Here is a 55,598-nt window from a genome sequence, read left to right as displayed (position 1 = left end):
ACAACTACCATCGACCACACACCGCCGCCGGAAACCAGCCGCCAGCCTCCCGGCTCCACACCGGCGTCACCAACGTCAACGCCTCATACAGCTAGTTCTTACCGTCGTCGTCGGGACGGCGCTGCTGCTCGCCGAGCTTGCGCAGGAAATCCGGGTCGTCGTCGGGGGCGAGCGGCGCCCGGCGGGAGGACACCCCGACACGCTCCGGGCCGAACGCCCGCCAGAACAGGACGGCGACGGTGAGCGCCCCGATCACTGCGAGCAGGTAGATCATGCCCGCTCCCTTCCGAGTGCTGGGTACTGCTGCACCGAGGGTAACCCGTTCGGCCGTGGGGTGGGTGTGGGGCGCGCGAAGGCCCGCGGCTCCCGGCGTCGTTCCGCCGGGCCGCGGGTCGGTGGTCCGCTCAGCCGCGCGTGGGCTCGCTGGCGTCCGTGGTCAGCTCGGCCAGCAGGGCGTTCACCTCGGACTCGCGGAACCGACGGTGCCCGCCCGGGGTGCGGATGGAGCCGATGCGGCCCGCCGTCGCCCAGCGCGTCACGGTCTTCGGGTCCACCCGGAACAACGCGGCGACCTCGCCGGGGGTGAGCAACCGGCCACCAACGCTCGCGGTCATTTTCCGCCTCCTTAACGGCTGCACTGCTATACCGAAAGCGTCCGACGCTTCGGAACCTCAACACCGGCAATCGTTGCACTTCACCCGGCAGGTACTCGAACGGTTGTCGAAGAGTAAAGAGGTAGTAAGGGACAAAACGCCCAGGTCGGACAGGTCTATGGTGACCGGTGTGGACGCACTGGACCGCAGGATCATCGCCGCGTTACGCCTCAACGGAAGGGCGACGTACGCGGAGCTGGGCAGAACGGTCGGGCTGTCCGCGTCGTCGGTGCACGAGCGGGTCGGCAAGCTCGAAGCGGCGGGCGTGATCACCGGCTACCACGCCGTCGTCGACCCCAGCACGGTCGGCCTGGGGGTCACCGCGCTGGTCGGCATCCACCCCACGGACACCGCGGAGAGCGAGGAGGTCGCCGACGCGCTCGCGGACCTGCCGGAGGTGGAGAGCTGCTACGCGGTCGCCGGCGACGAGGCCTTCGTGGTGAAGGTCCGCGTCGCGACGGTGGACGAGCTGGAGCAGACGCTGGGCCGCCTGCGGCGGATCACCGGTGTCGCCCGCACCCGCACCACCGTCGTCTTGTCGACCCGCTTCGAGGGGCGGCCCAACAACCGCGAACTGGACGGCGCGTAGGGGTCACCGCCACCCCTCCAGGACACGCGTCGCCTGGCTGCTTACGCTGGATCCGTGAGCGAACCTCAGACAGCGGCCGGACGCTCGACGCTGGCCCGGGACCTGACCCTCTACCTGCTGGCGCGTTTCGGCCTGATCGTGGTCGTGGCGGCCGTGCTGGTGCTGGTCAAGGTGCCGCTGCTGGTCGCGCTCGCGGTCGGGATCGTCGTGGGGCTGCCGGTCGGGCTGCTCGCGTTCCGCGGCTTGAACGCACGCGTCACGGCGGGGCTGGCCGCACGCAACGAGCGCCGCGCCAAGGAGCGGGCGAAGCTGCGCGCCGAGCTGCGCGAGTCGGAGTGAACCGCGCCTGGGTGCGCGAAGCGGTCCGCCTGATCGAGGCCGATGCGAACCGCAGTGCCGACACGCACCTGCACGTCTTCCCGCTGCCGCCGTCGTGGGGGATCGACCTTTACCTGAAGGACGAGTCGGTCCACCCCACCGGTTCGCTGAAGCACCGCCTGGCGCGCTCGCTGCTGCTGTACGGCCTGGTGAACGGCCAGATCGGCCCGGACACGCCGTTGATCGAGGCGTCGAGCGGTTCGACGGCGGTGTCGGAGGCGTACTTCGCGCGGATGCTGGGGCTGGAGTTCGTCGCGGTGGTGCCGCGGAAGACGAGCCCGGAGAAGGTGCAGCTGATCGAGTTCTACGGCGGGCGGTGCCATTTCGTGGACCGTCCGCCGGAGGTGTACAGCGAGGCGGAGCGGCTGGCCGCCGAGTGCGGTGGGCACTACCTGGACCAGTTCACGTATGCCGAGCGGGCGACGGACTGGCGGGGGAACAACAACATCGCGGAGTCGGTGTTCGCGCAGATGCGCCTGGAGCGGCACCCGGTGCCGACGTGGATCGTGGTGGGGGCGGGCACGGGCGGCACGAGCGCGACGTTCGGTCGCTATGTGCGGTACCGCAGGCACACGACCAAGATCTGCGTGGTCGATCCGGAGAACTCGTCGTTCTACGGCGCGTGGCAGACGGGCGCCCTGGATTACACGACGGGTATGCCGTCGCGGATCGAAGGGATCGGCCGCCCGCGGGTGGAGCCGTCGTTCGTGCCGCAGGTGATCGACGAGATGATCCAGGTACCCGACGCGGGCTCGGTGGCGGCGATCCGCTTGCTGCGGGAACGCACCGGCCACTGGGCGGGGGGTTCGACGGGCACCAACCTGTACGGCGCGTTCCAGCTGATCGCACGCATGCTCGCCGCCGGCCAGAGCGGTTCGGTGGTAACCCTCCTGTGCGACGGCGGCGAGCGGTACGCGCACACGTACTACAACGACGAGTGGGTGGCCGAGCAGGGCCTGGACGTGGAGTCGGAGCGCGCGGTGATGGAGGAGTTCCTCGTCACCGGGCGGTGGCCCGCGGCCTGATCAGCTCAGGGCGATCAACAGTCCACTGAGGACGGACCACGCCAGCATCACCAGCCCGGTGTCCCGCAGCACGGGGATCAACCCCCGACCCGTGCCGCCGGTCACGATGGCCTTCACCGGGCCGCGCAGCAGGACCGCTGTCACCAGCGCGATCAGCACCAGCGGGTGCCACACCCCGATCAGCACGGTCACCGCGTACGGCACCGTGATCAACACCAGGTACAGCCGCCGCGTGCCGGCGTCACCCAGACGGACGGCGAGGGTGTTCTTCCCGACCTCACGGTCCGTAGGGATGTCGCGCAGGTTGTTCGCCGTCAGCACGGCCGTCGAGAAGCAGCCGACGGCCACGGCGGCCCCCACCGCGATCCAGCTCACGCGGCCCGCTTGCACGTACACCGTGCCCAGCACCGCGGCCAGCCCGAAGAACACGAACACCGCGATCTCGCCGAGACCCGCGTAGCCGTAGGGCTTCTTCCCGCCGGTGTAGAACCACGCGCCGAGGATGCACGCCGCACCCATGATCAGCAGCCACCAGTGTCCCGACAGCACCACCAGCAGCAGGCCGAGTACGCCCGCCAGGCCCAGACAAGCCAGCGCGGCGGCCAGCACCAGGCGGGGCGCCGCGACCCCGGAACCCACGAGCCGCAGCGGGCCGACGCGGTTCTCGTCGGTGCCCCGGATGCCGTCGGAATAGTCGTTGGCGAAGTTGACGCCGATGATCAGCGACAGCGCCACGAGCAACGCCAGCAGCGACTGCCACCACGAGAACGCACCCAGCTGGACCGTGGCCCCCACCCCGGCCACGACGGGTGCCACGGCGTTGGGCAGGGTCCGCGGACGGGCCCCCTCGATCCACTGTGCAACTGTCGCCATGTCACCCATTGTGGGCGACGGCCGTTACTCCCCGTCAGTCGGGACGGACCAGGTGAGCGTGCCGCTGCCCGGCTCCTCCGAGCCCACCGAAGCCGACGTCACCGGCGCGGCGGCGAACGCCAGAGCCGCGAAGGCCAGGACCGCGAAGACGAAGCGTTTCATCCGCTGAGTGAAAGCCGCGCGCCCGCACCCTGTCAACAGCCCTGTGGCGAAGACGCGGCGAACACCTGCCTTCAACAGCTCCGCGATGCGCCTCAACGCACGTCGAACACCTGCGAGACCACGGCAGCCCGGTCCACCTTCCCAGGCCCCCGCAGCGGCAACGCCCCCACGAACTCCACGCGCTTCGGCACCCCGGCCGCCCCCACCGCCGAGCGCACCGCGGCCCGCAGCTCCGCGGCAGCCACCGGCCCCTCCGTCACCACCGCGGCCGCCACGACCTGCCCCCACTCGACGTCCGGCAGGCCCACCACGCACGCCTCTCGAACCCCCGGCAACGCCCCGAGGGCCCGCTCGACCGCCGCCGCCGACACCTTGACCCCGCCCGTGTTGATCACGTCGTCGAGCCGGCCCAGCACCTCGAGCCTGCCGTCCACCAGCCGCCCGCGGTCGCCGGTGCGGAACCAGCCGTCGACCAGCGCTTCCGCCGTCAGATCGGGTCGCAGCCGGTAGCCGTGGGTGAGCACCGGCCCGGAGATCAGCACCCGGTCGTCGGGCCCGATCCGCACCTCCACCCCGTCCAACGGCACCCCGTCGTAGACGCACCCGCTCGCGGTCTCGCTCATCCCGTACGACGGCACGATGCGCACGCCCGCCGACGCAGCCCGCTCGCGTAGCGCAGCCGATGTCGCCGCCGCCCCGATGATGATCGCGTCGAACGCGCGCGCGGCGTCCAGGCCGCTGCCACCGCCGTCGAGGAGCCGCGTGAGCTGCGTCGGCACCAGCGCCGTGTACCGCGGGCCTTCCTCCCGCAACACCGGCGCGGCGGCCTCGGCGAACAGCTCACCGTCGAAGTGCCCAGGCGGCAACGTCGCGCACGTCGTGCCCGCGAGCAGCGAGCGCACGATCACCTGCAGACCGCCGATGTACTGCGCCGGCGTCGCGAGCAGCCAGTGCCCGGGACCGCCGAGACGCCGGTGGGTCGCGTGGGCCGAAGCCCGCAGCGCATCTGCCGAAAGCAGCACGCCCTTCGGCTCACCCGTCGAACCCGAGGTGGCGATGATCACCGCGGTGCCGGGCTCGACCGGCTCGGACGGCGCCATCGCGTCCCGCAACCGCTCCGAGCCCGGGGCCAGCGGCAGCACCGTCGGACCGCCGTCGAGCGCTGCGGCCAAGGCCTCCCGCAGCTCACCGGCGGACCCGTCGACCAGAACCTCGCGCACGCGAATCCTCAGTAGTAGTAAGGGAAGTCGGACCAGTCGGGCGCGCGCTTCTCGAGGAACGAGTCACGCCCCTCGACGGCCTCGTCCTGCATGTACACCAGGCGCGTCGTCTCGCCCGCGAACAGCTGCTGGCCCACGAGCCCGTCGTCGATCAGGTTGAACGCGTACTTGAGCATGCGCTGCGCCGTCGGCGACTTCCCGTTGACCTCCCACGCCCACTGCAGCGCCTCGGCCTCGAGCGAAGCGTGCGGCACGACCGCGTTCACCGCGCCCATCGCGTGCATCTGCTCGGCCGTGTACTCGCGGCCCAGGAAGAAGATCTCCCGCGCGAACTTCTGCCCGACCTGCCGCGCGAGGTACGCCGAGCCGTACCCGCCGTCGAAGGACCCCACGTCGGCGTCGGTCTGCTTGAACCGGGCGTGCTCGGCCGAGGCGATCGTGAGGTCGCACACGACGTGCAGCGAATGCCCGCCACCCGCGGCCCAGCCCGGTACGACGCAGATCACGACCTTCGGCATGAACCTGATCAGGCGCTGGACCTCCAGGATGTGCAGTCGCCCGGCCCGCGCGGGGTCCACCGTGTCCGAGGTCTCCCCGCTCGCGTACTGATAGCCGGACCTTCCGCGAATACGCTGGTCTCCGCCGGAGCAGAACGCCCAGCCGCCGTCCTTGGGCGACGGGCCGTTCCCGGTGAGCAGGACGCAGCCGACGTCCGGGCTCATCCGCGCGTGGTCGAGTGCGCGGTACAGCTCGTCGACTGTGTGGGGACGGAAGGCGTTGCGGACCTCGGGACGGTCGAACGCGATGCGCACGACGCGCTTGCCGGAGCGTGCCTCGGCGGAGCGGTGATAGGTGATGTCGGTGAAGCCGAAACCTTCGACCTCGGTCCACGCGGCGGGGTCGAACAGCTCGGAAACCTGGGCGTCATGCACGTTTGGGAGAATAGGACGTGTGGCCAGCATGATGGACGACACACCGGGGAGGACCTGGTGAATCCGTCGACCGCGCAGGCCAGGGTCCTCGTCGACGAACTGGTGCGCAACACCGTTTCCCACGTGGTGCTGTGCCCCGGCTCCCGCAACGCGCCGCTGTCGCTGGCGCTGCACGACGCCGCCGAGGCCGGCCGGCTGCAGCTGCACGTCCGCGTCGACGAGCGCGGCGCCGCCTTCCTCGCGCTCGGCATGGCCGCCCGCACCGGGCGCCCCGTCGCGGTGGTCTGCACCTCGGGTACGGCGGCCGCGAACTTCCACCCCGCCGTGCTGGAGGCCGACCGCGCCGGCGTGCCGCTGATCGTGCTGACCGCCGACCGCCCGCCGGAACTGCGGGCCGCGGGCGCGAACCAGGTCATCGAGCAGCAGCACCTGTACGGCGGTGCCGTCCGCTACTTCGACGAGCTCGCCGTCGCCGAGCGGCGCGCGGGGCAGAACGCGTACTGGCGCAGCCAGATCTGCCGTGCCTGGAACGCCGCGTACGGGGAATGGCGTTGCGGGCCCGTGCACCTGAACATCCCGTTCCGCGAGCCGCTCGTGCCCGACGGCTCGGACGACTGGTACGAGTCGCTGGACGGCAGGCCCGGTGGCGCCCGCTGGACCGAGCTGCCGGACTTCGGCGCGCTGCCGTCGTCCGTGGTGCCGTCCGCGCGGTGCGGCCTGGTGATCGCGTGTGACAGCGGGGTCGGCGCGGCGAGCGAATGGGCGGAGCGGTACGGCTGGCCCGTGGTGTCCGAGACCGGCGGGCTGGGGCTGGCCGGTGGCACGGGCATCGCGAGCGGGATCTGGCTGCTCGGCGCGTCCGAGTTCATCGCGGCGCACAAGCCGGAGCAGGTCCTGTGCATCGGGCGGCCCACGGTGTTCCGGCAGGTCCAGGCGCTGCTTTCGGACGCGGACGTCGAGGTGCTGCTGGTGCGGCCGGACTCGGACTGGCCCGCGCCCGCGCACAACGTCCGCCAGGTCGGGCAGTGGTTCGACGAGCCGACGAAGCCCGCCGACCCGGAGTGGCTGGCGGCGTGGCAGGGCGCGGACCGCGCCGCCTCCGCCGCGGTGCGCGCCGCGCTGCACCGGGAGGACTGGCCCAGCGGGCTGGGGATCGCGACCGAGCTGATCGACGCGCTGCCGCCGGAGGCGCTGCTGGTGGTCGGCTCGTCCAACCCGGCGCGGGACGTGGCGCTGGCCGGCCGGATGCGGCCCGACGTGCTGGTCCACCGGAATCGCGGCGTGGCCGGGATCGACGGCACGGTCTCGACGGCGATCGGCGCGGCGAGCGTGCACCGCGGGCAGTCGTACGCGCTGCTGGGTGACCTGACGTTCCTGCACGACGTCAACGCGCTGCTCGCCGACGACCGCCCCGACCTCACGATCGTCGTCCTCAACGACGACGGTGGCGGGATCTTCTCGCTGCTGGAGCAGGGGGCGCCCGAGCACCGCGACTCGTTCGAGCGCGTGTTCGGCACGCCGCACGGGGCGAACCTGGGCGCGTTGTGCGCGGGTTTCGGCGTGCCGCACCAGGTGGTGTCGACCGTGGAGGAGTTCCGTTCGGCGCTGGCGCCCGCACCGGGGCTGCGGGTGGTCGAGGTGCCGGTGGACCGGACGCGGCACCGGGATCTGCACGCGCGGATGCGGACGGCGGTCGCGGACGCCCTTCGCTAGCGCACGAGTGAGCAAGTCGTAGCGAGCGAACGGGCATTTTCGTGTGCGAGCGAGTGGTCCGCTCGTGAGGCGGCAGGGTGTTCGCTCGCAGGCCGTTGAGCAGCGGAAACCAGGCGTGGCACCGACTTCCGGATGTCCATACCACCGGCGCGGGCGAGGAGCCACCCCTTTCCGTCCCAGCCGGTAAGACCCTCCTTAAGGCCGTATCCGGTGGCCGGTTTTCTCGCTAGCTTTCCGGCCATGCGTCTGCGAACTCGAGCGGGCCTGGGGGCTGTCGCCACTGGCATCGCGACCACACTGCTCACCGCCACCGCGAGCGCCGCACCGGCAGCGGGAGCGCCGGGCGTCGGTGACCCCTACTACCCGTACGCGGGGAACGGCGGTTACGACGTCTCGCACTACGACATCCGGCTGACCTACCAGCCGGCCACCGACCTGTTGTCCGGCACCACGACGATCCTCGCGAAGACGACGCAGGACCTGTCGAGCTTCGACCTCGACTTCGGCCTGCACGTCAACTCCGTGCGGATCAACAACGTGCCCGCCGCGTTCCACGCCGATCCGAACGAGAACGGCGAGCTGGTCGTGACCCCGGCCAAGCCGCTGGCGAAGAACCAGACGATCACGGTCGTCGTGAACTACGCCGACACCCCGTCGAAGGTCGTCATCGACGGCTACACGGCGTGGAAGAAGACCGCCGACGGCGCGCTCGCCGTGGACGAGCCGCAGAACTCGCAGTGGTGGTTCCCCGCCAACGACCACCCGACGGACAAGGCGACGTACGACATCTCCGTCGAGGTGCCGGACAACGTGGCCGCGCTGTCCAACGGGACGCTCGTGCGCACCACGAAGCAGCGGGCGGGCTGGACGCGCTGGAACTGGCGCAGCACCCAGCCGCAGGCGACGTACCTGGCGACGCTCGAGGTGGGCGCGTTCCAGGTCAACCAGTCCACCACGCCCGACGGCAAGCCGTTCGTCACCGCGTACGACCCGGCGGCGGGCGCCTCCCTCGACGCCGCCAAGGCGAGCGTCGAGCGCACCCCGGAGATCGACGAGTTCCTGTCGACGCAGTTCGGGCCGTATCCGTTCGAGGCGCAGGGCGGCGTGGTGTCCACGGGCCTGAACTTCGCGCTGGAGGCCCAGACGCGGCCGGTGTACGGCGCTTCGTTCTTCCGCTCGGGCAGCAACACGTCGGTCGTCGCGCACGAGAACGCGCACCAGTGGTTCGGGGACGCGGTGTCCCTCGGGCGCTGGAGCGACATCTGGCTGAACGAGGGTTTCGCGTCGTACGCCGAGTTCCTGTGGTCGGAGCACGAGGGCGAGGGCACGCCCGCGGAGCTGGCGCAGTACATCTACGACTCGGCCCCGGCGGATGACCCGCTGTGGCAGGTGCTGCCGGGCGACCCCGGCGCGGAGAACCAGTTCGACAACGCCGTGTACGACCGGGGCGCGCTGACGTTGCAGGCCCTGCGCACCGCGGTCGGTGACGACGCGTTCTTCACGATCCTGAAGACGTGGGTCGCGCAGCACAAGGGCGGCGACGCGCGGATCCCGCAGTTCATCGCGCTGGCGGAGCGGATCTCCGGCAAGCCGCTGCAGGACCTGTTCACCACGTGGCTGTTCACCAAGGGCAAGCCCGCGGTGGGCCCGAACGGCGCGACGGCCGCCCTGCGCACCGCAGCTGCCCCGGTGGCGCCCAAGTCGTACGCGAAGATCCAGCAGACGCACGAACTGCTCGCGGCGGCGCACCAGTACTGAGTCGGGAGGTGGCCCGCCGCACGTGGCAAGGCGGCGGGCCGGTACCGAAGGTGGCCGGTCACACGTCGCGCGGCGGCGCACCTGTACTGAGTGCGGAGGTGGCCCACCGCGCGTCGCAGGGTGGCCGGTCAGTACCGAATCCGGAGGGGCCCGTCACACGTCCCGCGGTGCCGCACCTGTACTGAGTCCGGAGGTGGCCCGGCGCACCTCGCACGGTGGCGGGCCACTTCCTCCGGGTGCCGGCGGTGTCCGTGGCGCGGGCACTGACCGCGACCGACCTCGGCGGGAGGGCCCGGCATCGCTACCCTGGGAGGCGTGACGACGAGCGAGCGACGCCAGCGGATCGCTCGTCGTGTCGTGTTCGGCGTCGCCGGGTTGATCACCGCGTTGTGCGTGGGGCTGTTGTTCGCGGCCATCCGCAACGACGGTGCGATCACGAGCCACCTGGGTGCGGCCAACGCCCAGGTCGACTCGGTGTCGTGGGATCGCACGATCATCCGGTTCGAGACGCCTGATGGGATCGTGCACATCCCGGCCAACGGTGTGCTCTACCCGGGCGGTCTCGTGGCCGGGGACCTGGTCCGCATCGAGTACGACACGTCGGACCCGGAGCTGGCGAGGGTGGCCGGCCGCACGGCGAGCCTCACGCTGCTGCCCCTGGGCACGACGATCCTGATCACGTGGCTCGTCGCGGTGGGCGCACTGTGGTGGATCCGCCACCGCAGCCGGCGCGGCACGCCCACAGTCGCCACGCCGGAGCCTGCCCTCACGGGCAAGTAAGAACTAGCTGGATTCACCCCCACTGGCTTTGCAGGCGAAACCCACCCGGGGCCACGTCGCACTGAGGCACTTGCACGACAAGTCGCGGCGGGATAGGTTTCTGAACGAACTGTTTCATCAGGTGGTCCGTTAACTCAAGTACACTATCTCCTCCGGCTGGAGGCGCCATGTCATCAGAAGGATCACGCTTGAGGCAGTCGCCGACGAAGAGCTTTGTCCCGGGTTGGTACCGATGACGGGTGGAAAGTACCGCACCGCAATCGTTACGGGCGTCTCACGCGGTCTGGGGCTGGCTATTGCCAACGCCCTGTGCAGTAGGGGGATGAACGTCGTCGGTGCGTCTCGGACTCAGCCCGAGGATCAAACGAAGTTCGACTGGGTGCGGACCGACATCTCGAGGCCGGAGGACGTTAACAGCCTCTTCTCCCACGTGCGTACCAAATACGGCGACGTTGACGTGTTGGTCAATAATGCCGCAGGAGGAAGAGTCGAGCCATTCGAGCAGGCTGATCCTGAGGACTTCAAGAAGCTGATCGATGTCAATCTCACTGGCCAAATTCTCTGTGCCCATGCCGCGATAAGGGGCATGGTGGCAGCCAAGCGGGGTCTCATCGTAAACATCGGGTCCGACTGGGGGCGCAGGTACGCTCCACGTGCAAGTGTCTACGCGGCTACGAAATTCGGTTTGCTCGGTTTCAGCGGTTCTCTGCTTCGTGAGGTTAAAGACCACGGGGTGAAAGTCTGCTGCGTCATGCCAGGTGGCATCGACACGTCATGGGGGGGACGTCGTGCCGAATCTTCTGGCGACTCGTGGTCTCTGATGCCTCCGGAAGACCTCGCTCAGGTCGTTACGGGATTGCTCGACATGCCACCGCACATGGTTGTGCACGAAATCCTGGTTCATCCCATGGGGCAGGCGCAGTTCTGACCTGCCACGGCGGCCGTGGAATTGACCCCTTTTGATCCGCCTGTCTTTCGGAGGGTTTGTGGACGAAGAAAAAAATCGCACGGTCATTGTTACCGGCGGAGGAACGGGGATCGGTCGTGGTATCGCGCGTCGACTTCTCCGGGACGGGTTCCTATGTGTGCTTGCCGGACCGGACGAGAGCTTTCTGGTAGAAACTGTCCAAAATTCTGGTGTTGACGCCGAACGTGCCCTCGTCGTGATGACCGACCTTCGTGACCCTGACGAGCGTGAGGAGCTCGTACAGCGTGCGGTAGAATGGCGTGGAAGGCTTTTTGGTTTGGTCAACAATGCCGGAGTAACCCGGTTGACGCCGTTGTTGGATGAGTCCGTCGAGGAATGGCGTAACACTATCACGACCAACCTCGAGGCCTGCTTCTTTCTCGCTCAGCTCACCGTCGGGCATATGCGCAAACATGGCGAGGGCCGGATCGTGAACATTGGTTCCATCCATGGCCTCGTGGGGCGAGATCCGTTGGGGTTGGACGTGCTCGAAACCTCACCAGGAGATCGCGGACCCATCCGGGAGTCCGCGTATGCCGCCAGCAAGGGCGGTCTGCTCCAGATCACACGCGACCTCGCTACGGCGGTGGGCCGTTGGGGGATCACAGTGAACGCCGTGAGTCCGGGTTTCGTGTCGCATCCTGAAGAAGAGAAGCGTCGACGACTGGCTGCGGGCGAACAATCAGGGTTGGTCGGGAAGTCGGACCCAAGGATGATCGAGGCGAGGGAGCAGATTTCGGAGCGAATCCAGGCCCGAGTTCCTCTACGACGTCTTGGACGCGTCGAGGATGTTGCCGGTCCAGTCAGTTTTCTCATGTCGTGCGACGCGTCCTACCTGACTGGGACGAACATCGTCGCAGACGGTGGGTTTTCTGCATGGTAGCTCTCACAAGAGTGCGAGTGTGCCCCCGTCGACGAGAAGCGTGCTGCCGGTCATCAGTAGGGAAAGGTCGCTTGCGCAGAAAAGGGCAACCCGTGCTATGTCATCTGGCACACCTTCGCGTCCAAGAGGTTTGATTGATCGCTGCCTCGACCGTTCCAGATCGACTCCCTGCTCTTCGGCTTCCTGTTCCGACCTGCGTATACCCGGCGTGTTCGTCCCTGTTGGGGCAAGCGCCAGTACTCGAATACCGTAGCTAGCCAGTTGTACGGACAGTGCTTTCGTCAGGCCGCGGACGCCGTGTTTGGCGGCGGCATAATCCGCCCAGCCTGTCATGGTTGCTCGGTAGCCAACCGTAGACGAGAGGTTGATTATCACGCCGGGACGGTTCAGCGCGATCATATTTTTTGCCGCTTCCACCGAACCCAGGAAGGTCCCCTTCAAATTTACGGCCATGACGTGTTCCCACTGATCTTCGGTCAGTTCGAGGACGGGGGTGACGGGATAGACCCCCGCGTTGTTCACCCATACGTCCAGGCTGCCCAGCTCTTTGATCGTGAACTCCGCAGCATCCTGCAGGGACTTCTTGCTTGATACATCAGCGTAGACGCCTATGCACTTGCGTTGATATCGATCGCTAAGCTTTTCAGTCGTACGCTGGGCTTTCGCAAAATCGAGATCGGCTACTACCACCTCCGCGCCTGCTTCCGCGAAGCGAGAGGCTATCGCGTGACCTATTCCATCGGCTCCTCCGGTCACGACCGCAACGCGCTTTGTCAGACTAATCAACTCGGACAAGGGCCGGCCGGTGACATCAGGAACTGCCATTTCTTCACCCGGTCGTTCGTTGAGAGGTCCATGAAGTGGTAGCCAACGTCCCTCGACTCAACTGCTGCACTGTCGACCTGCCTTGGCGGTATGCGATATCACTGTTGCAGTAGTCGAAGTTTCCACCCCGACCGCAATGAAAAACACCGTGTCGAGCGTATTCTTGGTGCACCCGGTCGACCAAAGCGCGTAATCCGTTTGTTTGCATGGGGTAAGCGAAATCGATTTCTCGTACTTCGTGGCCGAGGAGGCGGCCCAATTTTGCAAACTGGGGTATGCGTTTGAGCTGTTCCAGGCTCGCGCTCAGTTGGTCACCTACTGCCGGTGGTGCTTCTTCGGGCTTGAGTGAGATCTCGATCGAGAGTGGGGTCTTCCCGGTACGCGATAACGAAGGGCAGAGGTTTTGCAAAACGCAAATGCGCCTGAATAAGAACTCTTTTTCTGGGAAGTAGATCGCGGTACCGTCCAGCTCCACGTTCCCTTCAAAGATAAGGTTGAAAACCCGGATCGAAAGCCGCCGGAGGGTCGATGAGACCTGCTGTCGAAGGACCTTGTTCACGCCACCGCCGGTCATCCGCACCTCGTCATCCAAGGGGATCGATGAGATGAGGGTATCGTAGCTGTAGGTTTTGTGGCCGGCATGGACCAACTTCCGCTCAAGATCAATGTGCTCGACCCGCGTCTCAAGCACTATCTCTCCGGCCTGCTCAGCCATGGCCTCGCTGAGCGTGGCGATGCTGCCGACTTTTGGATAGAAGTATTGCCTGCTTGGCTGGAGCTTGGTGAACGCTCCTGCTTTGACCTCGTCAAGGTGTACTTTGACCGGTCGGTCGAGCGCCCAGGTGTAGTCCAAGTCGTCCAACGAGATCTGCCATTTTTTCTCTTCGTAGGGGAAGAGAACCTGCTCACACAGGCGTTGGCCGTAGCCGTTGACCAGCCAGTCCCGGTAACTTCGAATTGGTCGCGGATGATGCTGTGCCCACTCGATATCTCGCAGAATCTTCATACGCTCGGCTAGTGGCAGGTCCACGAGATTGCGCTGCAGGGGGAAATCAAGCAGACCGTGCTCCGTCAGGTATACGTTTTCCCGCAGGGGGTAACCCTCCTGGTTCCCGTCGAGGAAGTTTAGGATATCCGCCGAGTTTTCGGATTCATCGAGTATAAGTATCTTTGGGCCGAAATCAAATTCGCAGCCGAGCAGTTTTGAGCTTCTGCAAAGTCCCCCTGGCAGCTCGTCTGCCTCAAGGATCAGACTTTGGATGCCTTGGCGCTGTGCTTCCACGCCAGCTCCGAGCCCGGCCAGGCCCGATCCTAGGATGAGCAGAGGAATTCGGCCAATCGTGCTACCTGTTGGCATAGTGCGTGTCCGCCTCGCAGTAGGTTTTGAGGTCGCTTCCGGTGTCGGACCACCAGCCGTCTATCTGACTGAATCGCAACTCACCCTCAGCTGCGTAGCTGAGATTGAGGTCCCAGATCTCCGTCTCGCCGCGCGCTGACGGAAGCAGCCGGGGGATCCGGTCGAAGACCTCCGGGGTGTACATGTACACACCGAGGTCGATCATGGCTGGAACATGTCGGCTCTGGTCCTTGGGTAGAATGTCGACCACTCGGTCGTCCAAGGTCTTGAGTGGGCTGTACCCCGCACTGTCGGCACTGAAGGCTGTGACCATTCGCGCACCTCGGGGTTGGGCGAGGAAATCCTGAACAGGGCCGGAGATCCCTTTTTCGATGAGTACGTCACCACATGCGACGACGATGCGACGTCCTTTTGTGTGAGGCGCGGCATGTGCAATTGCCGTGGGTAATCCTGCTCCGTTCAACGGCTGCCACGCGTAGCACAGGCTGCGTGCACCCAATGATCGTCCGTCCTGCAAGGCGTCCATGAACTGCGAGGCGTACTTCTGATCGATCAGGACGACGATGTCCTTGATGTTTGCTTCAAGAAGTTGATTGATGCACCTCGTGATCATGGGCGTTCCGGCGATGGGCAGAAGATGCTTGTTCGTGTTGTCCGTCAGCGGGCGGAGCCGAGTTCCACGGCCGCCGCCGAGAACTATTCCAACAACTTCTCTCGATATTGCTCGGTTGCTCCACATCGGGAAAGGCTCCGTGAGTCGTCTGTGGCCATCGAACTAGACGCTACGGACGTTGACGGACAACCATAAGAGGGGCGATTTTTCGCAGACCGACTCAGGGGCATGCTGGGTGAGGCGCTTTGGTGAAAACCGGCCTCTACCGTCCCATCCGGACGTCGCTAGTTTCGTCGGAGTATTGCGAGGTGACGTCGAGGAGGGAAGGAGGGTTGTGAGCAGCTACTTCGAGAAGAGGGTGATAGTCACCGGAGCGGGAGGTATGCTGGGCCGCTCGACGGCTCATCGTTTACTCGAGGATGGGTACCATTGCGTCCTCGTCGGGCGTGATGAGCAGGCGCTCAGACGGACTGTGGAGCTGGCAAAAGGTGGTAGCGATCGCGCCGCCCTGTGCGTGGGTGACATCCGTTCGAGTCACGATCGAAAGCGGATCTGCTCGGTCGCGGCAGCTGATGGCCGGCTGTTCGGTGTGGTCAACAACGCCGCTATCACGAGGCTGAAGCCGCTGCTCGCCGCGTCGGTGCAAGATTGGCGGGACGTCGTCGAGACGAACCTCGAGGCATCCTTCTTTCTTGCGCAGGAGGCACTCGGTTACATGAGGGAAGCTGGTGGTGGTCGGATAGTCAACGTGGGCTCGATCTACGGTGTGACCGCCCTCAACAACAAGTTGTTCGACGGATTGCTGCCGATCGAAACCGAAGGCGACCGGGGCCCTGTTCGCGAAACTGCGTACTCGGTCAGCAAGGCGGGGCTTGTCCAGCTGACAAAAGACCTAGCTGTCGCAGTAGCACCATGGGGTGTGACGGTGAACATCGTCAGCCCCGGTCACGTGCAGGCACCGGTGTATGACGATGGAAGCGGCAGGTACGTGCCGCACCGGACGAACCTGGCCGGTCCAGATCCGGTCACGGCCAAGTACCGCCAGGGAAAGACCGACGCCGAGGTCAGGGCGAAGCTTGCCGAGCAGTATCCGCTGGGCAGGCTCGGCAAGGTCGGCGACGTCACCGCAGCTATTCGCTTCCTGCTGTCGGAGGAAGCCGCCTACATCACCGGCGCGAATTTGCCCGTCGATGGGGGCTTCACGGCCTGGTGAGCGGCCGACGACCGCGATGTAACCGCGGTGACCGCAGGGTGGCGTGCGAGAGCACGCCGGCACCCACCGCAGCCGCCGCGGCACGCCCACAGTCGCCACCCCGGAGCCTGCCCTCACGGGCAAGTGACCCCGTCAGTTGCTCTGGTACTGCTGCGGCACCTGCGGCTGAACCGGCGCCGCCTGTGCGGCGGCCGCGGCCTGGACCTCCTGGGCCTGGTCCTTGGTCAAGGCGTTCGTCGCGCCGCAGAAGGTGCAGACGGTGAAGTACTTCGACGACACGGGGAACAGCGGGATGAAGAACAGCGTGACCTTCGTGACCGCGCGGCGCAGGACGTGCGCGCTCGGGTTGCCGCAGCGGGCGCAGAGGTAGGTCGTGGTCGCCAGGTCGTGCACCTTGCGCCGCCAGCCGTAGATGATCATCGGGTCACTCCAGTCGTCGGGAAACGACCCTCAGACGCACGAACCCGCGCCCGAGATCCCCTCAGCGTGAAATCGCCGCTTTCTGCCACCACGACAGGACCTCCTCGGCAGCACTGGGCGCCGCGACGAGCAGGCCGTCGGCCGGGAGCGCCGTGCCTTCACCCCGCCGGTCCAGCACCGCGGCCCCCGCCTCGATCGCCAGCGCGACCGAGCCCGCCACGTCCCACTCGTGATAGCTGTGCAGCACCGCGGCGGCCGCGTGACCCAGCGCGACCTGCGCGATCGACAGCGCCGCCGACCCCAGTACGCGGACCCCGACGTGCGCGGCCGCGGCGCGCTCGATGAACTCGCCCATTCCCGGCCACGGACCCTTGCGCGCCAGCTCCGTGCACACGATCGCGCCCTCGGTCAGCGGCCGGTCGGTCAACCGCACCGGTTTGCCGTTCGCCCGCGTGCCCCGGCCGCGCGCCGCGGCGTAGATCTGCGCCCGGTACGGGTCCGCGACCACCCCGACGACCGGCCCCGACGCGTCCACCAGCGCGAGGCTGTAGGCGCACCACGGCACCCCGGCGACGTAGTTGGCCGTGCCGTCCACCGGGTCGACCACCCAGCGGTACGGCGCGCGATCGGCTCCGTGGTCGGCGCCGAACTCCTCGCCCACCACCGGGATACCGGGGAACTCGGCCGTCAGCACACGCCTCGTGTGCCGTTCGAGGATCCGGTCGGTGTCGGTGACCCAGTCGAACGGCGACTCTCTCGTGTCCGGGTGCGCACCCCGGCCGGCGGTCGCGGTGATCACGTCGGTGGCGTCGTTGGCCAGCCGTCCGGCGACCTCGAGCGCCCGTGACAGCAGGCCGGGCTCGACCGGCTGGGACGGGCGGGCGGATAGAAGGGTCACGCCGGTCTAGTGTGGCCGCACCGAGTGTCCGGAACGCTACGGGGAGATGAAGTGTCTACTCCGGAAGGCAGCGGTCCGGGAAGTTCGGGCAGCGTTTCCACGCCGGTCACGCCCCCTTCCCCGGACGAACCGGGCACCCGTGAGACCTTCACCAGGTGCGAGTCGCCATCGTCACCGAAAGCTTCCTCCCGCAGGTGAACGGCGTGACCAACTCGGTCCTGCGCGTGGTGGAGCACCTGCGCGGACGCGGCGACGACGTCCTCGTCGTCGCGCCCGGCCTCACCGGGCCGGACGAGTACCTCGGCGCCCCGGTGGTCCGCATCCCGGCGGTCGACCTCCCGGTGGTCAACTCCCTGCCCATCGGGCTGCCGACCCGGACCGTGCTCACCGCGCTCGCCGGGTTCCGCCCCGACGTCGTGCACCTCGCCTCGCCCTTCGTCGTCGGCGCGCGGGGGCTCGCCGCGGCACGCCGGCTGCGCGTGCCGACGGTCGCCGTCTACCAGACCGACATCCCCGGCTTCGCCACCGCGTACGGCCTCCGGCTCGGTGCTCGCGCGGCCTGGCGCTGGGTACGCAGGTTGCATACGAAGGCCGACCGGACCCTCGCCCCCTCCACGCAATCCGTGCACGACCTGCGTGCACACGGCATACCGCGTGTATACAGGTGGGGCCGGGGGGTGGACGTCGAGCGGTTCTCGCCCGAGCACGCCGATGCCGAGCTCCGCGCCCGGCTCGCGCCCGACGGTGCGCTGCTCGTCGGCTTCGTCGGACGCCTCGCGCCCGAGAAGGAGGTCGACCGGCTCGCCGCGCTCGACGGGGTGCCGGGGATTCGCGTCGTGGCGGTCGGCGACGGACCGGAACTCGAGCCGCTGCGGGCGGCCCTGCCGAACGCCGCCTTCCTCGGGGCGCGCTACGGCGACGAACTCGCCGCGGCGTACGCGAGCCTCGACGTCTTCGTCCACACCGGTCCCTACGAAACGTTCTGCCAGGCCGTGCAGGAGGCCATGGCCTCCGGCCTGCCCGTCCTCGCGCCTGACGCCGGTGGCCCCAGGGACCTCGTCCTGCCCGGCCGCACCGGTTACCTGCTGCCCGTCGACCGGCCGGACTTCGCGCGGGAACTCGTCGACCGGGTGCGGGACCTGCGTGATCCGGCCCTGCGCGCCCGGCTCGGGCAGAAGGCACGCAAGGTCGTCCTCGGCCGGACGTGGCCCGCGGTGTGCGCCGAACTCGTCGGGCACTACCAAGCCGTCGCGGGGCCCGTCGCCCGTGCGGCCTGAGCGATGCACATCGTTCAGCTCGCCAACTTCTACGGGCCCCGCTCGGGCGGGCTCCGCACCGCGCTGCACCACCTCGGCGCGGGGTACGTGGCGAGCGGGCACCGGGTGACGCTCGTCGTGCCCGGCAGCCGGTACCGCGAAGAGGTGCTGCCGACCGGCGTCCGCCGGTTTTCCCTGCCCGCGCCGAAGATCCCGGGCACGGGCGGATACCGGGCGGTCGACCCGTACCGCGTGCGGGCGTTGTTGCGCGAGCTGGAACCGGACCGCCTCGAAGTGTCGGACCGGCTGACCCTGCGGGGCATGGGCACCTGGGCGCGGCGGCACGACGTGCCGAGCGTGGTCATCTCACACGAGCGGCTCGACCGGCTGCTGGCCCAGTTCCTGCTGCCCGGCCCGCTCGCGCGGAGGATCGCCGATGTGGCCAACGGGCGGATGGCCCGAAGCTACGACAAGGTGGTCTGCACCACCTTGTTCGCGCGCGAGGAGTTCGACCGCATCGGCGCGCCCAACGTGCAGCGCGTGCCGCTGGGGGTGGACCTCGCCGCCTTCACGCCTGCCCACCGCGATTCCGGTTGGCGTTCCGAGCTCGCCGGGGGAGCGGACGCACTGTTGGTCCACTGTGGTCGGTTGTCCCCGGAGAAACACGTTGAACGCAGTGTGGACACGGTCGCCGAACTGACGGAGTCGGGCGACCGCGTGCGGCTGGTGATCGCCGGCGACGGTCCGCGGCGGCGGGCGCTGGAGCGCCGCGCTCGCGGGCTGCCCGTCACGTTCCTCGGTTTCCTGTCCGACCGCGCTGACGTCGCGCGCCTGCTGGCGAGCGCGGACGTCTCGCTCGCGCCCGGACCACATGAGACGTTCGGGCTCGCCGCGCTCGAAGCGCTGGCGTCCGGCACCCCGGTGGTGGTCTCGGCGTCGTCCGCGCTGCGGGAAATAGTCCGGCCTGGTTGCGGGGCCGCCGTTCCCGATCTTCCCGGCGCGTTCGCGAACGCCGTGACGGGATTGCTGGAAAGCCCGGAAGAAGCACGACGAGCCGCCGCGCGGGCGCGGGCCGAAGAATTCTCCTGGCCCGAGTCCGTGCGGGGAATGTTGTCCGTGCTGCGGCACTGAGACCCCGTTGTCGATCTTTCACCGGTTTCGCTAACATCTCCGATCGGTTCAGAACGAGAGCCTTCGTAAACGCTCCTGTACCAGCGGATCCGTGGCGTGGTGCGACCGGATCGCGGCAGGAGCGCATACTGTCGGTCACAGTGCGCTCAGTATTGATCATGGTGGTGGGAGTTGTCGAGCGGAAATCCGAAGATGCGTTTCCAAAAGAGGTGGCGAAGACCATGATCGCGATTTTAAACCACCCGTTCGTGTGGTCTATTTTCGCGGAGCCCGATAAGTAATACCGCTCCGTAGTCGAGCGCGTGTCCAGCGACCTGGCCGAGCCACGTCGCTTGTTCGTCCTGCGCGGATTTCCTCCCGCGCGGGCGCCCCCCGCTGTACGAGATCCGAGGCAACGAGACATGACTGACTACCTGACGGTCACCGCGCCGGGCGCGACCTACACCCCGCAGCTGATCCCGATCACGGGCGACCGGCTCATCCACCCCGCCGACGTGCCCAACGACCTCGCGCGGATCGTGTTGCGCTGGGGCAGGCACTGGGTGCCGCAGACGGTGGCGGCCCGCGACCACTTCGCCGCGCTCGGCGTCGGCGACGGCGAGCCTCCCCGGTACTGCGACGAACACGTGCGAGGCTGGCTGTTCGTGCCGGCCGAGCCGGATTCCCTTGCGGCACAGGTACGATCGGGAACGCTCGACGTCGCCACCGCGTTGTCCGTGGAAGCGGAGGCCTGGCCCGCCGTGAGTTGATCATCGCAGGCCACCGGTTCGAGTGGATCGGCCGAGCGGGCACGACGCGGTCTTTCAGGGCGGCCGAACGCGCGGGCGTTACACCGTCCCCCCTATCGAGTGTCCCCGCCGAAACGGGTCCTGTTGACTCGATTTCCGTTGGGTATCTTCGGTTCGAGGCCTCAAAGATCAACCGGCAACAGGCGGACTTCGACCATTGACAGTACTGCAGGCCGCCTTTCACTGTTGAAAGGGAGACAGACCGAAGATGTCTCTGCGCAAAAAGGTGGCGGGAGCCGGAGTGCTTGTGGCACCCCTGTTCCTGTTCATGAGCGGCACCGCGAGTGCCGACCCCTGGCACGACTGGAGCGGCAGCTCCTACGGTGCCTCCGGTGCCTACGCCGGATCGTGGGGTGCCGGGGTGTTCGACCAGAGCGCCTCGGCGGACGACGATGGCGCGTCCTACGCCGCCGAAGGTTCGTGGGCCGGCGTCGGTGGCGCCGGGATCTTCGACGTTGCTTCCAGCAGCGGGGACAACGACGAGGACGGTTGGATCGGCCACCACTGGTCGGACAACCACCACGGGTACACGGCTGGCCGTCACAAGATCACCGACGACAACAAGTGCGGCGGTGGTTGTGACGGCGACGAAGAGGTCCACCACGTGGTCGTGCACGAGTCCGACGACAACGGGTGCGGAGGCGGCTGCCATGAAGCCGACGAGCACCCGGTGGTCGTGGTGCACGACGCCGACGACGATGACTACGACTGCGGCTGCCACGACGTCGACGAACACCACACCGTGCACCACGTGGTGGACAGGCCCGTCGTGCACCACCACGAGGACAACGACTGCGGTTGCCAGGACGTGGACGACGACGTCGTCTACGACGAGGTCGACGAGCCGGTGAGCGTTGCGGTGCACCACGAATCCGCCACGTCGGCCGGTCCCGGCGGTGCCAGCTCTCACGGCACCGCCGCCCTGGCCGTCGACGACCACTCGGCCTACGCGCAGTGGAGCCACTCCGCCGGTCCCGCGGGCGCCAGCTCGTGGCACCAGCTGAGCGGCGCGGACGAGGACGGCGCTGTCTACCACACGGGCAGTGCCGCGGCGGGCCCGGCGGGTGCCGCGAGTTACTCGAACACGAGTGGCTCGTTCACCGCGTTCGGGGACGACGACTGATCCTGCCGTCGTCTGACCGGCAAGATCTGTTGTGGAACGGGCTCTGCGCCGGTCTCGGCCGGCGCAGAGCCTTTCCCGCTCCCTTGTCCCCCAACGAGAACAGCTACCACTACGGCCGATCGAACTGTACTGTCGTCAGTGGTGGCAAGGAATTCGACACGCCGCCGCGGGGAAAGCCCGCCGGGTTCCACACCCGCTTCCGCGGCGAGGTCAGCTAGCACAGGAACTCCAGCCCAGCTCGGCAGAGAAAGCGCATACACACCAACGGGCGACTAAAGGTTCGGTCAGAGGCTCGCGCCGTGACACGATGGTGGCGCCCGGTGGAGTGAGTGGCCGATGCTGGGTACTTTTGCTGCACGGGCAGGGAAAATGATCTCTCGTAGAACAAGCCCGGTGTCCCTGAATCCGAAACCTCTGAGGAGTTCCTTGTGTTGAAGAAGATGGGTTTCGTGGCCGCGGGAGCGGCCGCTGGCATGATGTTGCTGGGCGGCGTGGCTTCGGCGAGCGAATCCCACCACAACCGGGACGGCGACGACCAGCAGGTGGGTCTGGTCAACGTCAACAACCTGGACGCCCTGCACAACGTGAACGCGACCCTGGGTGTGTGCAAGAACAACATCAACGTCCTCGGTGTCCAGGTGCCGATCCAGGACGCCCTGAAGGGCATCGGTGTGCCGATCCTCTCCGAGGGTTCGAGCAGCGCCGAGGGCGAGGACCCGATGAACTGCGCCTCCGGTGGCGTCGCAGACGGCGGCACGAGCCAGGACAACTGAGTTCCAGGCCGCTCGACGGGTTTCCGGTCCGCCCGAACCGGAAGCCCAGCGGCCGGTGATGCGAGGTGGGTTCGGGTACACGACCCCGATCGTGCACCCGGCCCACCTCGTGCCGGTTGGCCGCACCTTTTTTCCGAAGTAGTTCCGAACCGATTCTCGAGGAGTTGTTTCAGTGCTTAAGAAGGTTGGCTTCGCTGCCGCTGCCATCGCCGCCGGTGTGACCTTGCTGGGTGGCACCGCTTCCGCCGCCGAGGTCGGCAGCCACCACTACGATGGTGACACCGACCAGTCCGCGCTGGCGAACCTGAACAACCTGGACGTCCTGCACAACGTGAACGCCGCCGTGGGCGTCTGCAAGGACAACATCAACGTCCTGGGTGTTCAGGTCCCGGTGCAGGACGTCGCCAAGGGCATCAGCGTTCCGATCCTGTCCGAGGGCGACAGCGACGCGGCCGGCGAGGACCCGCAGAACTGCGCTTCCGGTGCCATCGAGGACGGCGGCACGTCGCAGGACAACTGATAGAGGCTCCCGGCTGCGCCGAACGAAGGTTCCCCGTTCGGGTTTGCCGGTGGGTGGAGGGATGCGGGGCTCGGACCTACAGGTCCGGGTCCCGCATCGTTTTTGTGCTCAGCCCGCCACCGGTTTGCCGCCTTCGAAGCGGACGGGCAGCGAGTACAGGCCGCGCCCGTTGTGGTGGTCGGGGGAGAGCCAGCCGTGGAAGAAGATCCGCTGGGCGGTCACGTCGGCTCCGCCGGGACCGTTGACCTGGCTGCCGAGGCCGCCGGTGGTCAGCAGTGGCTGGGATGCCTTGGTGTACGGGCCTTTCAGCGACGCGGAAGTGGCGTATCCCGTGTGGTAGTCGACGTTGTCGAAGGAGTCGGCGGAGTAGAAGAGCACGTACCCCGAGCCGATCTTGACCAGTGAAGGCGCTTCCACGTCACCACGTTCTTCGGGGCGGTCGGCGCGGAGCAACGGGATGCGGCCGCCAACCAGAGTTCCTCCGTCGTTCGTGACCTCCTGCAACCAGATGGTCGTCGGCCCCGCGTTGCTCTTGTACAGCAGGTAGTGCTTCCCGTCCGAATCCACAAAGGACTGCGGGTCGATGTCGCCGCCGTCCTCGGGCGGGCAGACCAGTGGTGCGCTGTCCACCGGGTTGAACGGGCCCGTGGGCAACGACGAGGTCGCCGTGCCGATGCACATGCGGTTGTCGCCCGGCAGCTGGGCGGAGAAGTACACGCGGTACTGGCCGTTGTTCATCCGGCCGACGTCCGGCGCCCAGAACGCGCCGTCCGGCTTGGCCCACGCGGGATTCCGGGCGAGGGCGTCGCCCTGCACCTTCCACGGGCCGTCCGCCGACGACGCGACCGCGTACGGGATCCTCGCCGAGCCACCCCGCGTGGCGTAGGCGTAGTAGCCGTTCGCCGACTGGAGCACGGCCGGATCCGGGAAATCCTGGTTGATCAACAACTTCGGGGTGGCGGGGTCGACGCGGGCGGCACCGGTGGTGAGCACGGCGGCCACCGCCGCCACGGACAACGCCCGCAGCCTGCTCTTCTTCATGACCTCACTCGTAGACGACGTACGTCGGTGCGGGACGCAGCGCCAGCACCTCTTCCGGTTTCATCAGCGGGGCACCGCGGCGCGTGTCCTCGTCGTAGAAGAGCTTGAACCCCGCCTGGACGTGGGCGGGCTTCTGCCGCATCACGAGGTTCCAGGTCGTGATCTTGGCTTCGCGGCTGCCGATGCCGTCGACGACCTTGATCGGCACGACCCCGTCGTGCGGCTTGAGATCGCCCTCGTCGCGCACGACGGACGTGGCGACCTGGTGGTACACCATCATCTTCGGCGGCAGGTTGTGACTGCTGACGAGCTCTGACACGTAGGTGGCGACCTGGTCGAGCACCGCGCCGGTGACGTGCCCGAACTTCTGGCCGGGCCGGACGCCGGGGTCCACCGCCCACTCCGGGTCGAGTGCGAGGCCGACGTCGGGCTCGGTCAGCCACCGCTCGAAGGCCCTGACTTCGGTGGGGAAATCGGCGTGGCCGGGCTGAATGTTCAGCAGCAGCAAGCCTTTCAGCCGTCGCGCTTCGTCCAAGTAGGACTGGATGCTGGAGTCGCTCTCGCGGCTGCGGTAGAGCCCGTCCGCGCCGGGAGTGGAGATGACGCGCGTGGCGATCAGCTCGACGACGGGCTGGATCGGGCCGTCGGTGCGGTACGCGGAGATCTGCCGGGTCAGTTCCTCGCCGGCCGCGACCAGGTTGCCGGTCATGCGGCCCAGGGCGGGGGCGTTCGGGCCGCCGCAGAACCCGACGCGCAGCGGACCGGTCGGCTCCGCGTTGGTGACCGCGAGCGGCGACGGGGTGGCCGGCGACACCGGCGGTGGAGGCGGCGGGGCGGGAACGGGTACGGGAGCGGTCGGCGGCGCCGCGTTCGGGCGGCCGGCGACGGTGACCATCGGTCCGGCGCACGCGCTGAGCACCCCGGCGGCGGACAGGAGGAGGAAGCCTCGGCGGCCGGTCTCTACGCTCATCCGTTTGTCACCCACGGATCGTGCCCCTCCCGTCACCGCCTGCTACCCGCAACACACAGGTAGCCCGGTGGGGGAAACTTCACACCTGTTGGGGCGGAGTTCGCTCGATGGAAGTAGTGGCAGGTGGCCTGAACGAGGTGGCGAGGGCCGCCCCTAAAGTTCTAGCCATGCCCCGAGCGAACCTCGACAAGGACCCGCACGAGGTCGCCGCCATGTTCGACGGCGTCGCGCGCGGTTACGACCGCGCGAACTCCGTCATGACCTTCGGCTTCGACCGGCGCTGGCGCACGATCACCTCGCACGTGCTCGACGCGAAGCCGGGGGAGAAGGTGCTCGACCTCGCCGCCGGTACCGGTGTCTCCACCGCCGAGTACGCGCGGGGCGGAGCGTGGTGCCTGGCCGCGGACTTCTCGCTCGGGATGCTGCGCAACGGTAGGCACCGCGGCGTGCCGATGGTGGCCGCGGACGCGCTGCACCTGCCCTTCGCCGACGAGAGCTTCGACGCGGCCACGATCAGCTTCGGCATCCGCAACTTCGTCGACACCAAGGCCGCGCTCGTCGAGATCGCCCGCGTGGTCAAGCCGGGCGGCCGGCTGGTGATCTGCGAGGTCTCGACGCCGCCGTTCACGCCGATCCGGTTCCTGTACCGCAAGTTCCTGCTCCGCGTGATGACCTTGTTCGGCCGGTTCAGCTCCAGCAACCCGGAGGCGTACTCCTACCTCGCGGAGTCGATGCTGGCGTGGCCGGACCAGCGGGCGTTCGCGCAGACGATCGCCGAGGCCGGGTGGCATCGGGTGGAGTGGTTGAACCTCACGTTCGGCGTCGTCGCCATCCATCGCGCTTCGAAGCCCCCTCTAAACTCGGAAGCATGACTCTCGATGCCCAGGTGATCGTCGTCGGTGCCGGCCCGGCCGGGTCGACCGTGGCCACGTACCTGGCGCGTGCCGGGCTCGACGTGCTCCTGCTGGAGAAGACGGAGTTCCCGCGCGAGAAGGTCTGCGGTGACGGCATCACGCCCCGCGGCGTGAAGCAGCTGATCGACCTGGGTATCGACACCAGCCCCGAGGCGGGCTGGGTGCACAGCCGCGGCCTGCGCATCCTCACCGGCGAGCTCACCCTCGAACTCGACTGGCCGGAGCTGACCAGCTACCCGCCCTACGGCGTTTCCCGCACCCGCTTCGACTTCGACGACCTGCTGGCGAAGACCGCGGTCAAGGCGGGGGCGCGGCTGCAGGAGCGCACGAACGTCACCGGCGCGATCACCGACGAGCGCACGGGCCGGGTCATCGGCGTCGAGGCGAAGGTCGGCCCGGAGAAGACGCCGGTCCGCTACCACGCCCCGCTCGTGCTGGCCTGCGACGGCGTCAACGCCAAGCTCGCCCGGTCCGTCGGCATCGACTCCGACGACCGCAGGCCGATGGGTGTCGCCGTCCGCCGGTACTACAAGAGCCCGCGCCACGACGACCCGTTCATCGAGGGGCACCTGGAGCTCTGGGACCGCAGCGACCCGCGGAACCCGAAGCTGCTGCCCGGTTACGGCTGGGCGTTCCCGCTCGGCGACGGCACGGTCAACATCGGGCTCGGCATGCTGTCCACGTCCAAGGCCTTCCGCAACACCGACTACCGCGCGCTGCTGCGCTCGTGGCTCGACTCGACGCCCGAGGAGTGGGGCTACCGCGAGGAGAACGCGATCGGCCGCATCGGCGGCGCGGGGCTCCCGATGGGCTTCAACCGCACCCCGCACTACCGGAACGGGCTGCTGCTGCTCGGCGACGCCGGCGGCATGGTGAGCCCGTTCAACGGCGAGGGCATCTCGTCGGCGATGGAGTCGGCGCAGCTGGCCGCGGAGTTCGTCGCGCAGGCGCTCGCCCGGCCGGAGGGTCCGTCCCGCGAACGGGCGCTGCACGGTTACCCAGTGGCACTGAAGGAGCTGATGGGCGGGTACTACCGGCTCGGCAACCTGTTCGCGAAGGCCATCGGGCACCCGAAGGTCATGCGGGCCGCGACCAAGTACGGGCTGCGTGTCAACCCCCTCATCCCGCTCATCTACAAGGGGCTTTCCGGCTGTTACGACGCCCGCGGCGGGGACGCCGTGGACCGGATGATCGCGCTCGCGGCCCGGCTTACGCCGAGCGCGTGACACCTCTCGCGTGGGTTACGTCACATTGACTCTCCGTGAAAACGGGCAGCCCAGCTGATCTTGTTCCTTTCCTCCCAGGTCTGGGGCCTGAGGGCCTTCGCGGGCCCTCCCGGAAGTTAGGGCTCCCTTAAACCAAGGACCCCGCGACAACAATGTGAGCCGCGTCCTACACTGCCCCCATGCTTTGTGAACCCGTTCACAACTTCGACGGAAGGCTTGTGAACAAATTCACAATCTCCGCGACGCTGCGGAAGGAGTGGGACACGTGGTGTTAGCGCAGGGCGCGTCCGCCAGTCCGGCGATGTACGTGCCGTTGGTCCTGTTGTTCGTGCTGGCGGCGGCGTTCGCCGTGCTCTCCGTGCTGCTCGGGCCGCTGGTCGGGCCGAGCCGGTACAACAAGGCCAAGCTGCAGGCCTACGAGTGCGGCATCGAGCCCTCACCGCAGCCGCTCGTCGGCGGCGGCCGGATGCCCGTCGCCTACTACATCACCGCGATGCTGTTCATCCTGTTCGACATCGAGATGGTCTTCCTCTACCCGTTCGCGGTCTCCGCGGACTCGCTCGGCCTGTTCGGCCTGGTGGAGATCGTGTTGTTCATCGCGACGGTCGGCTTCGCCTACGCCTACGTGTGGCGGCGCGGCGGGCTGGATTGGAACTGAAGATGGGTCTCGAAGAGAAGCTCCCCAACGGAATCCTGCTGGCCAGCCTCGAAGGCCTGGTCAACTGGGCGCGCAAGAACTCGCTGTGGCCCGCGACGTTCGGCCTCGCCTGCTGCGCCATCGAGATGATGACCACGGGCGGTTCCCGGTACGACATCGCGCGCTTCGGCATGGAGCGGTTCAGCGCGACGCCGCGGCAGGCCGACCTGATGATCGTCGCCGGCCGCGTCACGCAGAAGATGGCGCCGGTGCTGCGGCAGATCTACGACCAGATGGCCGAGCCGCGCTGGGTGCTCGCGATGGGCGTGTGCGCCTCGTCTGGCGGGATGTTCAACAACTACGCGGTCGTGCAGGGCGTCGACCACATCGTGCCGGTGGACATGTACCTGCCGGGCTGCCCGCCGCGGCCGGAGATGCTGCTCGACGCGATCCTCAAGCTGCACGCCAAGATCCAGGACGAGCCGATGGGGCCGCGCCGCGCCGCGCTCAAGGCGGGGCACCGCACCGAGCTGATCCCGTCGTCGGTCAAGTACGCAAAGAAGTGATCCCCTGTGCCTGAAGAGAAACCAGAGACCGGCGACGAGCAGTCGAGCGCCGAGCGCGAGGTCGGGCTGCGGCCGGAAGGCGCGCGGCCGGCCCAGCCGGTGGTGGCGGGCCGCGAACGCCGCGGCATGTTCGGGGTGCACGACAGCGGTGACACGTCGGGTTACGGCGGGCTGCGCCTGCCCGCGTACTCACCGCCGCCCGCGGAACGGCCGTTCGGCGGCTGGTTCGACGAGTTCGCCGACCAGTTCTTCGCCGCACTGGGCGAAAACGGCGTGCCCGCCGAGGCCGTCCAGCAGATCACCGTCGACCGCGGCGAGATCACGCTGTACCTGGACAAGCGGTACCTCGTGCAGGCCTGCCGGATCCTCCGCGACGACGCGGGGCTGCGGTTCGAGCTGTGCAGCTCGGTGTCCGGTGTGGACTACGGGCCGGACGTGCCGCAACGGCTGCACTCGGTGTACCACCTGACGTCCATGACCTACCGCCGCCGCATCCGGCTGGAGGTCACGGCGGAGGTCGACGACCCGCACGTGCCGTCGGTCGTCGAGGTGTACCCGACCGCCGACTGGCAGGAGCGGGAGGCCTACGACATGTTCGGCATCGTCTACGACGGACACCCGTCGCTGACGCGCATCCTGATGCCCGACGACTGGGACGGGCACCCGCAGCGCAAGGACTACCCGCTCGGCGGAATTCCCGTGGAGTACAAGGGCGCGGAGATCCCGCCGCCGGACCAGCGGAGGTCGTACTCATGACTACCGACCGGCTTTCGGACGTCACGACGGGGACGGACACGACCGCTCCCGGTGCCGACAGCACCGACAACGTGGACTACGCGGAGTCGCGCGAAACCACGGAAGGCCGCGTCTACCACGTCAGCGGTGGCGACTGGGACGACGTGCTGTCCGACGCCGACCACGACGAGCGCATGGTCATCAACATGGGGCCGCAGCACCCGTCGACGCACGGCGTGCTCCGGCTCGTGCTGGAGCTGGAGGGCGAGACCGTCACCCAGCTGCGCTCGGTCATCGGCTACCTGCACACCGGGATCGAGAAGAACACCGAGTACCGCACGTGGACCCAGGGCGTCACGTTCGTGACGCGCATGGACTACCTGTCGCCGCTGTTCAACGAGCTCGGGTACTGCCTCGCGGTGGAGAAGCTGCTGCGCGTCGAGGTGCCGAAGCGGGCGCAGCTGATCCGCGTGCTGCTGTGCGAGATCAACCGCATCGGCTCGCACCTGGTGTACATCGCGACCGGCGGCATGGAACTCGGTGCCACCACGGCGATGACGCTCGGCTTCCGCGAGCGCGAAGAGGTGCTGCACCTGCTGGAGTACCTGACCGGCCTGCGGATGAACCACGCGTTCATCCGGCCCGGCGGGGTCGCGCAGGACCTGCCGACGGACGCGCACGCGAAGATCAGCGAGTTCGTCAAGGTGATGGACAAGCGGCTTCCCTTGTACGACAAGCTGTTCACCGGTCAGCCGATCTGGCGCAACCGGCTCAAGGGCGTCGGCTACCTGCCCGTGGACGCGTGCCTCGCGCTCGGCGTCACCGGCCCGGTGCTGCGCTCGGCCGGGCTGCCGTGGGACCTGCGGAAGGTCGAGCCGTACTCCTCCTACGACGAGTTCGAGTTCGACATCCCGACCTCCACCGAGGCCGACTGCTGGGCGCGGTACCTGTGCCGCGTCGAGGAGATGCACCAGTCGCTGCGGATCATCAAGCAGGTGCTCAAGCGGCTCGACGAGCCCGGGCCGGTGATGGTCGAGGACAAGAAGATCGCGTGGCCTGCGCAGCTGTCGATCTCCAGCGACGGCATGGGCAACTCGCTCGAGCACGTCCGCAAGATCATGGGCCAGTCGATGGAGTCCCTGATCCACCACTTCAAGCTGGTCACCGAGGGCTTCAAGGTGCCGCCGGGGCAGGTGTACGCGCCGGTCGAGTCGCCGCGCGGGGAGCTCGGTTTCCACGTCGTGTCCGACGGCGGCACGCGGCCGTGGCGGGTGCACGTGCGGGAACCGAGTTTCGTGAACCTGCAGTCGATGCCCGCGATGTCCGAGGGCGGCCTGGTGGCTGACGTGATCGCCGCCGTCGCCTCGATCGACCCCGTGATGGGGGGAGTGGACCGCTGATGATTTTCGACGACGACACGGTCGCGAAGGCGCAGGACCTGATCGGGCGGTACCCGCAGTCCCGCTCGGCGCTGCTGCCGATGCTGCACCTCGTGCAGTCGGTGCAGGGCTACGTGAGCCAGGAGGGCATCGCGTTCTGCGCGGAGCAGCTCGGGCTGACCGAGGCCGAGGTGAGCGCGGTCGCGACGTTCTACACCATGTACAAGCGGCGGCCGTGCGGCGAGCACCTGGTCAGCGTCTGCACCAACACGTTGTGCGCGGCGCTCGGCGGTGACGCGATCTACCAGCAGCTGTCCGAGCACCTGGGTGTGGGGCACGAAGAGGTTTCCGGGGAGCCGGGCGAGCCCGGTTCGATCATGCTGGAGCACGCGGAGTGCCTGGCGGCATGCGACCTCGCGCCGGTGCTGCAGGTCAACTACGAGTACTACGACAAGCAGTCGCCGGAGTCGGCGCTCGAACTCGTGAAAGCGTTGCAGCGCGGGGAAAAGCCCGCGCCGACACGGGGTGCGCCGCTGACGGACTTCAAGGGGGCGGAGCTTCAGCTCGCAGGCTTCTTCCCCGAGGACGAGGAGACGTTCCGGTCCCAGGTGGACGGTCCGTCGCAGGCGGTGGAGACCTTGCGCGGAGCCAGCCTGGCCGCTGAGCGCGGCTGGACGGCGCCCGTGATGGAGGACGTTCCGCTGCCGGAGGTGGAGGCGAAATGAGCGACCCGTTGACCCCGGTGCTGACCAAGCGCTGGTTGTCGCCGAACTCGTGGCGGTTGTCGACCTACGAGCAGCTCGAGGGTTACACGGCGGTCCGGAAAGCGCTTTCCGGTACGCCGGAACAGCTCGTGCAGCTGATCAAGGACGCGGGCCTGCGCGGTCGTGGCGGTGCCGGTTTCCCGGCCGGTGTGAAGTGGTCCTTCATGCCGCCGAACGAGGACAAGCCGCACTACCTGGTGATCAACGCCGACGAAGGCGAACCCGGGACGTGCAAGGACATCCCGCTGATGATGGCGGACCCGCACTCGCTCATCGAGGGCTGCATCATCGCGTCGTACGCGATGCGCTCGCACCACTGCTTCATCTACGTGCGCGGTGAGGCGCTGCACTGCATCCGCCGCCTGAACGCGGCGGTGCGCGAGGCGGAGGCGGCCGGGTACCTGGGCGAGAACATCCTCGGCTCGGGTTACGACCTCAAGATCACCGTCCACGCGGGCGCGGGTGCGTACATCTGCGGCGAGGAGACGGCACTGCTCGACTCGCTCGAAGGCCGTCGCGGGCAGCCCCGGCTCAAGCCGCCGTTCCCCGCGGCCGCGGGCCTCTACGCGGCGCCGACCACGGTGAACAACGTCGAGACGATCGCGAGCGCGCCGTACATCGTCAACGCCGGGTCCGACTGGTTCCGCAAGATGGGGCGCGAGAAGTCGCCCGGCCCGAAGATCTACTCGATCTCCGGCCACGTCGAGCGGCCCGGCCAGTACGAGGCGCCGCTGGGCACGACCCTGCGGCAGCTGCTGGAGCTGTGCGGCGGCATGAAGGACGGCATCCCGCTGAAGTTCTGGACGCCGGGCGGCTCGTCGACGCCGCTGTTCACCGCCGAGCACCTGGACGTGCCGCTGGACTTCGAGGGCGCCGCCGAGGCGGGCTCGATGCTCGGCACCACCGCGGTCCAGGTGTTCAACGAGACGGTGTCCGTGCCGTGGGCCGTGATGAAGTGGACGCAGTTCTACGAGCACGAGTCGTGCGGCAAGTGCACGCCGTGCCGCGAGGGCACGTACTGGCTGGCGCAGATCCTGGAGCGGATGGTCGAGGGCCGCGGCACGCCCGAGGACATCGACACGCTGCTCGACGTCTGCGACAACATCCTCGGCCGGTCGTTCTGCGCGCTCGGTGACGGCGCGGTCAGCCCGATCACCAGTGGCATCAAGTACTTCCGGGACGAGTTCCTCGCACTGTGCGAGAGCAACAAGCGTGAGCTGGTGGGAGCGCAGGCATGACGATGGCGCCAGAGGAACCCAAGGTCGAGGTGCCTGAGGGGTATGTGCGGCTCACGATCGACGGCGAGGAGGTCATCGCGCCGAAGGGCGAGCTGCTGATCCGCACCGCGGAACGGCTCGGCACGGTGATCCCGCGGTTCTGCGACCACCCGCTGCTCGACCCGGCGGGCGCGTGCCGCCAGTGCCTCGTCGAGGTGGAGATGGGCGGTCGGCCGATGCCGAAGCCGCAGGCGTCGTGCACCATGACGGTCGCCGACGGCATGGTCGTGAAGACGCAGCTGACGTCGCCGGTCGCGGACAAGGCGCAGCAGGGTGTGATGGAGCTGCTGCTCATCAACCACCCGCTGGACTGCCCGGTGTGCGACAAGGGCGGCGAGTGCCCGCTGCAGAACCAGGCGATGGCCCACGGCCGCGCGGAATCCCGCTTCCACGACAAGAAGCGCACGTTCCCGAAGCCGCTGCCGATCTCGACGCAGGTGCTGCTCGACCGCGAGCGGTGCGTGCTGTGCCAGCGGTGCACGCGGTTCTCCGCGCAGATCGCCGGTGACCCGTTCATCGACCTGCTGGAGCGCGGGGCGCACCAGCAGATCGGGACGGCCGAGACGGCGGATGTGCTGGACATGGCGTCCCGCACGTCTTCGGGCAAGCCGTTCCAGTCGTACTTCTCCGGGAACACGATCCAGATCTGCCCGGTCGGCGCGCTGACGTCGGCGCAGTACCGGTTCCGCTCGCGGCCGTTCGACCTGGTGTCCTCGCCCAGCGTCTGCGAGCACTGCTCGTCCGGCTGTGCGGAGCGGACGGACTTCCGGCGCGGCAAGGTGATGCGCAAGCTCGCCGGCAACGACCCGGAGGTCAACGAGGAGTGGATCTGCGACAAGGGCCGCTTCGCGTTCCGGTACGCGCAGACCGCCGACCGCATCCGGCGCCCGCTGGTGCGGGACTCGTCGGGGACGCTGCGTGAGGCTTCGTGGACCGAGGCCTTGCGAGCGGCCGCCGACGGGCTGACCAAGGCGCGTGACACGCGCGGTGTCGGCGTGCTGACCGGCGGGCGACTGACCTTGGAGGACGCGTACGCGTACTCGAAGTTCGCCCGGATCGCCTTGCGTACCAACGACATCGACTTCCGCGCGCGGGCGCACTCGGCGGAGGAGCTGTCGTTCCTCGCTTCGCAGGTCGTCGGCACCACGCCGGAGAACGGTGTCACCTTCGCGGCGATCGAGAACGCGCCGACCGTGCTGTGCGTGGCGTTCGAGCCCGAGGACGAGGCGCCGATCGTGTTCCTGCGGCTGCGCAAGGCGGCCAGGAAGCGGCGTGCCAAGGTCGTCCACTTGGGACAGTGGACCACGTCGTCGGTGCGCAAGACGTTCGGTGAGCTGCTCGCCTGCCCGCCGGGTGGGGAACCCGCGGCGCTCGCGGCACTCGCCGAGCACGCGCCGGACCTCGACGCGGCGCTGGCCCAGGAGGGCGCGGTGATCCTGGTCGGGGAGCGGGCGGCCGAGGTGCCGGGCCTGTTCTCGGCGGTGCACGCGTTGTCCTCGCGGACCGGCGCGCGCGTCGCCTGGATCCCGCGGCGGGCCGGTGAGCGCGGAGCGCTCGAAGCCGGTGCGGCGCCGACGCTGCTGCCCGGCGGCCGTCCCGTCACCGACGAGGCGGCCCGCGCGGAGGTCTCGACGGCGTGGGGCGTGCAGGTGCCGTCCGAACCCGGACGCGACACCACCGGCATCCTCGCGGCGCTCGCGGAAGGCGTGCTCGGCGGAGTGGTGGTCGGCGGTGTCGACCCGAACGACCTGCCCGACCCGGAGCTGGCGCGCCGCGCGCTGGACCGCGCCGAGTTCGTCGTCAGCCTGGAGCTGCGGCCGAGCGAGGTCACCGAGCGCGCGGACGTGGTGCTGCCGATCGCGCCGGACGTGGAGAAGGCGGGCAGCTACCTCAACTGGGAGGGCCGCCGCCGCGCGTTCGACATCACGATCGAGAACAGCGGCGCCCTGCCGGACGGCCGGGTGCTCGACACGCTGGCCGTCGAGATGGACGCCGACCTGTTCACGCAGACCCCGGCGGCCGCGTACGGCGACCTGTCGCGTCTGCCCGCGTACACCGCGCGTCCCGCCTTCACGGCTGTGACGCCGGCGTCGCTCGAACCGCTCGGCAAGGGCGAGGCGTGGTTGTCGACGTGGCGGCAGCTGATCGACAACGGCTCGCTCCAGGTCGACGAGCCCCACCTGGCGGGGACGGCGCGCAAGCCCGTCGCGCGGGTGGCGCCCTCGACGGCGGAGCAGCTGGGCGAGACGGTGACCGTGTCGACCGGCCGCGGCTCGGTCACGCTGCCCGTCGAAGCGGCGGACCTGCCCGAGGGCGTGGTCTGGCTGCCGTCGAACTCCGACGGCTCGCGGGTGCGGACGGCGCTCGGCGCCGGGCACGGAGCTGTGGTTTCCCTCGAACCGGGAGGCGCGCGATGAACCCGTACCTCATGCAGGAACCGATGACCAGGGCGGAGCTGCTCGCGGACGACCCGTGGTGGCTCATCCTCATCAAGGCCGTCGTGATCCTGCTGATCGGGCCGATCATGACGATCTTCCTGATCGTGTGGGAGCGCAAGGCGGTCGGCCGGATGCAGAACCGGCCGGGACCGAACCGCGTCGGGCCGGGCGGGTACCTGCAGTCGCTGGCGGACGCGCTGAAGCTCCCGTTCAAGGAGCAGGTCATCCCCGACACCGCCGACCGGAAGGTGTACTTCCTGGCGCCGGTGATCGCGGTGGTCCCGTCGTTGATCGCGTTGTCGGCGGTGCCGTTCGGGCCGCAGGTGTCGATCTTCGGTGAGCAGACCGTGCTGCAGCTGGTCGACCTGCCGGTCGGGGTGCTCGTGATCCTGGCCTGCTCGTCGGTCGGCGTGTACGGCATCGTGCTCGCCGGCTGGTCGTCGGGCTCGCCGTACCCGCTGCTCGGCGGGCTGCGGTCGGCGGCGCAGGTGATCTCGTACGAGATCGCGATGGGCCTGTCCATCGTGGCCGTGGTGCTCTACGCGCAGTCGATGTCCACCGGCGACATCGTGCACGCCCAGGCCGGCGGGTGGTACTTCTACCTGCTGCTGCCGAGTTTCGTGATCTACCTGATCTCGATGGTCGGCGAGACGAACCGGGCGCCGTTCGACCTGCCGGAGGCGGAGTCGGAGCTGGTCGGCGGGTTCCACACGGAGTACTCGTCGATGAAGTTCGCGATGTTCTTCCTCGCCGAGTACGTGAACATGGTGATCGTCTCGGCGTTCGCGACGACGTTGTTCCTCGGCGGCTGGATGTTCCCGTTCGTCGGGCTCGACTCGCCGCTGAACCGGGGCTGGCTGCCGCTGATCTGGTTCGGGATCAAGCTGTTCGCGCTGCTGTTCGGCTTCATCTGGCTGCGCGGCACGCTGCCGCGGTTCCGCTACGACCAGTTCATGAAGCTGGGCTGGAAGGTGCTGGTCCCGGCGAACCTGCTGTGGATCGTGGTCGTGACCGCGATCAGGGCGATCCGCAACAACGGCGGGCTGACGACGTCGCAGATCGTGATCGGCGTGGTGGTCGTGGCCGTCGTCGCGATCGCGATCGCGTTCCTGATGCCGGACCGCCGCCCGCCGGCGGACGACGACCGCGTGCCGATCACGGGCGGCGGTTATCCGCTGCCGCCGCTGGACCTGAAGGTGCCGCAGGTGCCGGACCGGTCGAAGACGAGGCGCCGTCCGGCTGTGGAGGCCGGGGAACCGGCGCAGGTGGGGAGTTCCGATGGGACTGTTTGATCCGATCAAGGGCTTTGGCGTCACCTTCGGGATGATGTTCAAGAAGGTGGCGACGGAGGAGTACCCGGAGGCCGGTGCGCCGGCCGCGCCGCGGTACCACGGGCGGCACCAGCTCAACCGGCACCCGGACGGGCTGGAGAAGTGCGTCGGCTGCGAGCTGTGCGCGTGGGCGTGCCCGGCGGACGCGATCTTCGTCGAGGGCGGCGACAACACCGAGGACGCGCGGTACTCGCCCGGTGAGCGGTACGGCAAGGACTACCAGATCAACTACCTCAGGTGCATCGGCTGCGGCCTGTGCATCGAGGCCTGCCCGACGCGCTCCCTGACGATGATCAACTTCTACGAGCTCGCCGACGACGACCGCCAGCGGCTGATCTACACCAAGGAGGATCTGCTGGCGCCGCTGCTGCCGGGCATGGAGCAGCCGCCCCACCCGATGCGCCTCGGCGACGACGAGCAGGACTACTACGTCAACGGCCCGGAGCTGGCCCGCGGCCGCGGCGTCCCCTCGGGCGAGACGGTGGAAACGGCCCGCGAGGAGGTCATCTCATGACCGGCTCGGTTCCGGCCGCCGCGGTGTCGCGGAGGGTCCCGGCGCGGGCCGCCAGCTCCGGTGAGGCGGCGTCGCGCTTGGTGGTTTCGGCCGGGGCGGCCTCGCGCTCGGTGGTTTCGGCCGGGTTGGCCTCGCAGGCGGCGGTCGTGCGTGCGGTGGTTCCGGCCAGGGCGGTCTCGCGTGCGGTGGTCCCGGCTACGGCGCCCTCGCGCTCGGTGGCTCCGGGTGGGGCGGTCTTGCGTTCGGCGGTTCTGGCCAGGGCGGCCTCGTGCTCGGTCGCTCCGGGTGGGGTGGCCTCTCGTGCGGTGGCCTCGCGCGCGGTGGTCCCGGCCAGGGCGGCCTCGCGTGCGGCGGTTCCGGCGGGGGCGGCCTCGCCCTTGGTGCCCGCTGGTGAGGCGGTCTCGCGCTCGGTGGTTTCCGCCCGGGCGGCCTCGCGCAGGGCTATCTCGCAGGAGGAGGCGGCGGCATGCTGAGTTCACTGGTGCTGGCGCAGGCGGTCGACCAGAGCACGTCCACCGGCGAGGCCGTCGCGTTCTGGATCCTCGGGCCGATCGCCTTGCTCGGGGCGCTGGGGCTGATCTTCGCGCGCAGCGCCGTCCACTCCGCACTGTTCCTCGCGATGACGATGTTCTCGCTCGGCGTGCTGTACCTCGTGCAGCAGGCGCCGTTCCTGGGCTTCACCCAGATCATCGTCTACACCGGCGCGATCATGATGCTGTTCCTGTTCGTGCTGATGCTCGTCGGCCGCGAGAGTTCCGACTCCGTGGTCGAGGTCTTGCGGGGACAACGGCTGTGGGCGGGCATCCTCGGTATCGGGATCGCCGGGCTGATCGTCACGGGCCTGATCAACGCGCTGGCGAACGTGACCCCGGCACCCGCGCCCAACGGCACACCCGGCGGGCTCGGCCGGATGATCTTCACCGACTACCTGTTCCCGTTCGAGCTGACGTCGGCTCTGCTCATCACCGCCGCGCTCGGCGCGATGGTGCTGGCGTTCCACGAGAAGCGCAGCCGTCGCACGCAGAAGGAACTCGTGGAGGCCCGGTTCCGCGGCGAGTACGAGCGCATCTCGCCGAAGCCCGGCCCCGGTGTCTTCGCGACCTCGCACTCGGTCATGACCCCGGCGCTGCTGCCGGACGGCACGGTGGCGCAGGAGTCCCTGTCCGCGATCATCGAGTCCACCCCCACCGCGCAGCTCGAAGCCGAACGCAAGCGCGTCGAGGGCAAGGAGCCGCACCCGGACGCCCACGCGCTGACCGGCTCGACCGCGGGCACGCACGGCGATCCCGGCTCCGGCTCCGGTCCGGGCGCGGGTTCGGCGGAGGCGGGCGCCGGTGCGGCGGGTGCCGCCGGGTCGGATGCGCGCGAGGAAGCGCCCGCGCTGACCGGTTCGGAGGAGAAGAAGTGACTCCCACCTACTACCTGCTGCTGTCCGCGCTGCTGTTCTCCATCGGTGCGGTGGGCGTGCTGGTGCGGCGCAACGCGATCGTCGTGTTCATGTGCATCGAGCTGATGCTCAACGCGGTGAACCTGTCGCTGGTCACGTTCTCCCGCATCAACGGCAGCCTCGACGGACAGGTGATGGCGTTCTTCGTGATGGTCGTCGCCGCCGCGGAGGTCGTGGTCGGGCTGGCGATCATCATGGCCATCTTCCGCACCCGCCGCTCGGCCTCCGTCGACGACACGAACCTGCTGAAGTACTAGAGGCACTAGGAGAGCTGCACAGTGATCGCATCATCGTGGCTGCTGGTCGCGTTCCCGGCTCTGGGTGCGTTGATCCTGCTGGCCGGGGGGCGGCGCACGGACGCGTGGGGGCACCTGCTCGGCTGTGTCACGGTCATCGCGTCGTTCGCGTACGGGCTGGCGTTGTTCTTCGGCAGCGACGGTCACCCCACCGACACGACGTTCTACTCGTGGTTCCCGGTCGGCAACCTCACGGTCGACTTCGGGTTCCGCATCGACGCGCTGTCCCTCGTCTTCGTCCTGCTGATCACCGGTGTGGGTTCGCTGATCCACATCTACTCCATCGGTTACATGGCGGACGACGCGAACCGGCGGAAGTTCTTCGGGTACCTCAACCTGTTCGTCGCCTCGATGCTGGTTCTGGTGCTGGGCAACAACTTCATCACCCTGTACCTCGGCTGGGAGGGTGTCGGTCTGGCGTCGTACCTGCTCATCGGGTGGTACACGGACCGGCCGTCGGCGGCGACCGCCGCGAAGAAGGCCTTCCTGATGAACCGCGTCGGTGACGTCGGCCTCGCGTTGGCGATCTTCCTGATGTACAAGTACCTCGGGACGGTCAGCTACGCGGGCGTGTTCGACCGCATCGGCGACGCACCAGCCGGCGTGATCACCGCGATCGCGATCCTGCTGCTGCTGGGTGCGTGCGGCAAGTCCGGTCAGTTCCCGCTGCAGGCCTGGTTGCCCGACGCCATGGAGGGCCCGACCCCGGTGTCGGCGCTGATCCACGCCGCGACGATGGTCACCGCGGGGGTGTACCTGGTCGCCCGCGCCAACCCGATCTACAACGAGACCGAGAGCGGACGGCTCATCGTCACCCTCGTCGGCGCGGTCACGCTGCTGATCGGGTGCATCATCGGCTGCGCCTACGACGACATCAAGAAGGTGCTCGCCTATTCGACGGTGAGCCAGATCGGCTACATGATGCTCGCCGTCGGGCTCGGGCCGTTCGGCTACGCGCTGGGCATCATGCACCTGCTGACGCACGGCTTCTTCAAGGCCGGGCTGTTCCTCGGTGCCGGTTCGGTCATGCACGGCATGAACGACGAGGTCGACATGCGCAAGTTCGGCGGGCTGTACAAGCGGATGCCGATCACCTTCGTGACGTTCGGCCTCGGTTACCTCGCACTCATCGGGTTCCCCTTCCTGTCGGGCTACTTCTCCAAGGACGCGATCATCGAGGCGGCGTTCGGCCAGGAGGGCTGGCGCGGCTGGGTGTTCGGCCTCGCCGCGATGCTCGGCGCCGCGCTCACCGCCTTCTACATGACGCGCCTGGTGCTGATGACCTTCTTCGGCAAGGAACGCTGGAAGGAACTCAAGAGCAGCGACGGCCGCGAGTTCCACCCGCACGAGTCGCCGAAGGTGATGACCGTGCCGATGATCATCCTGGCGATCGGTTCCGTCGGCGCCGGCGCGTTCCTTTCCCTGGGTTCCCGGTTGTCCGACTGGCTCGAACCGGCGCTGGGTGAACTCGGCGAGGCCGAGCACACGGCGATCCCGCACTCGTTGATCCCGTGGTTGACGGTCCTCCTCTCCGCACTGGGCGTGCTCGTGGCGTGGCTGGTGGTCGGGCGCCGGGACACCCCGGTCGAGCGGCCGCAGAACGTGTCCGGCCTGGTCCGGGCGGCCAGGAAGGACCTCTACGGCAACGCGCTGAACGAGGCGCTGGTCGCCACTCCGGGCATGTGGCTCACCCGGTTCTCGGTGTACCTGGACAGCCGGGGCGTCGACGGCGCCGTCAACGGTCTCGCCGCCGCGCTCGGTGGCGGCTCCGGGCGGCTGCGGCGCCTGCAGACCGGGTTCGTCCGCTCGTACGCCCTGTCCATGCTGGCCGGTTCGTTCGTACTGGTCGCGGCTCTGCTGTTGGTGAGGTTCTCATGACCTGGGTACTGGCCCTCATCCTGTTGCCGCTGGTCGGCGCGCTCGTCCTGTGCGGGCTGCGCAGGAACGACCGGCTGGCCGTGACGGTGGCGCTGGCGTTCTCGATCGTCGAGTTCCTGCTGATGATCCCGATGTGGGCGACCTACCACCCCAGCGGTGACCGCCTGCAGCAGACCACGTCGATGGACTGGATCCCGACCTTCGGCATCCACATCGCGTTCGGCGTCGACGGCATCGCGCTCATCATGATCGCGGTGATCACGTTCCTGGTGCCGATCGTGATCGGCGCGCTGGGCACCGCGGACAAGCTGCCCGAGGGGCGCAGCGCGGGCGGGTACCTCGCGCTGATCCTCGTCCAGCAGGCGCTGACGATCGCGGTGTTCGCCGCCACCGACGTGTTCCTGTTCTACGTGCTGTTCGAGATCATGCTGATCCCGATGTACTTCCTCATCGGCGGCTACGGCGGCGCGAACCGGCAGTACGCGGCGGTCAAGTTCTTCCTGTACTCCTTCCTCGGCGGGCTGATCATGCTGGCCTCGGCGATCGGCGCGTACTCGCTCGCCGCGGACAAGCTGGGCAAGGGCACGTTCGACTGGGCCACCCTGGTCACGGTCGTCAGGGACGCCCCGACGAGCACGCAGATCTGGCTGTTCCTCGGTTTCTTCCTGGCGTTCGCGATCAAGGCGCCGCTCGTGCCGTTCCACACCTGGCTGCCCGACGCGGCGGGCGAGGCGCCCATCGGCGTCGCGGTGCTGATCGTCGGCGTGCTGGACAAGGTCGGCACGTTCGGTCTGCTGCGCTACAACCTGCCGATGTTCCCCGAGGCCAGCAAGACCCTCGCGCCGCTCGTGCTGATCCTGGCGGTGATCGGCGTGCTCTACGGCTCGATCCTCGCCGCGGGGCAGCAGGACATGAAGCGCTTCGTGGCCTACGTGTCGATCGCGCACTTCGGGTTCATCGCGCTGGGCATCTTCGCCTTCACCCAGCAGGCGACCGTCGGCTCGGTGACCTACATGCTCAACCACAGCCTGGCGACGGGCATGCTCATCGTCGTGCTGGGCCTGGTCATCGCGCGCGGCGGCTCGACCCGGATCTCGGACTACGGCGGGATGTACAAGGTGACTCCTCTGCTGGGCGGGATGCTGCTCATCGCGGGTCTGTCCACTTTGTCCTTGCCGGGTACCAACTCCTTCGTCAGTGAGTTCCTGGTGCTGCTGGGCTCGTTCGAAACCCAGCCGGTGTACGCGATCCTCGCGACCGTCGGCATGGTGCTCGCCGCCGCTTACGTGCTGTGGCTCTACCAGCGCATCATGACCGGCCCCGTCCGGGGCGACGCGCTGGTCGGTGCGGGTGGCGGGCCGGGAACCGCCATCGCGCCCGAACTCGGCGCCAGGAAGAGCATCCGGGATCTCGGCGGCAAGGAGCTCGCGATCCTGGTTCCCCTGGTCGTGCTGATCATCGGACTCGGCTTCTACCCGAAACCCGTGCTCGACACGGTGGGACCGTCGGTGCAGGCCACGCTTTCGGCCGTGCAAGGAGGGCACTGAAAGTGATCCACGTGCTGGCCCAGCAAGGGCAGATCGCGACGCCGCAGATCGAGTACGCGGCGATCCTGCCGGTGCTGATCATCCTCGCGGCGGGCTGCGTCAGTGTGCTGTTCGAGGCGTTCCTGCCGCGGCACATGCGCTGGCCGGGACAGGTCGTGTTGTGCCTGACCGCGCTGGTCGCGGCCGGTGTCTCGCTGGCCGTCTACGTCAGCGGCTCGCCGGTGGCAGGGCTGACCACCCTCGCCGGAGCGGTCTCGGTGGACAAGCCCGCCCTGTTCCTGTGGGGCACGCTGCTCGCACTGGCACTCGGCGCGGTGCTGTTGATCGCCGACCGGTCGGTCGAGCCGGGGGGCGCGTTCGTCGCCCAGGCGGCCATCCGGCCCGGCACGTTCCAGGACCGGGCCCAGGTGGGTTCCACCGGGATGCAGACCGAGGTCTTCCCGCTGACGCTGTTCGCGCTCGGCGGCATGATGACCTTCTGCGCGGCCAACGACCTGCTGACGATGTTCATCGCGCTCGAGGTGCTGAGCCTGCCGCTGTACCTGATGTGCGGGCTCGCCCGCCGTCGCCGTCTCCTCTCCCAGGAATCGGCGGTCAAGTACTTCCTGCTCGGTGCCTTCTCGTCGGCCTTCTTCCTGTACGGCCTCGCGCTCCTCTACGGCTACGCGAACTCGGTGAAGCTCGCCGACATCGCGCACGCCGCCGCCGGCTCCGACCGGTCGGACATGATGTTGTTCGCCGGTATGGGCCTGCTCGTGGTGGGCCTGCTGTTCAAGGGGTCGGTCGGGCCGTTCCACACCTGGACGCCGGACGTCTACCAGGGCGCGCCGACCCCGGTGACCGCGTTCATGGCCGCGTGCACCAAGGTCGCCGCGTTCGGCGGGATCCTGCGGGTGCTGACCGTCGGGTTCGAGTCGACGAGCTGGGAATGGCGTGGCGTGCTGTGGGCGGTCGCGATCGTGTCGATGGTGATCGGCGCGGTCCTCGGCCTGACGCAGACGGACGTGAAGCGCATGATCGCGTACTCGTCCATCGCCCATGCCGGGTTCCTGCTGGTGGGCACGCTCGCGATGACCGACCAGGGGCTGTCGGGCACGCTGTTCTACCTGCTGGCCTACGGCTTCACGACGCTCGCCGCCTTCGGGGTCGTGTCGCTGGTGCGCGACTCCTCCGGCGAGGCGACGCATCTGTCCGCCTGGGCAGGGCTGGCGAAACGTTCGCCGGTGCTCGCCGGCGTGTTCACGTTCCTGCTCCTGGCACTCGCCGGAATCCCGCTGACGAGTGGGTTCGTCGGGAAGTTCGTCGTGTTCTCGGCCGCGCTGCGGGACGGGATGGCGCCGCTGGTGGTGATCGCGCTGGTGTTCAGCGCCGTCGCGGCGTTCTTCTACCTGCGGGTGGTGGTGCTGATGTACTTCTCGCAGCCCGCGCCCGAGGGGCCGACCGTCAGCGTGCCGGGGGCGTTCACCACCGCCGCGATCACGCTCGGGGTGATCGTCACGCTGCTGCTCGGCGTGGCGCCTTCGTTCGCGCTCGGCTGGGCGGGGGCCGGCACGTTCGCTTTCTGACGCGGTAGGCGAAGCACGGGGCGTCTGGGGCCGGTGAGGCCCGGGCGCCCCGTTTTCGTTGGCGCGCAAGGCGGAGAGCACGTCGTCGTACGAGCAGGTGTGTTTGTGCACGGTCGTCTGGCGGGGCGGCTCGCCGCAATGGCAGCCGAGCAGGCCGAGGTGGCGCAGCTTCGCCAGGTGTCTGCGGGCGAGGCCCCGGGTTCGGGCCTCGGCCAGCTCGGTGCGGAAGGCGTCTTCGGCACGGGGTGCGGCGCTGCGGGTGCGGATCGGGAGGGTGTTCAGCTCGGCCATCTCTTTTCCTTTCCGGGGAGATGGTTCGAGCATGCCGGGAGTGGGGGCGGGGTGGGGAACAGAATCGGATTCTGTGGATGGGGGAGGGGGTTGTGGAGAACTTCGCTTTGGTGCCCCTGGGCTGTGGAGAACTGGGAGGGCTGTGGATAACTCTGGGGATTCTGTGGATTAGGTGGGGGATTGAGGGGAGGGGTTGTGGATTGTTCGGGGTGGGAGGGGGTGGCGGGGGTGAGGGGGCTGGTGGGAATGCTGGGAATGGGACGGTGGGGGAGGTTTTTGGGGCTGGTGTGGCTGGTGGGGTTTGGGTTTGGTGGTCCTGGGGTGCGGGGTGCGGGGTGCGGGGTGCGGGGTGCGGGGTGCGGGGTGCGGGGTGCGGGATGGGTGGAGTGGCCTGGCAGCGGGGGCAATAGTCAGGAAAGGGCGGGGTAGGCGGGGCAGGGAATCGTGAGCTGGGGAGTTGGGCCGGAGTGGGCCGGGGAGCCGGGGGCAGGGTGGGCCGGGAAGAGGGAACGGGTGAGGCAAGGCCAGAGTGGGGGGCCTAAGGCGAGAGGGCAGGGGACGGCACTAGGGCGGGAACCGGTATGCGGGGGCCAGGAGGACCTGGGCCCCGGCCGGGAGCCGGGAGAATCGGACCTGACGCGCCAGGGGTAATCGCTCAATCAGGGCCATTCGACCTGCTGGTGGGGCCTCGACGGAGCGGGCCTCACCGCCTCTGTGGCCCAACCGGACCAGGCCCAATCGCCTTCGAGGCTCCGGCGCCTCTGCGGTCCAACCGCCCCGGCCGGGCCAGGCCCCGCCGGGCCAGGCCGAACCGCCTCGCGGCGCCGACCGCCTCTGCGACCCATCCGCCTCGCGGCCCAACCGCCTCTGCGGCGCATCCGGCTTGGAGCCCATCCGCCTCCGGCGCAACGGCTCTGCGGCCCATCCGCCTTCGCCGCAACTGCCGCGCCGCCCCGGGCTAGTCGGTCACGGCACTGGCGCCGCCGCGTGGCGGGCCGTCGGCAAATTCCTGCTGTTGCTGATCAGCTGGGCTGCCAGGTCGTCCACGCAGGCTGTGAAGTCCTGGTCTCCCGGCTCCTCCGCCAGCGACTCCAGCAGCCACACCCGCCACGCACCGACCAGGCGGGCGAACGTGTCCGTCCCCAGGCCCGTGAACCGGTAATGCCCGTCGGCCTCCGAGAGGTGGCCTGAATCCACCAGCTGGGCCGCCGTGGGCTCGAAAATGCCCGGCGGCACAGCCGTCCCCGAGGAGAGTTCCTGCAGGGTCGCATCACCGTCGTCGGCGCTGTGTCGATAAATCTGCACCAGCAGCCAGGCCTGTGCATAACTCAACCGCACCCCCGAACGCGCCAGGATCGCCGGGCCCGGGTCCGCCTGCTGGCGCCGCCACAGGCTCGCCACCACGCGCTCCAGCTCCTGCCTCGAACTCCCCGAACCCGGTTCGGAAAAACCGCTGCTCTCCGCTGCCACGGCACGAGCCGCATCGCGCAGGGGGACCTCCTTCAGGAACAGGGCCACGACGAACGCGACCAAGCCGATCGGCGCGGCCACCAGGAACATCGTCTGTATCGCGTCCACATAGGACGACACGCTCGGCGTCGCGGGCAGGCGGCTGCTGAAGATCGTGCCGAACACCGCCACCCCGAACGAACTGCCGAGCGTGCGCAGGAACGAAACCCCCGACGTCGCCACCCCGAGATCCTCGTAATCGCTCGTGTTCTGGACCACGATCGTCGGCACCTGCATGCAACAGCCCAGCCCCAGACCGAGCACCACCATGAACCCCGACGTCACCCAGAACCCCGTCCCGGCGTCCAAAGTGGACAACAGGAACAGGCCAAGCGCCATCACGAGCGAACCCGCCAGCGGGAACACCTTGTACCGCCCCGTCCTGCTGATCACCATGCCGCTCACCAGCGACGTGACCAGCAACCCCACCACCAGCGGCAGCATCCGCAGCCCCGACTCCGTCGCGCTCGCGCCCTGGACGCGCTGCAGGAACGTGGGCAGGTACGTGATCCCGCCGAGCATCGCGAAACCCACCACGAAACTCAGCACGCTCGCGACCGTGAACACCCGGCCGCGGAACAGGCGCATCGGCAGCATCGGCTCCGCCGCGCGCTGCTCCACCAGCACGAACAGCACCAGCAGCACCACCGAACCCGCCGCCATGCCGAGGATCACCGGCGACGTCCACGCGTACTCGGTGCCGCCCCAGCTCGTCACCAGCGTCAGGCCCGTCGACGCGAGCGCGATCAGCAGGATCCCCAGGTAGTCGATCCGCGGCCGGGTCGCGCCGCGCACCGCCGGCAGCGCGAACGCCGCCACCAGCACCACCACGACGCCGAGCGGGATGTTCACGTAGAACGCCCACCGCCAGCTGAGGTGGTCCACGAACAGGCCGCCGAGCAGCGGACCCGCCACCGTCGCCACGCCGAACATCGCGCCGATGACGCCCTGGTACTTCCCGCGCTCCCGCAGCGGCACGACGTCCGCGATCACGGCCGACGACGTGACCATCAGGCCGCCGCCCCCGAGCCCCTGCACCGCGCGGAACACGATCAGCCACAGCATCGAATCGGCCCAGCCGGAGAAGAACGAGCCGACCAGGAACAACAGCACGCTCGCGAGGAAGGCCTTCTTGCGGCCGAACAGGTCCCCGAACTTGCCGATCAGCACCGTCATGATCGTCTCGGCGAGCAGGTACGCCGTGACGACCCACGACAGGTGGTTCACGCCGCCGAGGTCCGCGACGATCGTCGGGAGCGCGGTGGAGACGATGGTCTGGTCGAGGGCCGCCAGCAGCATCCCCAGCATGATCGCCGCGACGACGCTGTGCTGCCTGTTCCTGCTGGTCACAGCCCGAAGGCTAGTTCCGGAACCGGTTTCCCGGTGGGCAGCTCACCCGAAGGGGTTCATCCCGGTTGTCACCTTCGTCACCGAGGCCCTGCCCCGGCGGCCCTCCGTGCCGTCCTGCCTTGCCATTACGCTGGTGAGGACCGTGGTGAAGTGCGAAAGGGCAGGGGAACGTGTCGGTTCAGAGTGGCACCATCGAGGATCTGCGCGCGAGCGTGGGCCTGCGGATCGCCGATGAGCAACTGCTGCGCACGCTCGCCGGCGGGCTCACCGACGTCGAGAACCTGCTGCGGGAGACCGCCCGCAGCGACGTCAAGGCCGTGCACGAGGCCGCGTCGCACCTCGTCGAGGCCGGTGGCAAGCGCTTCCGCCCGCTGTTCACGCTGCTCGCCGCCCAGTTCGGGGAGGGCAACCACGACGGCGTCGTGACCGCCGCGGCCGCTGTCGAGCTGGTGCACCTGGCGACGCTGTACCACGACGACGTGATGGACGAGGCCACCATGCGCCGGGGCGCCCAGAGCGTCAACGCGCGCTGGGACAACACGGTCGCGATCCTCACCGGCGACTTCCTGTTCGCGCACGCCTCGCGGCTCGTCTCCTACCTCGGCACCGACGCGGCCCGGATCATCGCCGAGACCTTCGGCGAGCTGGTCACCGGGCAGATGCGCGAGACCGTCGGCCCCGGCGACGGCGAGGACCCCATCGCCCACTACCTGAGCGTGATCGCGCAGAAGACGGGTTCGCTGATCGCGACCGCCGGCCGGTTCGGCGGCATGATCTCCGGCGCCCGGCCCGAGTACGTCGAGGCGCTCACGCGGTTCGGCGACATCATCGGCACCGCGTTCCAGATCTCGGACGACATCATCGACATCGCGTCCCCCTCGCACGAGTCCGGCAAGACGCCCGGCACCGACCTGCGGGAGGGCGTGCGCACCCTGCCGATGCTGTTCGCGCTGGCCGACCCCGCCACCGACCCCCGGCTGGTCGAGCTGCTGGCCGCCCCGATCACCGACGACGCGCTGGTCGAGGAGGCGCTCGGGCTGCTCCGGGCGTCCAGCGGCCTCGACCAGGCCATGGCGACGCTGTCCGACTACGCTCGGCGAGCGAGGGTGGAATTGTCCGCGTTGCCGGCGTCGTCGGCGCGCGACGCGTGCGAGTCCGTCGCCGACTACCTGGTGGCACGGACCCGCTGATCCCGCTCCGTCCGTCATGAGTGGGCCACCGCGGTGTCACTGACAGTGGTACCGAGAACGGTGGGGAAAGAAAGGACAGCTCGATGTCCCTGTTCGGGCAGGTGTGGCTGTGGAGCGCGGCGGCGTTCGTGCTGGGGGTGCTGCTGACCTGGTTGCTGCTCGTCCGGCCCGCGCAGGCGCGGAACCGGTCGCTCGAGCGGCAGCTGCTGGACGCCAAGAACGCCGCGCCGGAGCGTCGGTCCGCGGCGCCCACCCGCACCCTCGACGAGCCGGACACCGGGACGCGCGCGCTCGACCCGGAACCGGTGCAGCCGACCCGCGCCTTCGAGCCGGAGCCGGAACCCGAGCCCCTGCCGGAGCCGGTGTGGCACGAGCGGGACAGCTTCGGCGGACGGGTGCCCGAGCACGACGAGTCGGACGCCGAGAAGACGTCGATCTTCACGCCGTACCCGCAGGAGGCCGAGCGCGGCTCGCTGTTCGCGCCGGACGCGGAGGCCGAGCGGGGCTCGCTCTTCGAACCGGGTGGTGAGCCGGACCGCGGTTCGCTGTTCGACCCCGTCGCGGAGGAGCGCGAGCCGCACGAGTTCGCGCACCAGCGGGAAGACGTGTACGCCGACGAGCACCCGTCGGGTTTCCACGCCCGCCTGGAGCCGGAGGACGAGCACGAGCACGGCTCCCTGTTCGAGCCCGAGGAGAGCTACGGCGCGCACGCGGCCGTGGACGAGCCGCCCGCCTACGCCTTCGGCAACGACGACGACGCGCGTGCCGACGACGAGGCGCCCGCCGAATCGACGGCCGTGCTGCCCCGCCGCCAGCCGCGCTCGACTCCGCCGAGCAGCTTCGAGCCGCCGCGGCCTTCGGTGCGGTCCATCGAGCGGCGCGAGCCCGCGGTCGGCGAAGGCGGGCGCAGCGGTTCGCTGTTCGAGCCCGCCGTGCGGCCGAACGCGGGAGCGCACGCGGCACCCGAACCCGCCGCGCCGGCCCCGCCGCCCGCGCGGACGCCCGTGTCCGACGCCAGCGTGCCGCCGGGGCCGTTCGGTCCGGGGTCGGCGATGCCGCGGCCCGGCGGCGGACGGCCTTCGGACGAGTTCACGGTCAAGGCGAGCGTCACCGCTCTGCGGTACTGCACCGAGGAATCGCCGCAGTTCGCGCGGATGATCGCCGAGGTGTGGTTCCGCTCCGCGGCCGACGCCGAGCGGGTCGGGTTCCGGCCGCTCTCCTGACGATCAGGCGACGACGGTCCAGGTGTCCTTGCCGGTGAGCAGGGACTGCAGGTTCGGGGCCTTCGCCTCACGGGCCTGCTCCACCTGGGCCCGCGCCTGGTCGTCGTACGTCGGGCGGTCCACGTCGCGGAAGATGCCGACCGGCGTGTGGTTCAGGTTCTGGTCGCCGAGGCGGGACAGCGCGAACGCGTACGCCGTGTCGGAGATCGACGGGTCGTGGACGACGAGGTTGTCCTCGCCGATCTCCGACACCTTGCCGATCTCGAAACCGCCCCAGCCGGTCGCCGTGACGCCGTACTCGGCCTCCGGCCCGAAGCGGATCGGCTCGCCCGCGCGCAGCGGGATCAGCCGCTGGGCCGCCTCGTCCTTGTCCTTCAGCACGTCGAACGCGCCGTCGTTGAAGATCGGGCAGTTCTGGTAGATCTCCACCACCGCCGAACCGCGGTGCCGGGCGGCCGCGGTGAGCACCTCCGTGAGCCCGGCGCGGTCCGAGTCCAGCGCGCGGCCGACGAACGTGGCCTCCGCACCGAGGGCGAGCGACACCGGGTTGAACGGGGTGTCCACCGAACCCATCGGCGTCGACTTGGTGACCATGCCCTGCCCCGACGTCGGCGAGTACTGGCCCTTCGTCAGCCCGTAGATCCGGTTGTTGAACAGCAGGATCTTGATGTTGACGTTGCGTCGCAAGGCGTGGATGAGGTGGTTGCCGCCGATCGACAACGCGTCGCCGTCACCGGTCACGACCCACACCGACAGGTCGGGGCGCGTGGTCGCCAGGCCCGTCGCGATCGCCGGCGCGCGGCCGTGGATCGAGTGCATCCCGTACGTGTTCAGGTAGTACGGGAACCGCGACGAGCAGCCGATGCCCGAGACGAACACGATGTTCTCGCGCTTGAGCCCCAGCGTGGGCAGGAACGACTGCACCGTGTTGAGGACGACGTAGTCACCGCACCCGGGGCACCACCGCACCTCCTGGTCGGACTTGTAGTCCTTGGCCTTCTGCGGCTCGTCGGTGTGCGGGACGAGGTCCAAGCCGCCGACGGTCGGCAGGCCCAGCTCGGTCGCGGTCATGCGGGCACAACCCCTTCGATCAATTCGGTGAAGACGTGCTGGAGTTCTTCGGCCTTGAACGGCAGGCCGGCGACCTTCGTGTAGGAGTGCACGTCGACCAGGTACTTCGCGCGCAGCAGCAGCGCGAGCTGGCCGAGGTTCATCTCCGGCACGATGACCTTGTCGTAGCCGGCGAGGATCGCGCCGAGGTTGCGGGGGAACGGGTTGAGGTGCCGCAGGTGCGCCTGCGCGATCGGGATCCCCGCCTTGCGCACGCGGCGGCAGGCGGCGCCGATCGGGCCGAACGTCGAGCCCCAGCCCAGCGCGAGCACGCGGGCCTTGCCCCCCGAAGGATCGTCGACCACCAGGTCCGGCACGTCGATGCCGTCGATCTTGCGCTGCCGCAACCGGACCATGTGGTCGTGGTTGTCCGGGTCGTAGGAGATGTTGCCCTTGCCGTCGGCCTTCTCCAGCCCGCCGATGCGGTGCTGCAGACCCGGCGTGCCGGGCACGGCCCACTCGCGGGCCAGCGTCTCGGGGTCGCGGACGTAGGGCCAGAACTCGCCGGAGCCGTCGGCCGCGTTCGGCTGCGTCGCGAACTCCACGCGCAGGTCGGGCAGGCTGTCGACGTTCGGGATCAGCCACGGCTCCGAGCCGTTGGCGTTCGCGCCGTCGGACAGGATCAGCACCGGCGTGCGGTACTTCAGCGCGATCGAGGTGGCTTCGAGCGCGGCGTTGAAGCAGTCACCGGGGGACTGCGGCGCGATCACCGGCACCGGGGACTCGCTGTTGCGGCCGAACATCGCCTGCAGCAGGTCGGCCTGCTCGGTCTTGGTCGGCAGGCCCGTCGAGGGGCCGCCGCGCTGCACGTCGATGACCACCAGCGGCAGCTCCAGCATCACGCCGAGCCCGATCGTCTCCGACTTCAGCGCGATACCGGGGCCGGAGGTGGAGGTGACGCCGAGCGCGCCGCCGTAGGAGGCGCCCAGCGCGGCGCCGATCCCGGCGATCTCGTCCTCCGCCTGGAAGGTGATGACGCCGAAGTTCTTGTGCTTGGACAGCTCGTGCAGGATGTCCGACGCCGGGGTGATCGGGTACGTGCCCAGCAGCACCTGCAGCCCGGCCCGCTGCCCGGCCGCGACGATGCCGTACGCGAGCGCGGTGTTGCCGGTGATCTGGCGGTACGTGCCGGGGGCGAGCTTCGCCGGGGCGACCTCGAACGTCGTCGCGAAGGACTCCGTGGTCTCGCCGTAGTTCCAGCCCGCGCGGAAGGCGAGGATGTTCGCTTCGGCGATGTCGGGCTTGCGCGCGAACTTCTCGCGGAGGAACTGCTCGGTGCCCTCGGTCGGCCGGTGGTACATCCACGACAGCAGCCCGAGCGCGAACATGTTCTTGCAGCGCTCGGCGTCCTTCTTGCCGAGCCCGGTGTCGGCGAGCGCGCCCTGCGTCAGGGTCGACATGGCGACCTGGTGCACCTGGAAGGCGGACAGCGAGTCGTCCTCCAGCGGGTTCGAGTCGTAGCCGACCTTCGTCAGGTTGCGCTTGGTGAACTCGTCGGTGTTGACGATCAGCGTGCCGGCGGGCGGCAGGTCGCCGATGTTGGCCTTGAGCGCGGCCGGGTTCATCACCACCAGCACGTCCGGCCGGTCGCCTGGGGTGAGGATGTCGTAGTCCGCGAAGTGCACCTGGAACGACGAGACGCCGGGGATCGTGCCCTGTGGCGCGCGGATCTCCGCCGGGAAGTTCGGCAGGGTCGCGAGGTCGTTGCCGAACGCGGCGGCCTCGGAGGTGAACCGGTCGCCCGTCAGCTGCATGCCGTCGCCGGAGTCACCGGCGAAGCGGATGACCACCCGGTCGAGCTTGGAGACCTCGGTCTGACGGGTTGCCGACAACGCGCCGTTGCCATTGGCATTCGTGCTCATAGGTCAGGGAATCCCTCTCTCCCGACTTGGCCTGTCCTCGGTGACATCTCGCGCCGGGCGCACCTCCGCCGATACCTCCACCTTACTGGGGATATTCGCACGAGTCTCGGGGTGTGACCTGGGGCACCTCGCCCCCGGCGTTCACATGCTGAGACCCGCAGGTCAGGCGCCGGGTGTGGGCGGCCGTTCGAGGAGCCGCGACAGCACGACGGTCGACACCGTGCGGTCGATGATCTCCAGGCCCCGCAGGCGTTCTAGCGCCGTCTCCAGCTGGTGGATGTTCGCCGCGCGCAGGTGCACGATCGCGTCGGCCGCGCCGGTGACCGTGTACGCCGCGACGACCTCGGGCAGCGGCTCCAGGCGGGCGCGGATGCGGGCGGGTGGCACGTTGCCGCGGCAGTGCACCTCGACGAAGGCCTCGGTGCCCCAGCCGAGCGCCTCCGGGTCGACGACCGCGGTGAAGCCGCGCAGCACCCCGGTTTCGAGCAGGCGGTCCACCCGGCGTTTGACCGCGGGCGCGGACAGGCCGACCACCTTCCCGATCTCGGCGTAGCTCGACCGCGCGTTGGTCACCAGGCACGAAACGATTCGCTGATCCAGCGGGTTCACACGCAATGTTTAGCAGGTATGTGCGCAAGGAGCGGTGATTGATCGCCACTGAACCGAGTCATACCTTGAGAAGCATGAACCTCCGGGTGCCGCTGACCCGCCGCTACCTCATGTGCCCGCCGCGGTACTTCGCCGTGGACTACGCCATCAACCCCTGGATGGACCCGTCACAGCCGGTCGACGTCGGCCGCGCGATGGCGCAGTGGACCGAGCTGCGGGACACCTACCGCAGGCTCGGGCACACGGTGGAGGAGATCGAGCCGCAGCCGGGGCTGCCGGACATGGTGTTCGCGGCGAACTCGGGCACGGTGATCGACGGGCGGGTGCTCGGCGCGCGGTTCCGCGCGAAGGAACGCGTGCCCGAGGCGGACCACTACCGGCGCTGGTTCCTGGAGCACGGCTACCGCGACGTCGTGATGCCGTCCCGGATCAACGAGGCCGAGGGCGACTTCGCCTGGACGGGCCGGATGATCCTGGCGGGCACCGGGTTCCGCACCGACCCGGAGGCGCACGCCGAGGCGCAGGAGATCCTCGGCGTGCCGGTGCTGTCCTTGCGGCTGGTCGATCCCCGGTACTACCACCTCGACACGGCGTTGTTCGTGCTGAGCGAGGCGACGGAGTCCCGCCCGGCGCACATCGCGTACTACCCGGAAGCGTTTTCCGCCGGCTCGCGGCGCGTGCTGGCCCGGCTGTTCCCGGACGCGGTGCTCGCCGACGCCGCGGACGCGGAGTGCTTCGGGCTCAACGGCGTGTCGGACGGGCGCAACGTCGTGCTGCCGGTGGAAGCGACGGGACTCGCGGACCGCCTCGCCGGGCAGGGCTACGAGCCGGTGTTCGCAGACATCTCGGAACTCCGCAAGGCCGGTGGCGGGCCGAAGTGCTGCACGCTGGAGATCCGCAAGTAGGCGCTACGGCGTGAGCCGGTAGATGTGGTACGTCGCCTCGGTGCCGAAGTCGTCGGTCAGCTTGCCGCCCTCGACCGGGACCTGCCGGTTCTCGTACAGCACCTCCGCCTTCGCCGCGGACAGGCCGGTGGGCAGCGTCAGCGTCTTCTTGCCGGGCGCGGCGCCACGGCCGATCATGGCGAACACGTAGTAGGAGCCCTGGTACTCCTTGAGCATCGTGTCCATGTCCGGGGCGAAGGAGTACTCCAGGGACTGCGTGTTCAGCACCGGCGCGAGCTCGGTGATCCGGCGGTTGACCTCGGTGACCGCCGGGCGGATCGCGGCGCCACACCCGTCCCGCAGGACGTGCTGGGTGCGGCAGTCGCCACCGAAGTTGTGGTTGAAGTAGATGACGCCGCGGGCCCCGTGGATGAGCGAGTTCACGACGGCGCCGGAGAGCTGCTCCGGGGTGATCGTGGTCCGGTACTTCTCGAACGGCGCACCGTCCTCGACGAAGGCGTAGACCGGCTGCCGCTTGCCGTCCATCCCGTCGAGCTGCCGCATCCGGTCGATCGTGAAGCCGTAGGACGCCGACAGGTGGCACACGTTCGCGGGCGTCTTGGTCAGCTCGCAGATGCCGTCGTCGGTGTACCAGTAGGTGTCCATCGACGCGGTGTCGGTGTAGTCGAGGAAGCGCGCGGCCAGCTGGTCCTTGATGAAGAACTCCATGCCGTAGCCGAAGTTGGCGTAGCGGGCGCGGCCGTCGTGCTGCGGCAGCCGGTCGCGCAGCGTCTGGAGGACGGTGTACCCGCACAACGCGGATTCCGGGACGCAGATCTCGCCTTCGCCCGGGTACTTCCCGGTCCACGGCGCGTCACCCTCGTGGCCCCACAGATCGACTTCGTCGGTGAGCAGCCAGCCGACCGTCTCGTCCCCGTACCCGGGCAGCTGGGTGCTGGGGATCGCGTACATGCCGTTGGCGCGCACGAGTGAGAGGTCGCTGGACTGCGTCAGCTCGAAGTAGGTGTTGATGCCCGCGGCCTTGTCGAGGTCGACGTCCCGCTGGGAGGTGACGGCCTCGTACCAGACGCCGATGGGGAAGAACCGGGGATCCGTCCAGGCCGCCATCTTGGGGAACTGGCGGTAGTACTCCGGACCGCCCTCCCACGGCACGCGGGGCAGGTCGCGCACGCTGACGGCGGCCGGTTGCGGGGGCGGGCCGGGCACTTCGCGGTAGGCGAGCAGCCCGCCGACCACGGCCACCGCGATCGCCAGCGTGAGGGCGGACCACACGCCCCGCCGCCTCATCCGGATTCCACCAGGCGCACCAGCTCCGCCGCGCGGGACCGCCACGAGTAGGTCAGCACGGACTCCCGCAGCCGCTGGGCGGGCTGGGGCGCGCCGTGCGCCAGGCTTTCCCTGATCGCGGCGACGAACTCGGCCGGCCCGCGGGCGACGCGTACGCGGTCGCGGTAGGCCGCCAGCTCCTCGAAGTCGGTGCTCACCACGGGCAGTCCCAGAGCGAGGTATTCCTTAAGCTTGATGGGGTTGGAATGACGGATCCATTCGTTGTCGAGCCAGGGCATGAGCGCCACGTCGAATCCCGAACCGTAGGACGGGATCGTCGCATAGGGGCGGAAGCCCAGCCAGTGCACGTTCGGGTGGCGTTCGAAGCGGGACATGTCGTGGGTGGCGTCGCCGATGAGCACCAGCGAGCAGTCCGGCAGTTCGGTCGCGACGTGTTCGAGCAGGTCGAAGTCGACGAGGAAGTCGTCCAGCGCGCCGAAGAACCCGATGCGCGGACCGGGGATGGCGGCGAGGTCGGCGGGCAGTTCCGCGCGCGGCCGGAAGTGCTCGACGTCGACGCCGTGGTCGAGGAAGTACGCCCGCTCGCCGGTGCGCGCGTGCTCGTCCTCCAGCAGCGCGTGGCTGACGTAGAGGACGTGGTCGGCGTGGTCGAGCAGCGCGCCTTCGAGCTCCTCGATCGTGCCGCGGTCGGCCTCGGGGAACTCGGAGTGCCGGTCGGAGCGGTTGAACACGAGGGCCCGGCGGCGCATGGGTGCGACGACGTCCCAGGCGGTCGGGATGGTCGCGACGATCACCGGTTCCGGCAGCCGCAGCGCGGCACACACCAGCCGCACCTGACCGCGCACGAGCGCGGCGTTGACCCGCCGCAGCAGCGGTGAACCGTAGAA

Annotated in this window: 53 protein-coding genes (1 of these 53 cut by a window edge); 34 read left to right on the top strand and 19 right to left on the bottom strand. The window is 68.8% G+C overall.

The genetic code is table 11. The features are described 5' to 3' along the window. Positions 1–91 precede the first annotated feature (91 nt). Both BMZ92_RS08565 and BMZ92_RS08560 read right to left on the bottom strand, forming a co-directional pair. A complete protein-coding gene (locus BMZ92_RS08565; protein ID WP_091505181.1) occupies positions 92–274 on the bottom strand; it encodes a hypothetical protein in 183 nt (60 codons plus the stop codon). Positions 275–404: 130 nt separating this feature from the next. Beyond that, positions 405–614, bottom strand: a complete 210-nt coding sequence (locus BMZ92_RS08560) for a BldC family transcriptional regulator (RefSeq protein ID WP_091505180.1) — start codon at positions 612–614, stop codon at positions 405–407. 169 nt (positions 615–783) lie between these two features. Here BMZ92_RS08560 and BMZ92_RS08555 point away from each other — a divergent pair, with 169 nt between their 5' ends. The 3 genes from BMZ92_RS08555 to cds1 are packed head-to-tail and all read left to right on the top strand — an operon-like array spanning position 784 to position 2,645. Then, positions 784–1,242: an Lrp/AsnC family transcriptional regulator gene (locus tag BMZ92_RS08555; protein ID WP_177228594.1), complete on the top strand. Its 459-nt coding sequence runs from the start codon at positions 784–786 to the stop codon at positions 1,240–1,242. A 54-nt stretch (positions 1,243–1,296) separates the two neighbouring features. Continuing rightward, positions 1,297–1,581 carry a DUF4229 domain-containing protein gene (locus BMZ92_RS08550; RefSeq protein WP_091505179.1) on the top strand — a complete coding sequence of 95 codons (285 nt, stop codon included), beginning with the start codon at positions 1,297–1,299 and terminating at the stop codon, positions 1,579–1,581. Next, on the top strand, positions 1,578–2,645 hold the full coding sequence (gene cds1 / locus BMZ92_RS08545) for an L-cysteine desulfhydrase Cds1 (RefSeq protein ID WP_091505178.1): 1,068 nt from the start codon (positions 1,578–1,580) through the stop codon (positions 2,643–2,645). Before BMZ92_RS08550 ends, cds1 begins: the two co-directional genes overlap by 4 nt. On the opposite strand, the gene BMZ92_RS08540 is transcribed toward cds1, so the two are convergent. The 4 genes from BMZ92_RS08540 to BMZ92_RS08525 all read right to left on the bottom strand — a co-directional run bounded on the left by BMZ92_RS08540 (position 2,646) and on the right by BMZ92_RS08525 (position 5,832). Then, the gene (locus tag BMZ92_RS08540) at positions 2,646–3,518 is read right to left on the bottom strand and encodes a 1,4-dihydroxy-2-naphthoate polyprenyltransferase (protein ID WP_091505177.1); all 873 of its coding nucleotides are present in this window, start codon (positions 3,516–3,518) and stop codon (positions 2,646–2,648) included. 24 nt (positions 3,519–3,542) lie between these two features. Then, a complete protein-coding gene (locus BMZ92_RS37290; RefSeq protein ID WP_177228593.1) occupies positions 3,543–3,680 on the bottom strand; it encodes a hypothetical protein in 138 nt (45 codons plus the stop codon). 92 nt (positions 3,681–3,772) lie between these two features. Next, positions 3,773–4,900, bottom strand: a complete 1,128-nt coding sequence (gene menE, locus BMZ92_RS08530) for an o-succinylbenzoate--CoA ligase (protein ID WP_091505175.1) — start codon at positions 4,898–4,900, stop codon at positions 3,773–3,775. Between the two features lie 8 nt (positions 4,901–4,908). Next, positions 4,909–5,832: a 1,4-dihydroxy-2-naphthoyl-CoA synthase gene (locus tag BMZ92_RS08525; protein ID WP_091505174.1), complete on the bottom strand. Its 924-nt coding sequence runs from the start codon at positions 5,830–5,832 to the stop codon at positions 4,909–4,911. Positions 5,833–5,889: 57 nt separating this feature from the next. Here BMZ92_RS08525 and menD point away from each other — a divergent pair, with 57 nt between their 5' ends. From menD to BMZ92_RS08500, 5 genes are all read left to right on the top strand, one after another. Next, positions 5,890–7,545, top strand: a complete 1,656-nt coding sequence (gene menD / locus BMZ92_RS08520; RefSeq protein WP_177228592.1) for a 2-succinyl-5-enolpyruvyl-6-hydroxy-3-cyclohexene-1-carboxylic-acid synthase — start codon at positions 5,890–5,892, stop codon at positions 7,543–7,545. Positions 7,546–7,785: 240 nt separating this feature from the next. Continuing rightward, positions 7,786–9,303, top strand: a complete 1,518-nt coding sequence (locus BMZ92_RS08515; RefSeq protein WP_091505172.1) for a M1 family metallopeptidase — start codon at positions 7,786–7,788, stop codon at positions 9,301–9,303. Positions 9,304–9,618: 315 nt separating this feature from the next. Beyond that, complete coding sequence (locus BMZ92_RS08510) at positions 9,619–10,083, top strand: DUF3592 domain-containing protein (RefSeq protein ID WP_218153417.1); 465 nt, start codon at positions 9,619–9,621, stop codon at positions 10,081–10,083. A gap of 232 nt (positions 10,084–10,315) precedes the next feature. Beyond that, positions 10,316–11,011 carry an SDR family oxidoreductase gene (locus tag BMZ92_RS08505; protein WP_091505170.1) on the top strand — a complete coding sequence of 232 codons (696 nt, stop codon included), beginning with the start codon at positions 10,316–10,318 and terminating at the stop codon, positions 11,009–11,011. Positions 11,012–11,069: 58 nt separating this feature from the next. Continuing rightward, complete coding sequence (locus tag BMZ92_RS08500; RefSeq protein ID WP_177228591.1) at positions 11,070–11,933, top strand: SDR family NAD(P)-dependent oxidoreductase; 864 nt, start codon at positions 11,070–11,072, stop codon at positions 11,931–11,933. Positions 11,934–11,936: 3 nt separating this feature from the next. On the opposite strand, the gene BMZ92_RS08495 is transcribed toward BMZ92_RS08500, so the two are convergent. From BMZ92_RS08495 to BMZ92_RS08485, 3 genes are read right to left on the bottom strand one after another with little or no spacing between them, the layout of a single operon-like run. After that, entirely contained in the window at positions 11,937–12,758 is an 822-nt protein-coding gene (locus tag BMZ92_RS08495) for an SDR family NAD(P)-dependent oxidoreductase (protein ID WP_091505168.1), read from the bottom strand. A gap of 4 nt (positions 12,759–12,762) precedes the next feature. Next, positions 12,763–14,115: an NAD(P)-binding protein gene (locus tag BMZ92_RS08490; RefSeq protein WP_091505167.1), complete on the bottom strand. Its 1,353-nt coding sequence runs from the start codon at positions 14,113–14,115 to the stop codon at positions 12,763–12,765. Beyond that, positions 14,102–14,854 (bottom strand): sugar phosphate nucleotidyltransferase, encoded by a 753-nt coding sequence (locus tag BMZ92_RS08485; protein WP_091505166.1) that lies wholly within the window; start codon positions 14,852–14,854, stop codon positions 14,102–14,104. Before BMZ92_RS08485 ends, BMZ92_RS08490 begins: the two co-directional genes overlap by 14 nt. Positions 14,855–15,062: 208 nt before the next feature. Between BMZ92_RS08485 and BMZ92_RS08480 the strand changes: the two genes are divergently transcribed. Beyond that, positions 15,063–15,941 carry an SDR family NAD(P)-dependent oxidoreductase gene (locus BMZ92_RS08480; RefSeq protein ID WP_091505165.1) on the top strand — a complete coding sequence of 293 codons (879 nt, stop codon included), beginning with the start codon at positions 15,063–15,065 and terminating at the stop codon, positions 15,939–15,941. A gap of 132 nt (positions 15,942–16,073) precedes the next feature. On the opposite strand, the gene BMZ92_RS08475 is transcribed toward BMZ92_RS08480, so the two are convergent. Next, on the bottom strand, positions 16,074–16,361 hold the full coding sequence (locus BMZ92_RS08475) for a zinc-ribbon domain-containing protein (protein WP_091505164.1): 288 nt from the start codon (positions 16,359–16,361) through the stop codon (positions 16,074–16,076). A gap of 61 nt (positions 16,362–16,422) precedes the next feature. Then, a complete protein-coding gene (locus BMZ92_RS08470; RefSeq protein WP_091505163.1) occupies positions 16,423–17,259 on the bottom strand; it encodes an inositol monophosphatase family protein in 837 nt (278 codons plus the stop codon). A 155-nt stretch (positions 17,260–17,414) separates the two neighbouring features. On the opposite strand from BMZ92_RS08470, the gene BMZ92_RS08465 reads away from it, so the two are divergent. From BMZ92_RS08465 to BMZ92_RS08440, 6 genes are all read left to right on the top strand, one after another. Continuing rightward, on the top strand, positions 17,415–18,536 hold the full coding sequence (locus tag BMZ92_RS08465; RefSeq protein ID WP_177228589.1) for a glycosyltransferase family 4 protein: 1,122 nt from the start codon (positions 17,415–17,417) through the stop codon (positions 18,534–18,536). 3 nt (positions 18,537–18,539) lie between these two features. After that, entirely contained in the window at positions 18,540–19,646 is a 1,107-nt protein-coding gene (locus BMZ92_RS08460) for a glycosyltransferase family 4 protein (protein ID WP_091505162.1), read from the top strand. Between the two features lie 401 nt (positions 19,647–20,047). Continuing rightward, positions 20,048–20,395: a hypothetical protein gene (locus BMZ92_RS08455; RefSeq protein ID WP_091505161.1), complete on the top strand. Its 348-nt coding sequence runs from the start codon at positions 20,048–20,050 to the stop codon at positions 20,393–20,395. Positions 20,396–20,642: 247 nt separating this feature from the next. Continuing rightward, positions 20,643–21,557: a hypothetical protein gene (locus BMZ92_RS08450; protein WP_143249820.1), complete on the top strand. Its 915-nt coding sequence runs from the start codon at positions 20,643–20,645 to the stop codon at positions 21,555–21,557. A gap of 428 nt (positions 21,558–21,985) precedes the next feature. After that, a complete protein-coding gene (locus BMZ92_RS08445; protein ID WP_091505159.1) occupies positions 21,986–22,330 on the top strand; it encodes a hypothetical protein in 345 nt (114 codons plus the stop codon). A 172-nt stretch (positions 22,331–22,502) separates the two neighbouring features. After that, positions 22,503–22,850: a hypothetical protein gene (locus tag BMZ92_RS08440; RefSeq protein WP_091505158.1), complete on the top strand. Its 348-nt coding sequence runs from the start codon at positions 22,503–22,505 to the stop codon at positions 22,848–22,850. Between the two features lie 108 nt (positions 22,851–22,958). Here BMZ92_RS08440 and BMZ92_RS08435 read toward each other — a convergent pair whose 3' ends face one another. Beyond that, the gene (locus BMZ92_RS08435) at positions 22,959–23,891 is read right to left on the bottom strand and encodes a glycoside hydrolase family 43 protein (protein ID WP_091505157.1); all 933 of its coding nucleotides are present in this window, start codon (positions 23,889–23,891) and stop codon (positions 22,959–22,961) included. 4 nt (positions 23,892–23,895) lie between these two features. Continuing rightward, positions 23,896–24,861, bottom strand: a complete 966-nt coding sequence (locus BMZ92_RS08430) for a hypothetical protein (protein WP_091505156.1) — start codon at positions 24,859–24,861, stop codon at positions 23,896–23,898. 167 nt (positions 24,862–25,028) lie between these two features. On the opposite strand from BMZ92_RS08430, the gene BMZ92_RS08425 reads away from it, so the two are divergent. The 16 genes from BMZ92_RS08425 (at position 25,029) to nuoN (ending at position 43,375) form a co-directional block, all read left to right on the top strand. Next, complete coding sequence (locus tag BMZ92_RS08425) at positions 25,029–25,733, top strand: demethylmenaquinone methyltransferase (protein WP_091505155.1); 705 nt, start codon at positions 25,029–25,031, stop codon at positions 25,731–25,733. Next, entirely contained in the window at positions 25,730–27,001 is a 1,272-nt protein-coding gene (locus tag BMZ92_RS08420; RefSeq protein WP_091505154.1) for a geranylgeranyl reductase family protein, read from the top strand. The genes BMZ92_RS08425 and BMZ92_RS08420 overlap by 4 nt, the downstream gene beginning before the upstream one ends. A gap of 301 nt (positions 27,002–27,302) precedes the next feature. Further along, on the top strand, positions 27,303–27,659 hold the full coding sequence (locus BMZ92_RS08415; RefSeq protein WP_091505224.1) for an NADH-quinone oxidoreductase subunit A: 357 nt from the start codon (positions 27,303–27,305) through the stop codon (positions 27,657–27,659). A 2-nt stretch (positions 27,660–27,661) separates the two neighbouring features. Then, positions 27,662–28,204 carry a NuoB/complex I 20 kDa subunit family protein gene (locus BMZ92_RS08410; RefSeq protein WP_091505153.1) on the top strand — a complete coding sequence of 181 codons (543 nt, stop codon included), beginning with the start codon at positions 27,662–27,664 and terminating at the stop codon, positions 28,202–28,204. Between the two features lie 6 nt (positions 28,205–28,210). After that, positions 28,211–28,960 (top strand): NADH-quinone oxidoreductase subunit C, encoded by a 750-nt coding sequence (locus tag BMZ92_RS08405; RefSeq protein ID WP_091505152.1) that lies wholly within the window; start codon positions 28,211–28,213, stop codon positions 28,958–28,960. Next, positions 28,957–30,339, top strand: coding sequence for an NADH-quinone oxidoreductase subunit D (locus BMZ92_RS08400; RefSeq protein WP_091505151.1), 1,383 nt, complete (start codon positions 28,957–28,959; stop codon positions 30,337–30,339). The genes BMZ92_RS08405 and BMZ92_RS08400 overlap by 4 nt, the downstream gene beginning before the upstream one ends. Further along, positions 30,339–31,043: an NADH-quinone oxidoreductase subunit NuoE gene (gene nuoE, locus BMZ92_RS08395; protein WP_091505150.1), complete on the top strand. Its 705-nt coding sequence runs from the start codon at positions 30,339–30,341 to the stop codon at positions 31,041–31,043. Before BMZ92_RS08400 ends, nuoE begins: the two co-directional genes overlap by 1 nt. Beyond that, entirely contained in the window at positions 31,040–32,320 is a 1,281-nt protein-coding gene (gene nuoF / locus BMZ92_RS08390; protein ID WP_091505149.1) for an NADH-quinone oxidoreductase subunit NuoF, read from the top strand. The genes nuoE and nuoF overlap by 4 nt, the downstream gene beginning before the upstream one ends. Then, positions 32,317–34,776, top strand: a complete 2,460-nt coding sequence (locus tag BMZ92_RS08385) for an NADH-quinone oxidoreductase subunit G (RefSeq protein ID WP_091505148.1) — start codon at positions 32,317–32,319, stop codon at positions 34,774–34,776. Before nuoF ends, BMZ92_RS08385 begins: the two co-directional genes overlap by 4 nt. Continuing rightward, on the top strand, positions 34,773–36,089 hold the full coding sequence (gene nuoH, locus BMZ92_RS08380; protein WP_091505147.1) for an NADH-quinone oxidoreductase subunit NuoH: 1,317 nt from the start codon (positions 34,773–34,775) through the stop codon (positions 36,087–36,089). The genes BMZ92_RS08385 and nuoH overlap by 4 nt, the downstream gene beginning before the upstream one ends. Then, on the top strand, positions 36,076–36,642 hold the full coding sequence (nuoI, locus tag BMZ92_RS08375) for an NADH-quinone oxidoreductase subunit NuoI (protein WP_091505146.1): 567 nt from the start codon (positions 36,076–36,078) through the stop codon (positions 36,640–36,642). Before nuoH ends, nuoI begins: the two co-directional genes overlap by 14 nt. A 466-nt stretch (positions 36,643–37,108) precedes the next feature. Continuing rightward, positions 37,109–38,050, top strand: a complete 942-nt coding sequence (locus tag BMZ92_RS08365; RefSeq protein ID WP_177228588.1) for an NADH-quinone oxidoreductase subunit J — start codon at positions 37,109–37,111, stop codon at positions 38,048–38,050. After that, positions 38,047–38,346, top strand: a complete 300-nt coding sequence (gene nuoK / locus BMZ92_RS08360; RefSeq protein WP_091505144.1) for an NADH-quinone oxidoreductase subunit NuoK — start codon at positions 38,047–38,049, stop codon at positions 38,344–38,346. Before BMZ92_RS08365 ends, nuoK begins: the two co-directional genes overlap by 4 nt. A 21-nt stretch (positions 38,347–38,367) precedes the next feature. Beyond that, on the top strand, positions 38,368–40,263 hold the full coding sequence (gene nuoL / locus BMZ92_RS08355) for an NADH-quinone oxidoreductase subunit L (RefSeq protein ID WP_091505143.1): 1,896 nt from the start codon (positions 38,368–38,370) through the stop codon (positions 40,261–40,263). Beyond that, positions 40,260–41,810 carry an NADH-quinone oxidoreductase subunit M gene (locus BMZ92_RS08350; protein ID WP_091505142.1) on the top strand — a complete coding sequence of 517 codons (1,551 nt, stop codon included), beginning with the start codon at positions 40,260–40,262 and terminating at the stop codon, positions 41,808–41,810. The genes nuoL and BMZ92_RS08350 overlap by 4 nt, the downstream gene beginning before the upstream one ends. Before the next feature lie 2 nt (positions 41,811–41,812). After that, positions 41,813–43,375 carry an NADH-quinone oxidoreductase subunit NuoN gene (gene nuoN, locus BMZ92_RS08345; protein WP_091505141.1) on the top strand — a complete coding sequence of 521 codons (1,563 nt, stop codon included), beginning with the start codon at positions 41,813–41,815 and terminating at the stop codon, positions 43,373–43,375. 1,257 nt (positions 43,376–44,632) lie between these two features. Here the strand turns inward: nuoN and BMZ92_RS08340 are convergent. Continuing rightward, a complete protein-coding gene (locus tag BMZ92_RS08340; protein WP_091505140.1) occupies positions 44,633–46,525 on the bottom strand; it encodes an MDR family MFS transporter in 1,893 nt (630 codons plus the stop codon). Between the two features lie 170 nt (positions 46,526–46,695). Here BMZ92_RS08340 and BMZ92_RS08335 point away from each other — a divergent pair, with 170 nt between their 5' ends. Both BMZ92_RS08335 and BMZ92_RS08330 read left to right on the top strand, forming a co-directional pair. Further along, positions 46,696–47,715: a polyprenyl synthetase family protein gene (locus tag BMZ92_RS08335; RefSeq protein ID WP_091505139.1), complete on the top strand. Its 1,020-nt coding sequence runs from the start codon at positions 46,696–46,698 to the stop codon at positions 47,713–47,715. A gap of 83 nt (positions 47,716–47,798) precedes the next feature. Beyond that, a complete protein-coding gene (locus BMZ92_RS08330; protein WP_091505138.1) occupies positions 47,799–48,938 on the top strand; it encodes a sunset domain-containing protein in 1,140 nt (379 codons plus the stop codon). 3 nt (positions 48,939–48,941) lie between these two features. On the opposite strand, the gene BMZ92_RS08325 is transcribed toward BMZ92_RS08330, so the two are convergent. The 3 genes from BMZ92_RS08325 to BMZ92_RS08315 form a co-directional block, all read right to left on the bottom strand. Next, a complete protein-coding gene (locus BMZ92_RS08325; protein ID WP_091505137.1) occupies positions 48,942–50,009 on the bottom strand; it encodes a 2-oxoacid:ferredoxin oxidoreductase subunit beta in 1,068 nt (355 codons plus the stop codon). Beyond that, entirely contained in the window at positions 50,006–51,910 is a 1,905-nt protein-coding gene (locus BMZ92_RS08320; protein ID WP_091505136.1) for a 2-oxoacid:acceptor oxidoreductase subunit alpha, read from the bottom strand. The genes BMZ92_RS08325 and BMZ92_RS08320 overlap by 4 nt, the downstream gene beginning before the upstream one ends. A gap of 162 nt (positions 51,911–52,072) precedes the next feature. Then, on the bottom strand, positions 52,073–52,519 hold the full coding sequence (locus tag BMZ92_RS08315) for an Lrp/AsnC family transcriptional regulator (RefSeq protein WP_091505135.1): 447 nt from the start codon (positions 52,517–52,519) through the stop codon (positions 52,073–52,075). 74 nt (positions 52,520–52,593) lie between these two features. Between BMZ92_RS08315 and ddaH the strand changes: the two genes are divergently transcribed. Then, positions 52,594–53,424 (top strand): dimethylargininase, encoded by an 831-nt coding sequence (gene ddaH, locus BMZ92_RS08310; protein ID WP_177228587.1) that lies wholly within the window; start codon positions 52,594–52,596, stop codon positions 53,422–53,424. 3 nt (positions 53,425–53,427) lie between these two features. Here the strand turns inward: ddaH and BMZ92_RS08305 are convergent, their stop codons facing one another. Continuing rightward, on the bottom strand, positions 53,428–54,711 hold the full coding sequence (locus tag BMZ92_RS08305; RefSeq protein ID WP_091505134.1) for a hypothetical protein: 1,284 nt from the start codon (positions 54,709–54,711) through the stop codon (positions 53,428–53,430). Further along, positions 54,708–55,598: the end of a glycosyltransferase gene (locus BMZ92_RS08300; RefSeq protein WP_091505133.1), read on the bottom strand. It continues 1,155 nt past the right edge of the window; the window shows 891 of its 2,046 coding nt (coding positions 1,156–2,046); its start codon lies off the right edge, out of view; the stop codon is at positions 54,708–54,710. Before BMZ92_RS08300 ends, BMZ92_RS08305 begins: the two co-directional genes overlap by 4 nt.

It is taken from the genome of Amycolatopsis sacchari (assembly GCF_900114035.1).
Classification (GTDB): domain Bacteria; phylum Actinomycetota; class Actinomycetes; order Mycobacteriales; family Pseudonocardiaceae; genus Amycolatopsis_E; species Amycolatopsis_E sacchari.
Note: the sequence above shows the minus strand (reverse complement) of the source record. Positions and strands in the feature narration are given on the sequence as shown.

Bases quoted from the DNA above. Each gene is read 5' to 3' on its own strand.
- nuoI (WP_091505146.1), top strand. From the start codon at position 36,076: ATGGGACTGTTTGATCCGATCAAGGGCTTTGGCGTCACCTTCGGGATG.
- BMZ92_RS08495 (WP_091505168.1), bottom strand. From the start codon at position 12,758: ATGGCAGTTCCTGATGTCACCGGCCGGCCCTTGTCCGAGTTGATTAGT.
- BMZ92_RS08410 (WP_091505153.1), top strand. From the start codon at position 27,662: ATGGGTCTCGAAGAGAAGCTCCCCAACGGAATCCTGCTGGCCAGCCTC.
- BMZ92_RS08490 (WP_091505167.1), bottom strand. From the start codon at position 14,115: ATGCCAACAGGTAGCACGATTGGCCGAATTCCTCTGCTCATCCTAGGA.
- BMZ92_RS08325 (WP_091505137.1), bottom strand. From the start codon at position 50,009: ATGACCGCGACCGAGCTGGGCCTGCCGACCGTCGGCGGCTTGGACCTC.
- BMZ92_RS08485 (WP_091505166.1), bottom strand. From the start codon at position 14,854: ATGTGGAGCAACCGAGCAATATCGAGAGAAGTTGTTGGAATAGTTCTC.
- BMZ92_RS08425 (WP_091505155.1), top strand. From the start codon at position 25,029: ATGCCCCGAGCGAACCTCGACAAGGACCCGCACGAGGTCGCCGCCATG.
- BMZ92_RS08365 (WP_177228588.1), top strand. From the start codon at position 37,109: ATGCTGAGTTCACTGGTGCTGGCGCAGGCGGTCGACCAGAGCACGTCC.
- BMZ92_RS08450 (WP_143249820.1), top strand. From the start codon at position 20,643: ATGTCTCTGCGCAAAAAGGTGGCGGGAGCCGGAGTGCTTGTGGCACCC.
- BMZ92_RS08460 (WP_091505162.1), top strand. From the start codon at position 18,540: ATGCACATCGTTCAGCTCGCCAACTTCTACGGGCCCCGCTCGGGCGGG.
- BMZ92_RS08350 (WP_091505142.1), top strand. From the start codon at position 40,260: ATGACCTGGGTACTGGCCCTCATCCTGTTGCCGCTGGTCGGCGCGCTC.
- BMZ92_RS08565 (WP_091505181.1), bottom strand. From the start codon at position 274: ATGATCTACCTGCTCGCAGTGATCGGGGCGCTCACCGTCGCCGTCCTG.
- BMZ92_RS08430 (WP_091505156.1), bottom strand. From the start codon at position 24,861: ATGAGCGTAGAGACCGGCCGCCGAGGCTTCCTCCTCCTGTCCGCCGCC.
- BMZ92_RS08385 (WP_091505148.1), top strand. From the start codon at position 32,317: ATGACGATGGCGCCAGAGGAACCCAAGGTCGAGGTGCCTGAGGGGTAT.
- BMZ92_RS08305 (WP_091505134.1), bottom strand. From the start codon at position 54,711: ATGAGGCGGCGGGGCGTGTGGTCCGCCCTCACGCTGGCGATCGCGGTG.
- BMZ92_RS08435 (WP_091505157.1), bottom strand. From the start codon at position 23,891: ATGAAGAAGAGCAGGCTGCGGGCGTTGTCCGTGGCGGCGGTGGCCGCC.
- BMZ92_RS37290 (WP_177228593.1), bottom strand. From the start codon at position 3,680: ATGAAACGCTTCGTCTTCGCGGTCCTGGCCTTCGCGGCTCTGGCGTTC.
- BMZ92_RS08540 (WP_091505177.1), bottom strand. From the start codon at position 3,518: ATGGCGACAGTTGCACAGTGGATCGAGGGGGCCCGTCCGCGGACCCTG.
- nuoF (WP_091505149.1), top strand. From the start codon at position 31,040: ATGAGCGACCCGTTGACCCCGGTGCTGACCAAGCGCTGGTTGTCGCCG.
- BMZ92_RS08330 (WP_091505138.1), top strand. From the start codon at position 47,799: ATGTCCCTGTTCGGGCAGGTGTGGCTGTGGAGCGCGGCGGCGTTCGTG.
- BMZ92_RS08505 (WP_091505170.1), top strand. From the start codon at position 10,316: ATGACGGGTGGAAAGTACCGCACCGCAATCGTTACGGGCGTCTCACGC.
- BMZ92_RS08320 (WP_091505136.1), bottom strand. From the start codon at position 51,910: ATGAGCACGAATGCCAATGGCAACGGCGCGTTGTCGGCAACCCGTCAG.
- ddaH (WP_177228587.1), top strand. From the start codon at position 52,594: ATGAACCTCCGGGTGCCGCTGACCCGCCGCTACCTCATGTGCCCGCCG.
- BMZ92_RS08420 (WP_091505154.1), top strand. From the start codon at position 25,730: ATGACTCTCGATGCCCAGGTGATCGTCGTCGGTGCCGGCCCGGCCGGG.
- BMZ92_RS08475 (WP_091505164.1), bottom strand. From the start codon at position 16,361: ATGATCATCTACGGCTGGCGGCGCAAGGTGCACGACCTGGCGACCACG.
- BMZ92_RS08400 (WP_091505151.1), top strand. From the start codon at position 28,957: ATGACTACCGACCGGCTTTCGGACGTCACGACGGGGACGGACACGACC.
- BMZ92_RS08455 (WP_091505161.1), top strand. From the start codon at position 20,048: ATGACTGACTACCTGACGGTCACCGCGCCGGGCGCGACCTACACCCCG.
- nuoH (WP_091505147.1), top strand. From the start codon at position 34,773: ATGAACCCGTACCTCATGCAGGAACCGATGACCAGGGCGGAGCTGCTC.
- BMZ92_RS08560 (WP_091505180.1), bottom strand. From the start codon at position 614: ATGACCGCGAGCGTTGGTGGCCGGTTGCTCACCCCCGGCGAGGTCGCC.
- nuoE (WP_091505150.1), top strand. From the start codon at position 30,339: ATGATTTTCGACGACGACACGGTCGCGAAGGCGCAGGACCTGATCGGG.
- BMZ92_RS08415 (WP_091505224.1), top strand. From the start codon at position 27,303: ATGTACGTGCCGTTGGTCCTGTTGTTCGTGCTGGCGGCGGCGTTCGCC.
- BMZ92_RS08515 (WP_091505172.1), top strand. From the start codon at position 7,786: ATGCGTCTGCGAACTCGAGCGGGCCTGGGGGCTGTCGCCACTGGCATC.